Source organism: Jannaschia rubra (genome assembly GCF_001403735.1).
Taxonomy (GTDB): Bacteria; Pseudomonadota; Alphaproteobacteria; order Rhodobacterales; family Rhodobacteraceae; genus Jannaschia; species Jannaschia rubra.
In genome coordinates, this window is the sequence record NZ_CXPG01000014.1 from 229,844 (window position 1) to 287,514 (window position 57,671).

Annotated in this window: 47 protein-coding genes and 2 pseudogenes (2 of these 49 running past the window's edge); 31 read left to right on the forward strand and 18 right to left on the reverse strand. The window is 68.6% G+C overall.

What is annotated here, in order from left to right:
* Window positions 1-2,188, forward strand: the 3' portion of a protein-coding gene (locus JAN5088_RS07075; protein WP_055682102.1) for a xanthine dehydrogenase family protein molybdopterin-binding subunit. It extends 2 nt beyond the left edge of the window; 2,188 of the gene's 2,190 nt are visible here — the last part of the coding sequence; only part of the start codon is in view: it crosses the left edge, with 1 base visible at window position 1; its stop codon occupies window positions 2,186-2,188.
* A 55-nt stretch (window positions 2,189-2,243) separates the two neighbouring features.
* Here JAN5088_RS07075 and JAN5088_RS07080 read toward each other — a convergent pair whose 3' ends face one another.
* Window positions 2,244-3,227, reverse strand: coding sequence for a GlxA family transcriptional regulator (locus JAN5088_RS07080; protein ID WP_055682103.1), 984 nt, complete (start codon window positions 3,225-3,227; stop codon window positions 2,244-2,246).
* An 82-nt stretch (window positions 3,228-3,309) separates the two neighbouring features.
* Between JAN5088_RS07080 and JAN5088_RS07085 the strand changes: the two genes are divergently transcribed.
* From JAN5088_RS07085 to JAN5088_RS07115, 7 genes are read left to right on the forward strand one after another with little or no spacing between them, the layout of a single operon-like run.
* Entirely contained in the window at window positions 3,310-4,203 is an 894-nt protein-coding gene (locus tag JAN5088_RS07085; protein WP_055682104.1) for a beta-keto acid cleavage family enzyme, read from the forward strand.
* 25 nt (window positions 4,204-4,228) lie between these two features.
* A complete protein-coding gene (locus tag JAN5088_RS07090; protein ID WP_055682105.1) occupies window positions 4,229-5,779 on the forward strand; it encodes an ABC transporter substrate-binding protein in 1,551 nt (516 codons plus the stop codon).
* A gap of 58 nt (window positions 5,780-5,837) precedes the next feature.
* Window positions 5,838-7,334, forward strand: a complete 1,497-nt coding sequence (locus tag JAN5088_RS07095; protein ID WP_177220040.1) for a carnitine 3-dehydrogenase — start codon at window positions 5,838-5,840, stop codon at window positions 7,332-7,334.
* Window positions 7,331-8,287, forward strand: a complete 957-nt coding sequence (locus JAN5088_RS07100) for an ABC transporter permease (protein WP_055682106.1) — start codon at window positions 7,331-7,333, stop codon at window positions 8,285-8,287. Before JAN5088_RS07095 ends, JAN5088_RS07100 begins: the two co-directional genes overlap by 4 nt.
* A gap of 11 nt (window positions 8,288-8,298) precedes the next feature.
* On the forward strand, window positions 8,299-9,123 hold the full coding sequence (locus tag JAN5088_RS07105; protein ID WP_055682107.1) for an ABC transporter permease: 825 nt from the start codon (window positions 8,299-8,301) through the stop codon (window positions 9,121-9,123).
* A gap of 14 nt (window positions 9,124-9,137) precedes the next feature.
* Window positions 9,138-10,754, forward strand: coding sequence for an ABC transporter ATP-binding protein (locus tag JAN5088_RS07110; protein WP_055682108.1), 1,617 nt, complete (start codon window positions 9,138-9,140; stop codon window positions 10,752-10,754).
* Window positions 10,751-11,635: an alpha/beta hydrolase gene (locus JAN5088_RS07115; protein ID WP_055682109.1), complete on the forward strand. Its 885-nt coding sequence runs from the start codon at window positions 10,751-10,753 to the stop codon at window positions 11,633-11,635. Before JAN5088_RS07110 ends, JAN5088_RS07115 begins: the two co-directional genes overlap by 4 nt.
* A 6-nt stretch (window positions 11,636-11,641) precedes the next feature.
* On the opposite strand, the gene JAN5088_RS07120 is transcribed toward JAN5088_RS07115, so the two are convergent.
* Window positions 11,642-12,535, reverse strand: coding sequence for a hydrogen peroxide-inducible genes activator (locus tag JAN5088_RS07120; RefSeq protein ID WP_055682110.1), 894 nt, complete (start codon window positions 12,533-12,535; stop codon window positions 11,642-11,644).
* Window positions 12,536-12,655: 120 nt separating this feature from the next.
* On the opposite strand from JAN5088_RS07120, the gene katG reads away from it, so the two are divergent.
* Complete coding sequence (katG, locus tag JAN5088_RS07125) at window positions 12,656-14,866, forward strand: catalase/peroxidase HPI (protein ID WP_055682259.1); 2,211 nt, start codon at window positions 12,656-12,658, stop codon at window positions 14,864-14,866.
* Between the two features lie 54 nt (window positions 14,867-14,920).
* Here the strand turns inward: katG and JAN5088_RS07130 are convergent, their stop codons facing one another.
* The 4 genes from JAN5088_RS07130 to JAN5088_RS07145 are packed head-to-tail and all read right to left on the reverse strand — an operon-like array spanning window position 14,921 to window position 18,874.
* Window positions 14,921-16,228 (reverse strand): TRAP transporter large permease, encoded by a 1,308-nt coding sequence (locus JAN5088_RS07130; RefSeq protein WP_055682111.1) that lies wholly within the window; start codon window positions 16,226-16,228, stop codon window positions 14,921-14,923.
* Window positions 16,229-16,231: 3 nt separating this feature from the next.
* Window positions 16,232-16,741: a TRAP transporter small permease gene (locus JAN5088_RS07135; protein WP_055682112.1), complete on the reverse strand. Its 510-nt coding sequence runs from the start codon at window positions 16,739-16,741 to the stop codon at window positions 16,232-16,234.
* Window positions 16,742-16,752: 11 nt separating this feature from the next.
* Window positions 16,753-17,733 carry a TRAP transporter substrate-binding protein gene (locus JAN5088_RS07140; protein ID WP_055682113.1) on the reverse strand — a complete coding sequence of 327 codons (981 nt, stop codon included), beginning with the start codon at window positions 17,731-17,733 and terminating at the stop codon, window positions 16,753-16,755.
* Between the two features lie 55 nt (window positions 17,734-17,788).
* On the reverse strand, window positions 17,789-18,874 hold the full coding sequence (locus JAN5088_RS07145) for a LacI family DNA-binding transcriptional regulator (protein ID WP_055682114.1): 1,086 nt from the start codon (window positions 18,872-18,874) through the stop codon (window positions 17,789-17,791).
* 113 nt (window positions 18,875-18,987) lie between these two features.
* Here JAN5088_RS07145 and JAN5088_RS07150 point away from each other — a divergent pair, with 113 nt between their 5' ends.
* The 9 genes from JAN5088_RS07150 to comE are packed head-to-tail and all read left to right on the forward strand — an operon-like array spanning window position 18,988 to window position 26,109.
* Entirely contained in the window at window positions 18,988-19,200 is a 213-nt protein-coding gene (locus tag JAN5088_RS07150) for a hypothetical protein (protein WP_055682115.1), read from the forward strand.
* Window positions 19,193-20,341, forward strand: coding sequence for a TRAP transporter substrate-binding protein (locus JAN5088_RS07155; RefSeq protein WP_055682116.1), 1,149 nt, complete (start codon window positions 19,193-19,195; stop codon window positions 20,339-20,341). The genes JAN5088_RS07150 and JAN5088_RS07155 overlap by 8 nt, the downstream gene beginning before the upstream one ends.
* Before the next feature lie 60 nt (window positions 20,342-20,401).
* The gene (locus JAN5088_RS07160) at window positions 20,402-20,908 is read left to right on the forward strand and encodes a TRAP transporter small permease (RefSeq protein ID WP_055682117.1); all 507 of its coding nucleotides are present in this window, start codon (window positions 20,402-20,404) and stop codon (window positions 20,906-20,908) included.
* 9 nt (window positions 20,909-20,917) lie between these two features.
* A complete protein-coding gene (locus tag JAN5088_RS07165; protein WP_055682118.1) occupies window positions 20,918-22,249 on the forward strand; it encodes a TRAP transporter large permease in 1,332 nt (443 codons plus the stop codon).
* Window positions 22,250-22,258: 9 nt separating this feature from the next.
* Window positions 22,259-23,566 carry a histidinol dehydrogenase gene (gene hisD / locus JAN5088_RS07170; RefSeq protein WP_055682119.1) on the forward strand — a complete coding sequence of 436 codons (1,308 nt, stop codon included), beginning with the start codon at window positions 22,259-22,261 and terminating at the stop codon, window positions 23,564-23,566.
* Window positions 23,567-23,599: 33 nt separating this feature from the next.
* Window positions 23,600-24,580, forward strand: a complete 981-nt coding sequence (locus JAN5088_RS07175) for a zinc-dependent alcohol dehydrogenase (protein WP_055682120.1) — start codon at window positions 23,600-23,602, stop codon at window positions 24,578-24,580.
* Window positions 24,581-24,591: 11 nt separating this feature from the next.
* Window positions 24,592-25,011 (forward strand): universal stress protein, encoded by a 420-nt coding sequence (locus JAN5088_RS07180; RefSeq protein WP_055682121.1) that lies wholly within the window; start codon window positions 24,592-24,594, stop codon window positions 25,009-25,011.
* Between the two features lie 46 nt (window positions 25,012-25,057).
* On the forward strand, window positions 25,058-25,555 hold the full coding sequence (locus tag JAN5088_RS07185) for a decarboxylase (protein ID WP_055682122.1): 498 nt from the start codon (window positions 25,058-25,060) through the stop codon (window positions 25,553-25,555).
* Complete coding sequence (comE, locus tag JAN5088_RS07190) at window positions 25,555-26,109, forward strand: sulfopyruvate decarboxylase subunit beta (protein ID WP_055682123.1); 555 nt, start codon at window positions 25,555-25,557, stop codon at window positions 26,107-26,109. Before JAN5088_RS07185 ends, comE begins: the two co-directional genes overlap by 1 nt.
* 7 nt (window positions 26,110-26,116) lie before the next feature.
* Here the strand turns inward: comE and JAN5088_RS07195 are convergent, their stop codons facing one another.
* Window positions 26,117-27,637, reverse strand: coding sequence for a hypothetical protein (locus JAN5088_RS07195; RefSeq protein ID WP_055682124.1), 1,521 nt, complete (start codon window positions 27,635-27,637; stop codon window positions 26,117-26,119).
* Between the two features lie 74 nt (window positions 27,638-27,711).
* On the opposite strand from JAN5088_RS07195, the gene JAN5088_RS07200 reads away from it, so the two are divergent.
* On the forward strand, window positions 27,712-28,605 hold the full coding sequence (locus JAN5088_RS07200) for a hypothetical protein (RefSeq protein WP_055682125.1): 894 nt from the start codon (window positions 27,712-27,714) through the stop codon (window positions 28,603-28,605).
* A gap of 2 nt (window positions 28,606-28,607) precedes the next feature.
* Here JAN5088_RS07200 and JAN5088_RS19645 read toward each other — a convergent pair.
* The 6 genes and pseudogenes from JAN5088_RS19645 to JAN5088_RS07230 all read right to left on the reverse strand — a co-directional run.
* Window positions 28,608-28,793: pseudogene (locus JAN5088_RS19645) on the reverse strand (DapH/DapD/GlmU-related protein); the annotation flags it as partial.
* Window positions 28,794-28,874: 81 nt separating this feature from the next.
* Window positions 28,875-29,222 (reverse strand): annotated as a pseudogene (locus JAN5088_RS19650) (acyltransferase); the annotation flags it as partial.
* A gap of 155 nt (window positions 29,223-29,377) precedes the next feature.
* Entirely contained in the window at window positions 29,378-30,511 is a 1,134-nt protein-coding gene (locus JAN5088_RS07210; protein WP_055682127.1) for an acyltransferase family protein, read from the reverse strand.
* Window positions 30,501-31,433, reverse strand: a complete 933-nt coding sequence (locus JAN5088_RS07215) for a lysylphosphatidylglycerol synthase transmembrane domain-containing protein (protein WP_055682128.1) — start codon at window positions 31,431-31,433, stop codon at window positions 30,501-30,503. The genes JAN5088_RS07210 and JAN5088_RS07215 overlap by 11 nt, the downstream gene beginning before the upstream one ends.
* Window positions 31,434-31,869: 436 nt before the next feature.
* Window positions 31,870-32,550 (reverse strand): sugar transferase, encoded by a 681-nt coding sequence (locus JAN5088_RS07225; RefSeq protein ID WP_055682130.1) that lies wholly within the window; start codon window positions 32,548-32,550, stop codon window positions 31,870-31,872.
* Between the two features lie 259 nt (window positions 32,551-32,809).
* Complete coding sequence (locus JAN5088_RS07230) at window positions 32,810-33,805, reverse strand: glycosyltransferase family 2 protein (RefSeq protein WP_082429861.1); 996 nt, start codon at window positions 33,803-33,805, stop codon at window positions 32,810-32,812.
* On the opposite strand from JAN5088_RS07230, the gene JAN5088_RS07235 reads away from it, so the two are divergent.
* The 4 genes from JAN5088_RS07235 to JAN5088_RS07250 are packed head-to-tail and all read left to right on the forward strand — an operon-like array spanning window position 33,804 to window position 37,607.
* Window positions 33,804-34,598, forward strand: a complete 795-nt coding sequence (locus JAN5088_RS07235) for a family 16 glycosylhydrolase (protein WP_055682132.1) — start codon at window positions 33,804-33,806, stop codon at window positions 34,596-34,598. The genes JAN5088_RS07230 and JAN5088_RS07235 overlap by 2 nt on opposite strands.
* Window positions 34,595-35,551: a glycosyltransferase family 2 protein gene (locus tag JAN5088_RS07240; RefSeq protein WP_074962401.1), complete on the forward strand. Its 957-nt coding sequence runs from the start codon at window positions 34,595-34,597 to the stop codon at window positions 35,549-35,551. Before JAN5088_RS07235 ends, JAN5088_RS07240 begins: the two co-directional genes overlap by 4 nt.
* The gene (locus JAN5088_RS07245) at window positions 35,548-36,699 is read left to right on the forward strand and encodes a glycosyltransferase family protein (RefSeq protein ID WP_055682134.1); all 1,152 of its coding nucleotides are present in this window, start codon (window positions 35,548-35,550) and stop codon (window positions 36,697-36,699) included. Before JAN5088_RS07240 ends, JAN5088_RS07245 begins: the two co-directional genes overlap by 4 nt.
* 11 nt (window positions 36,700-36,710) lie before the next feature.
* Window positions 36,711-37,607 carry a sulfotransferase family protein gene (locus tag JAN5088_RS07250; RefSeq protein ID WP_055682135.1) on the forward strand — a complete coding sequence of 299 codons (897 nt, stop codon included), beginning with the start codon at window positions 36,711-36,713 and terminating at the stop codon, window positions 37,605-37,607.
* On the opposite strand, the gene JAN5088_RS07255 is transcribed toward JAN5088_RS07250, so the two are convergent.
* Together JAN5088_RS07255 and JAN5088_RS07260 are read right to left on the reverse strand one after the other, a co-directional pair.
* Entirely contained in the window at window positions 37,598-38,758 is a 1,161-nt protein-coding gene (locus tag JAN5088_RS07255; RefSeq protein ID WP_055682136.1) for a glycosyltransferase family 4 protein, read from the reverse strand. The genes JAN5088_RS07250 and JAN5088_RS07255 overlap by 10 nt on opposite strands.
* A complete protein-coding gene (locus JAN5088_RS07260) occupies window positions 38,755-39,492 on the reverse strand; it encodes a class I SAM-dependent methyltransferase (protein WP_055682137.1) in 738 nt (245 codons plus the stop codon). The genes JAN5088_RS07255 and JAN5088_RS07260 overlap by 4 nt, the downstream gene beginning before the upstream one ends.
* Before the next feature lie 158 nt (window positions 39,493-39,650).
* Between JAN5088_RS07260 and JAN5088_RS07265 the strand changes: the two genes are divergently transcribed.
* Complete coding sequence (locus tag JAN5088_RS07265) at window positions 39,651-41,072, forward strand: oligosaccharide flippase family protein (RefSeq protein WP_055682138.1); 1,422 nt, start codon at window positions 39,651-39,653, stop codon at window positions 41,070-41,072.
* 173 nt (window positions 41,073-41,245) lie between these two features.
* Window positions 41,246-45,118 carry a family 16 glycosylhydrolase gene (locus JAN5088_RS07270; protein WP_055682139.1) on the forward strand — a complete coding sequence of 1,291 codons (3,873 nt, stop codon included), beginning with the start codon at window positions 41,246-41,248 and terminating at the stop codon, window positions 45,116-45,118.
* Here JAN5088_RS07270 and JAN5088_RS07275 read toward each other — a convergent pair.
* Window positions 45,108-46,598 (reverse strand): FAD-dependent oxidoreductase, encoded by a 1,491-nt coding sequence (locus tag JAN5088_RS07275; RefSeq protein ID WP_055682140.1) that lies wholly within the window; start codon window positions 46,596-46,598, stop codon window positions 45,108-45,110. The genes JAN5088_RS07270 and JAN5088_RS07275 overlap by 11 nt on opposite strands.
* Complete coding sequence (locus tag JAN5088_RS18875) at window positions 46,595-47,377, reverse strand: hypothetical protein (protein ID WP_055682141.1); 783 nt, start codon at window positions 47,375-47,377, stop codon at window positions 46,595-46,597. The genes JAN5088_RS07275 and JAN5088_RS18875 overlap by 4 nt, the downstream gene beginning before the upstream one ends.
* Window positions 47,378-47,524: 147 nt before the next feature.
* Here JAN5088_RS18875 and JAN5088_RS07285 point away from each other — a divergent pair, with 147 nt between their 5' ends.
* Together JAN5088_RS07285 and JAN5088_RS07290 are read left to right on the forward strand one after the other, a co-directional pair.
* Complete coding sequence (locus tag JAN5088_RS07285) at window positions 47,525-48,775, forward strand: O-antigen ligase family protein (RefSeq protein WP_055682142.1); 1,251 nt, start codon at window positions 47,525-47,527, stop codon at window positions 48,773-48,775.
* A 378-nt stretch (window positions 48,776-49,153) separates the two neighbouring features.
* Complete coding sequence (locus JAN5088_RS07290; RefSeq protein ID WP_074962407.1) at window positions 49,154-52,171, forward strand: G8 domain-containing protein; 3,018 nt, start codon at window positions 49,154-49,156, stop codon at window positions 52,169-52,171.
* 19 nt (window positions 52,172-52,190) lie between these two features.
* Here the strand turns inward: JAN5088_RS07290 and JAN5088_RS07295 are convergent, their stop codons facing one another.
* Window positions 52,191-53,390, reverse strand: a complete 1,200-nt coding sequence (locus JAN5088_RS07295; RefSeq protein ID WP_055682144.1) for a glycosyltransferase family 2 protein — start codon at window positions 53,388-53,390, stop codon at window positions 52,191-52,193.
* A 6-nt stretch (window positions 53,391-53,396) separates the two neighbouring features.
* Here JAN5088_RS07295 and JAN5088_RS07300 point away from each other — a divergent pair, with 6 nt between their 5' ends.
* From JAN5088_RS07300 to JAN5088_RS07315, 4 genes are all read left to right on the forward strand, one after another.
* Window positions 53,397-54,665 carry a polysaccharide biosynthesis/export family protein gene (locus tag JAN5088_RS07300; RefSeq protein WP_055682145.1) on the forward strand — a complete coding sequence of 423 codons (1,269 nt, stop codon included), beginning with the start codon at window positions 53,397-53,399 and terminating at the stop codon, window positions 54,663-54,665.
* Between the two features lie 127 nt (window positions 54,666-54,792).
* The gene (locus JAN5088_RS07305) at window positions 54,793-55,698 is read left to right on the forward strand and encodes a glycosyltransferase family 2 protein (RefSeq protein WP_055682146.1); all 906 of its coding nucleotides are present in this window, start codon (window positions 54,793-54,795) and stop codon (window positions 55,696-55,698) included.
* Window positions 55,695-56,720: a glycosyltransferase family protein gene (locus JAN5088_RS07310; protein WP_055682147.1), complete on the forward strand. Its 1,026-nt coding sequence runs from the start codon at window positions 55,695-55,697 to the stop codon at window positions 56,718-56,720. The genes JAN5088_RS07305 and JAN5088_RS07310 overlap by 4 nt, the downstream gene beginning before the upstream one ends.
* On the forward strand, window positions 56,713-57,671 hold the 5' portion of the coding sequence (locus JAN5088_RS07315) for an NAD-dependent epimerase/dehydratase family protein (protein WP_074962411.1). The gene runs 67 nt beyond the window's last position; 959 of the gene's 1,026 nt are visible here — the first part of the coding sequence; its start codon is at window positions 56,713-56,715; its stop codon lies beyond the right edge, outside the window. Before JAN5088_RS07310 ends, JAN5088_RS07315 begins: the two co-directional genes overlap by 8 nt.

Here is a 57,671-nt window from a genome sequence, read left to right on the forward strand (position 1 = left end):
GACGATCCACACCCGGATGGACGACGCCGACCGCCGCAACCGCCTCGACGATATGGCGCAGGGGGTGCTGTCCACCGCGATGGACCGGCCCGACGGCCCGCTCAAGGTCTCCGGCCGCGCGCCCTATGCCCATGAGGTTCAGCCCGAGGGGATGCTCCACGGCGTCTTCGTACGCGCGCCCCGCATCGGTCGGGTCGTATCGCTGGACGATGCCGCCGCCCGCGCGATGGATGGCGTCGAGACCGTCGTGACCGACGACCGCCTGCTGCGGAACCCCGCGCAGGGCACCGCGAACGAGGCGCCGGTGCAGGGCCCGCGGGAGGTGTTCTACGTGGGCCAGCCCATCGCGCTGGTCGTGGCGCGCACCTTCGAGACGGCGCGCGCCGCCGCCCTGTCGGTCGGGGTCGAGATCGCGGACGCCGAGCGTGCGCCGGTCGCGCCGCAGGACTACGACTCGCCCGACAAGAAGCAGTCGAGCCAGGGCGATCTGGACGCCGCCATGCGCGACGCCGCCGTCACCGTCGACCGGATGTATACCACTCCCGCCCACAGCTCCGCCCCGATGGAGCCCCATGCGGCCATCGCCGAGTGGGACGGCGATCGCCTGACGCTGCGCGGGTCGCTGCAGATGCTCAAGTTCAACCGCAACGAGCTGGCGGATTCGCTCGGGATCGACCCGAAAAACCTCCGCATCCTGTCGCCCTATGTCGGCGGGGGCTTCGGGTCGAAGCTGGGCGTGGCACCCGAAGCCGTGGCCGCCGCGATCGCCGCGCAGGAGACGGGGCGCCCCGTCGGCGTGGCGCTCAGCCGCCAGCAGGTGTTCGAGGCGACGATGCGCCGCTCCGAAACCCGCCAGCGCGTGCGCCTCGCCGCCGATGCCGAAGGTCGCCTGACCGGCATCGGCCACGACGCCTGGGTGTCGAACCTGCCCGACGAGTCGTATTCGGAGCCGGTGACGCAGGCCACACCGTTCACCTATCGGGGCGAGAACCGTGTCATCGGCCACCACGTCGCCCGCGTCAGCCGGACCTGCGCCGGATCTGTGCGCGCGCCGGGCGAGGCGGTGGGCATCACCGTGTTCGAGATCGCCATGGACGAACTGGCCCATGCGGCGGGCATCGACCCGGTGGAACTGCGCCGCCGCAATATCCCCGACCGCGACCCGACCAAGGACATCCCCTTCTCGTCGAACATGCTGGCGCAGGCGCTGGACGCGGGCGCGGCGGCCTTCGGCTGGGACGACAGCCGCCCTGCCCCCGGCAGCCGGCGCGAGGGCGAGTGGATGATCGGTCAGGGCATGGCGAGCGCCGTGCGCGTCAACAACCTGGCCGAAGCCAAGGCCCGCGTCACGCTGAACCCGGACGGGACCGCCCTGGTCGAGACGGACATGACCGACATCGGCACCGGCAGCTATGCCATCCTGACGCAGATCGCGGCCGAGATGCTGGGTCTGCCGCCCGAACGGGTCGAGGTGCGGCTGGGCGATACCGACCTGCCGCCGGGCTCGGGGTCGGGCGGATCGGTCGGGGCCTCCTCCTCCGGCTCCGCCGTCTTTCTGGCCTGCCAGGGCGTGCGCGAGCGCCTGGCCGAAGCCATGGGCGTGGCCGAGACGGACCTGACGCTGAAGGACGGACAGGCCATCGCCGACAACCGTTCGACGCCCCTCGGCGACGTGATCGACGGGCCTGTCGAGGCGTTGGGCCACATCGAACCCGGCAAGACCTCCAAGGCCGTGCGGCAGGCGACCTGGGGCGCCTATTTCGCCGAGGTCGCGGTCAATTCCGTGACCGGCGAGACGCGTGTGCGGCGGATGCACGGCACCTTTGCCGCCGGGCGCATCCTGAACGCCAAGACGGCGCGGTCGCAGTGCCTGGGCGGCATGACGTTCGGCATCGGCATGGCGCTGACCGAGGAGTTGATGCACGACGCGCGCGACGGCCATGTCGTCAACCGGGACCTGGCCGAATACCACATCCCGGTGAACGCCGACGTGCCGCAGATCACCGTCGAGCTTCTGATGGAGGAGCGCGACCCCTGGACCAACCCGATGCAGGCCAAGGGCATCGGGGAGCTGGGCATCTGCGGCGCGGCGGCGGCCATCGTCAACGCCATCCACCAGGCGACCGGGGTGCGGGTGCGCGACCTGCCCGCGACGCTCGACAAGGTGATGGCGGGGCTGGAGGACTGATCCGGGCCGATGTTTCGCATGCGAAACATAGCCTGATATGCAATTCCGGCGGGGGTTATTTCCCCGCCGGATCCGTGCTTTGGGCGGCACCGTCATCGGGCCGTGCCCCGGCGCGGCGGGCGCGGATCGAGGTGCCGAAGGCCTGACGGAAGGCGCGGCCCAGCACCGGCGCGCTGGAAAAGCCGCAGCGGACCGCGATCTCCTGCACCGAAAGCTGGCTGTCGCGGGCCAGCCGGTCGGCGCGCAGCAGCCGCTGCCACCGGACATAGGCCGCGGGCGAGGTGCCGAGGCCGTCGTGGAACATCCGCTCCAGCGCGCGGCGCGACAGGCCGTGGTCGCGGGCGAGGCCGGCGACGGTCAGGCGATCCTCGATCTTGACGTCGATGTGGCGCAGCACCGTGCGGAGGCGCGCGGGCAGAAGAAGGCCCATGGAGGTCTCGTCGGTGCGCCAGGGGCCGAACAGGCGCTCGACCTCCTGCTGGACGTGGGCGTCGGTGCGCGCGGCGACGAGTTCCAGCATGACCGCCAGCGTGCCCTCGGCCGATCCGGTGGTGATGTGGTCGCCCTCGACCACGAAGTCGCGGGTCAGGACGTCGATGTCGGGGAAGGTCTCGGCGAAGCGGTCCGTCTCGTGCCAATGGATCGTGGCGCGGCGGCCCGAGAGCATCCCCGCCTCGGCCAGCACCCAGGCGCCGGTGTCGCAGCCCATGATCCGCGCGACGCGCCCGCTGACCTGACGCAACTGCGCCAGAAGGTCGGGGCCGGCGAGGGCGTCGAAGTCGTATCCCGCCACGATCGCCAGCAGGTCGGTGCGGTCCGGCAGGTCGGCCAGCGCCCCGTCCACCGCCACCCGCAGCCCGGAGGACGAGGTCGCCACACCCCCGTCGAGCGTGCAGGTCCACCAGTCGAAGGCGTCCGTCCCCGCGATGGCCGCCGCGGCGCGCAGCGGCTCCATCGCGTGCGACAGGACCATGTTGGAAAAGCCGTCGAACAGCAGGAAGGCGGCGGTGAACGGCGAAGTTGGCGGGATTCGTCCCATGGATGACGCATAACGCAAGATGTGATCGCATCCAGCCCCCTATCGTGAACGACATCAAACCAAATCGCGGAGCTGCGTCGTCATGAGAACATCGGCTTTCATCACCTGTGCCGTGACCGGGTCCGGCCAGAGCCACACGAAAAGCGACAAGGTTCCCGTGACCCCGGCCGAGATCGCCCGCGCCTGCATCGAGGCGGCGGAGGCCGGCGCGGCCATCGCCCACTGCCACGTCCGCGACCCGGGGACCGGCGCGCCGTCGCGCGACCCGGCGCTGTATCGCGAGGTGGTGGAGCGGGTGCGCGAAAGCGGCACCGACGTCATCCTGAACCTGACGGCGGGAATGGGCGGCGACATCGTCCTGGGCTCGCCCGAAGCGCCGCTGCCGCTGAACGTTGACGGCACCGACCTCGTGGGCGCGACCGAGCGGCTGGTCCATGTCGAGGAGCTTCGCCCCGAGATCTGCACCCTCGATTGCGGAACGATGAACTTCGCCGAGGCCGACTACGTCATGACCAACACGCCGGGCACCCTGCGGGCCATGGCGCGACGCATCCGCGACGCCGGCGTGAAGCCCGAGATCGAGGTCTTCGACCTGGGCCACCTGTGGCTGGCGCGCACCCTGGTCGAAGAGGGGCTGATCGACGACCCGGTGCTGATCCAGCTTTGCATGGGCATCCCCTTCGGCGCGTCGAACGACCCCAATTCGCTGATGGCGATGGTCAACAACATTCCCGCCGGCTGGACCTATTCGATGTTCTCGATCGGGCGCATGCAATTGCCATACGTGGCGCAGGCCGTTCTGGCCGGCGGCAACGTGCGCGTGGGGCTGGAGGACAACATCTGGCTGGAGAAGGGCATCAAGGCGTCGAACGGCGATCTGGTGGAACGGGCGGCCACCATCCTGTCGGCGATGAACGTGACCCTGCAGGGCCCGGCCGAGGTGCGCGAGATGCTGAACCTGCGCCGCCCTGCCTGACCGTGACATTGAAGGAGAGAGACCAATGGCCTTTGAACTCAACAGACGAAGCTTCCTTGCCACCGGAACCGCGGGGGCCGCGCTGATCGGCCTGCCGGGAACCCTGCGCGCGCAGGAGAGCACGCCGAAGGTGGGCGGCAGCCTGCGGATCGGTCATTCGGGGGGCGCCACGTCGGACACGCTCGACCCCGCGACCTTCGCCGCGGGGCCCGTCGTGACCGCGATGCTGGCCATCTGCAACAATTTGATGGAGATCGACGAGGAAGGTCAGGCGATCCCCGAACTCGCCCAGAGCTTCGAGCCTTCGGCGGATGCGAAGACCTGGACCGCGACGCTGCGGCCCGATGCGGTCTTCTCCAACGGGCAGAAGCTGCGGGCGGCGGACGTCATCGCCTCCTACAACCATCACCGGGGCGAGGAGACGAAATCGGGTGCGAAGGACCTGCTCAAGCAGATCGCCGAGATGCGCGCCGACGGCGACGGGACGGTGGTCTTCGAACTGACCGGTCCCAACGCGGACTTCCCCTTCGTCGCGGCCGACTATCACCTCGTCATCCAGCCCGACCAGGGCGACGGAACGATCGACTGGGCCAACCCCGTGGGCACCGGCGGCTATGTCCTGGAGGATCACGAACCCGGCGTGCGGCTGAACCTGCGGCGGCGCGACGACTACTGGAAGGCGGACCGTGCCTGGTTCGAGGATGTGGAGCTTCGCACCATCAACGACCCCACCGCGCGTCAGAACGCGCTGGTCACGGGCGAGGTGGATGCGATCAACGGCGTGGACACGAAGACCGTCCACCTGCTGTCCCGGCGGCCCGGCATCCAGCTGATCGAGACGGTGTCGTCGTCGCATTTTCCCATGCCGATGATGTGCGACACCGCGCCCTTCGACGACAACAACGTCCGCATGGCGCTGAAGCATGCGATCAACCGCGAGGAACTGGTCGAGAAGGTGCTGCGCGGCCACGGCGCCGTGGGCAACGACCAGCCCATCGGCCCCGCCTACCGCTTTCACGACCCGGATCTGGAGCAGCGGGTCTATGACCCCGACCGGGCGCGGCACTACCTGAAGGAGGCGGGGCAGGAGAACCTGAAGGTCACGCTGCACACGTCGAACGCGCCCCATTCGGGCGGCGTCGACATGGCGATCCTGTTCAAGGAACACGCCGCCGCCGCGGGCATCGAGATCGACGTGCGCCGCGAGCCGGAGGACGGCTACTGGTCGAACGTCTGGCTGAAGAAGCCGTTCTGCCAGAGCTACTGGAACGGGCGGCCCACGGCGGACTGGATGTTCACCATGGTCTATGCCGCCGGCGCGGAGTGGAACGAGAGCCGCTGGACCAACGAGCGGTTCAACGAGCTGCTGTTGCAGGCGCGGGCCGAACTGGACCAGGGCAAGCGGGCCGAGATGTACGCCGAGATGCAGCGCATCGTCCGCGACGATTCGGGCGAGATCATCCCGATGTTCGGCAACTTCATCGACGGCGCCAACGACAAGGTGGCGCATGGCAAGGTGGCGCCGAACCGCTTTCTCGACGGCTGGAAATGCGTCGAGCGGTGGTGGGCCGCCTGATCCCGCCAAGGGGGCCGGATATCCGGCCCCGCGACGTAGCGAACCTGAGGGAGACGACATGACGGAACGCCTGAAGATGGCCGCGGTCGGCGGCGGAGTGATCGGCGGCGGCTGGATCGCGCGGTTCCTGCTGAGCGGGCATGACGTCGCGGTCTTCGACCCCCATCCGGACGCCCGACGCATCATCGGCGACGTGATCGCCGGAGCCGAGCGCGCCTGGCACCGCCTGTTCGACCAGCCCCTGCCGCCGCGCGGAACGCTGACGTTCCACGACGGGCTGGAGGCGGCGGTCGCGGGCGCCGACTGGGTGCAGGAGAGCGTGCCCGAGACGCTGGAGATCAAGCACGCCGTCCTGTCGGCCATCGCCGGGGCCGCGCCCGCCCATGCGCTGATCGGGTCGTCGACGTCGGGCTTCAAGCCGTCGGACCTGCACGCGGGCATCGCGAAGCCCGCGCGCGTCTTCGTGGCCCATCCGTTCAACCCCGTCTACCTGCTGCCGCTGGTGGAACTGGTCGCGGGGCCCGCCAACGACGACGGCATCCTGGAGGATGCGGAGCGCGTGCTTGCCCGCGTCGGCATGAAGGGCCTGAAGGTCCGCGCCGAGATCGACGCCCATATCGCCGACCGGCTGCTGGAGGCCGTCTGGCGCGAGGGGCTGTGGCTCGTCAACGACGGCATCGCGACGACCGCCGAGATCGACGACGCGATCCGCTATGGCTTCGGCCTGCGGTGGGCGCAGATGGGTCTGTTCGAGACCTATCGCATCGCCGGCGGCGAGGCGGGAATGACCCACTTCATCGAGCAGTTCGGCCCGGCGCTGAAATGGCCCTGGACCAAGCTGATGGACGTGCCCGAGCTGACGCCCGAGCTGGCCGCCGAGATCGGGCGCCAGTCGGACGAACAGTCGGGCCTGCACGACCTGCGGACGCTGGAACGCATCCGCGACGACAACCTGGTGGGGTTCCTGCGCGTGCTGCGCGAGAACGACTGGGGCGCGGGGCAGTCCGTGGCCGAGATGTCCGAGACCCTGCGCGGAGTCGTGGACGATGCCCCCCGGGCCGACACCACGCCCCTGCGCCTGCATGAGGTGACGGTTCCGCAAAGTTGGCTCGACTACAACGGCCACATGACGGAGCACCGCTATCTTCAGGTGATGGGCGACGCGACCGACGCCTTCCTGGCGCATGTGGGCATGGATGCCGGATATCGCGCCGCGGGCCGGTCGGTCTATACCGTCGAGACCCACATCCGCCATCTGGACGAGGTGGCCGGCGACGCGCGGCTGGCGGTCGAGACGCTGGTGCTGGGCGCGGACGCGAAGCGCCTGCGGCTGTTCCACCGCATCCTCGACGGGGAGCGGGTGGTGGCCACGGGCGAGCACATGCTGATGCACGTGGACACCGCGGCCGGCCGCGCGAGCCCCTTCGACGCGCCGCTTTCCGACCGGATCGCGGCCCTCGCCGCCCGCCATTCGGCCGAGCCCCTGCCCGATGGCGCGGGCGGCGCGATCCGCGCCATCGCCCGCGCGCCCGCCGCCGCGGAGGCCCGCGGATGAGTCCCATCGTCCGCATGATCCTGGGGCGCCTTGCCCTGGGCCTTCTGTCGCTGGTGCTGGTCTCGCTCGTCATCTTCATGGCGGTCGAGCTTCTGCCCGGCGACATCGCGCAGGAGGTTCTGGGCCAGTCGGCCACGCCCGAGACGGTGGCGGCCTTCCGCGCGGAACTGGGCCTCGATCAGGCCGCGCCCATCCGGTACGTGCATTGGCTGGGCGGCGTGCTGACGGGCGATCTGGGCAATTCGCTGGCCACGGGGCGCGACATCGGGTCGATGATCGTGGACCGCTTCGGCAAGACGCTGTTCCTCGCGGGCTATGCTGCCGCCATCTCGGTGCCGCTGGCGGTGACGCTGGGCATCCTGGCCGCACTCTACCGCAATTCGATCTTCGACCGCATCGTCAACGTCGCCACGCTGAGCTCGATCAGCTTTCCCGAGTATTTCGTGGCCTACATCCTGATCCTGCTGCTTTCGATCAACACGCCGGTCTTTCCGTCGATCGCCGACTTCGGGCGCGACCCGTCGCTGGGCGACATGCTCTATCGCACGTTCCTTCCCGCGATGACGCTGGTGCTGGTGGTGACGGCGCACATGATGCGGATGACGCGCGCGTCGATCATCAACCTGATGGCGCAGCCCTATATCGAGATGGCCCGCCTGAAGGGTGTGGGCCCCGCCCGCGTGATCCTGCGGCACGCGCTGCCCAACGCGCTGGCGCCCATCATCAACGTCGTGGCGCTGAACCTCGCCTACCTCATCACCGGGGTGGTCATCGTCGAGGTGGTCTTCGTCTATCCGGGGCTGGGCCAGCTCATGGTGGACAGCGTGGCCAAGCGCGACATCACCGTGGTGCAGGGCTGCTGCCTGGTCTTCGCGGGCATCTACATCCTGCTGAACCTGCTGGCGGACGTCCTGTCGATCGCGACCAACCCGCAGCTTCTGCACCGCAAATGAGGGGGACGACGATGCGAACGCTCCGACTTCTGTCATCCGCCCCGCCGACCGCGCTGTTCGGCATGACGGTCATCGCGCTCTATGCCCTCGTGGTGATCCTGGCGCCCTGGATCGCGCCCCACGGCCAGACCGAGATCGTCGGGCTGGAGTTCGAGCCCTGGGGCGGCGACTACGTCCTCGGGACGGACAACCTGGGGCGGGACATGCTGTCGCGGATGATCTACGGCATCCGTAATTCCGTCACCATCGCGCTGCTGACGACGCTCCTGTCCTTCGCGCTCGGCTCGGTCCTCGGGCTTCTCGCGGCGACGCTGGGGGGCTGGATCGACCAGGTCCTGTCGCGGCTGGTGGACGTGCTGATGGCCATTCCGGCGATCCTGTTCGCGCTGCTTTTGCTGACGATCACGGGCACGGGCATCGCGCAGATGATCGCCATCATCGCGGTGCTTGAGGCGACGCGCGTGTTCCGCCTGACGCGAGCCACGGCGATGAACGTCTCGGTCATGGATTTCGTCGAGGCCGCGCGCCTGCGGGGCGAGGGCACGGGCTGGATCATCCGGCGCGAGATCCTGCCCAACATCACCTCGCCCCTGATCGCCGAGTTCGGGTTGCGGTTCTGCTTCGTCTTCCTCGCCATCTCTGCGCTGTCGTTCCTGGGGCTGGGCATCCAGCCCCCCACGGCGGACCTCGGGGCGATGGTGCGCGACAATGCGGCGCTCATCACCTTCGGAGACATGGTGCCCCTGCTGCCGGCGGCGGCCATCGCGCTGCTGACGATCGCGGTGAACTTCGTCGTGGACTGGATGCTGCACCGCGCATCCGGCCTGAAATCGTGAAGGGAGGCGCCGCCATGGCCGACACGCTGCTGAGCATCCGGGACCTGAGGCTGGAGGGGCGCGCCGAGCGGGGATGGGTGCCGATCCTGAAGGGGGTCGACCTCGACCTGAAGCGCGGCGAGGTGCTGGGGCTGATCGGGGAGTCGGGGGCCGGCAAGTCGACGCTGGGCCTTGCGGCGATGGGATACGTGCGCGACGGCACGCGGTTCGCCGGCGGCTCCGTCACCTTCGACGGGCGCGACCTCCTAAAGCTCTCGCCCCGCGAGCGGCGCCGGCTGCGCGGCAACCGCATCGCCTATGTCGCGCAGTCGGCGGCGGCGAGCTTCAACCCCGCGCACCGGCTGATCGACCAGTATTCCGAAGGCCCGGTCATCCACGGCGTCATGTCGAAGGCGCAGGCCGAGGCCGACGCGCGCGAGCTTTACGCCAAGATGCGGCTGCCCGACCCCGACCGGATCGGCTTTCGCTATCCCCACCAGGTCTCGGGCGGGCAGTTGCAGCGCGCGATGACGGCGATGGCGATGGCGAGCCGTCCCGATCTCATCGTCTTCGACGAGCCGACGACCGCGCTCGACGTGACCACGCAGATCGAGGTGCTGGGCGCGATCCGCGACATCGTGGCCGAGTTCGACACGGCGGCCATCTACATCACCCACGACCTTGCGGTGGTCGCGCAGATGGCCGACCGCATCAAGGTCATACGCCACGGCGAGGAAGTGGAGGAGGCCCCGACGCGCGAGATGCTCGCCGCCCCGCGCGAGGACTACACCCGCTCGCTCTGGGCCGTGCGGGAGTTCCGGGCCGATCCCGCCCCGGCACCCGCGCCGGACGAGAAGCCGGTGCTGTCGGTGTCCCATGTCACCGCCTCCTATCGCACCGGGCCGGCCGTCCTGCAGGACGTCACCTTCGACATCCACCCGGGCCGGACGCTTGCGGTGGTGGGAGAGAGCGGATCGGGCAAATCCACCGCCGCGCGCGTCATCACCGGCCTTCTGCCGCCGGATGGAGGCGAGATCCGGCTCGGGGGCGAGGTGCTGCCCCCGCGGCTGGCCGACCGGTCGCGCGAACAGCTGCGCCGGGTCCAGATGATCTATCAGATGGCCGACACCGCCCTGAACCCGCGTCAGACCCTGCGCGAGATCGTGGGCCGCCCGGCGCGGTTCTATCGCGGGCTGCGGGGGCGCGACCTCGACCGCGACATCCGGCAGTTGCTGGAGGATGTGGAGCTCGACCCCGACGAGTTCATCGACCGCTACCCGGGGGAGCTTTCGGGCGGGCAGAAGCAGCGCGTGGGCATCCTGCGCGCGCTGGCCGCCCGGCCTGACGTCATCATCTGCGACGAGGTGACGTCGGCGCTCGACCAGATCGTCGCGGACGGCATCCTGCGGCTGCTGAAGCGGCTGCAGGTCGAACACGGCCTCTCCTACATGTTCATCACCCACGACATCGCCACGGTGCGCGCCATCGCGGACCATGTGGTCGTGATGCAGAACGGGCATGTCGTCGAGCAGGGGCCGAAGGCCGAGATGTTCGCGCCGCCGCACGCGGCCTATACCGACCTGCTGCTGTCGTCGGTGCCGGAGATGGACCCCGACTGGCTGACCCGTCGGCGCGGGGAGATGCGGGCATGAGCCGCGTGACCGACCCGGAAGTTCTGGCCTTCATCCGCCGGACCGAGGAAAGCTATCCCGGCGACAGCAACCAGGCGAGCGCGGCCGAGAACCGGCGCAACTATGACGCGATGTGCGCGGTCTTCCACCGGCCCCACCCCGCGGGCGTCACCGCCGCCGACCGCACGCTGGGCGGCGTGCCCTGCCGCATCTACGAGCGGAGCGACCCCGTGGCGGGGACCGTCCTGTTCAGCCATGGCGGCGGCTTCGTGGTGGGCGGCCTCGACAGCCACGACGACGTCTGCGCCGAGATTTGCGCGGCCACGGGGCGGCGGGTGGTGTCGGTGGACTATCGGCTGGCGCCCGAACACGTCCATCCCGCCGCGCTCGACGACGTGACCGCCGTCTGGCGGGCGCTCGACGGGGAGGGGCCGCGGCTCGCCTGCGGCGACAGCGCGGGGGGTAACCTGACGGCGGCGCTCTGCCTGCGGATGCGACGTCTGGGAAGCCGGATGCCCGACGGCGCCGTGCTGATCTATCCGGGCCTTGGCAGCGACATGACCGCGCCCTCCTTCGATCTGAACGCCGAGGCGCCCCTGCTGCGGCGCGAGGACCTGATGGCCTACAAGGGCGTCCATGCCCCCGCCGACAGCACCGACCCGGAAGCACGGCCCCTGCTGGCCCGCGACCTGACCGGCCTGCCGCCCATGTTGATCGTCACCGCCGACGTGGACCCGCTGCGCGACGAGGGGACGATGTGGAACGATGCGCTCCGCGACGCGGGTATCACGTCGACCCTGCGAAACGACGCGCAACTGGTGCACGGCCACCTGCGGGCGCGACACATGTCGAAGCGGGCGGCGGACAGCTTCGCCGCCGTCTGCGACTGGCTGGCGCGCTGAGGCGGGTCAGGGCGCGGTCAGCGACTGGCGGATGACGCCAGACAATCCGGTCAGCCGGTCGGCGAGCGGCGTCGTCCGGCGCCAGATCATGCCCACGGTGCGGGCGGGCTGAGGGTCGGGGAAGCGGTCCACCACCACCGGCGCCGACCGGGTTTCCACCGGGACCGCCATTTCCGGGATCAGCGTCACGCCGATGCCCGCCCCCACCATCTGCACCAGCGTGGACAGGGTCGACCCGTCCAGCCCGTGCCGGGGGCGGGCGGAGGCCATGTCGCAGAACGACAGCGCCTGATCGCGGAAGCAGTGTCCTTCCTCCAGCAGCAGCAGGCGCATCTCGTGCAGGCGGTCGCGGGGCGGCATGGGCTTGCCCCGGTCGCTGTCGGGGCGGACCAGAACGAAGGATTCCGAGAACAGCGGCGTCTCGACCAGCGACGGCTCGGACACCGGCAGGGCGACGATGGCGGTGTCGAGCAAGCCGTCCGACAGCTCCTCGATCAGGCGGGGGGTGATCGTCTCGCGGATGTCGAGGTCGAGCGCGGGATGCGCCCGCGCGAGCCCCCGCACCAGACGCGGCAGCAGGTAGGGCGCGATGGTCGGGATAATGCCCACGCGCAGGCGCCCCGTCAGCCCGTCCTGCGCGGCGCGGGCGAGGTCGCCGAGATCGTCGACGCGCCGCAGGATGTCGCGCACGCGCGGCGCGAACTCCTGCCCGAAGGCGGTGGGGCGCACCTGCCTCGGCCCCCGCTCGAACAGGGGCAGGCCGAGCGAGGCCTCAAGCTCCCTGATCTGGACCGAGAGGGCGGGCTGCGAGATGGCGGAGGCTTCGGCGGCGCGTCCGAAATGGCCGTGGCGAAGCAGCGCCTCGAAATATCGCAACTGACGCAGGGTGAGGCTCTTCATAGGCGCAGGTTATCGCGCGCATATGGAAATGCAACTTATACCAATCGCAGCCATCTGCTAGGCTGGGATCATCCCGGCGCCCAATGTGGCGCCAAGACCCCCGACATGCAGGAGATCATCATGGACGGAAGCGACAGCAGCGGCGGGAAGTGCCCCGTCATCCACGGCGTCACCCTGCATGCGACCAACAGGGCGCGGGGCAATCGCGACTGGTGGCCCAATCAGCTCAACCTCAAGATCCTGCACCAGAACGCGCCGGCATCGAACCCGATGGATGCGGATTTCGACTATGCCGAGGCTTTCCGCACGCTGGATCTGACGGCGGTCAAGGCCGACCTGACCGCGCTGATGACCGACAGCCAGGACTGGTGGCCTGCGGATTACGGCCATTACGGCCCCTTCTTCGTGCGGATGGCCTGGCATTCGGCCGGCACCTACCGCACGGCCGACGGCCGTGGCGGCGCGTCGTCGGGCAGCCAGCGGTTCGCGCCGCTGAACTCCTGGCCCGACAACGGCAACCTCGACAAGGCGCGGCGCCTGCTCTGGCCGATCAAGCGCAAGTACGGCAACGCGTTGAGCTGGGCGGACCTGTTCATCCTGGCGGGCAACGTGGCGCAGGAGTCCATGGGCCTGAAGATGTTCGGCTTCGCCGGCGGGCGGGAGGATATCTACGAGCCCGAGGAGGACATCTACTGGGGCACCGAGGACGAGTGGCTGGGCACCAAGGACGCCCGCTACGATACCGGCGAGGACGGCAAGGGCCGGTTCCTGGAGAACCCGCTCGCGGCCGTGCAGATGGGCCTGATCTACGTCAATCCGGAGGGGCCGAACGGCAACCCGGATCCCCTCGCCTCGGCCTATGACATCCGCGATACCTTCGCGCGCATGGCGATGAACGACGAGGAGACGGTCGCGCTGATCGCGGGGGGCCATACCTTCGGCAAGGGCCACGGCGCGGGCGACCCCGCGCTGATGGGCGCGGAGCCGGAGGCCGGCGGCATGGAGGACATGGGACTGGGCTGGAAGAACGCCTTCGAGACCGGGCACGGCGCGCATACCACCACCTCCGGCATCGAGGGGGCCTGGACGCCCACGCCGACCACCTGGGACATGACCTATTTCGACACGCTGCTGGGCAACGAATGGGAACTGACGCGCTCGCCCGCAGGCGCGAAGCAGTGGCGGCCCGTGGACCGTGCGACCGACGACCTGGTGCCCGATGCACACGACCCGGACCGCCGCCATGCGCCCATGATGACCACGGCGGATCTGGCGCTGAAGCTCGACCCCGACTACGCGCGCATCTCGAAGCACTATCACGAGAACCCGGACGTCTTCGCCGACGCCTATGCGCGTGCCTGGTTCAAGCTGACCCACCGCGACATGGGGCCGAAGGTCCGATACCTCGGGCCGGAGGTGCCGGAGGAGGATCTGATCTGGCAGGACCCGATCCCCGCCGCGGATCACCCCCCGATCGACGCGGCCGATGTGGCCGACCTGAAGGCGCGCATCCTGTCGAGCGGCCTGTCCACCGCCGATCTGGTGGGCGTGGCCTGGGCCTCCGCTTCGACCTTCCGGGGGTCGGACAAGCGGGGTGGGGCGAACGGCGCGCGGGTGCGTCTGGCGCCGCAGAAGGACTGGCCGGTCAACCAGCCGGAGGTCCTGTCGCGGGTTCTGGACGTGCTGGAACACATCCGTGCGGATTTCGGCAAGCCCGTGTCGCTGGCCGACCTGATCGTGCTGGGTGGCACCGCGGCCGTGGAACGCGCCGCGCGCGAGGCCGGGCACGACATCGACGTGCCCTTCACCCCCGGCCGGGCCGACGCCAGCGCCGAACAGACCGATGCCGAAAGCTTCGAGCCGCTGGAACCGAAGGCCGATGGTTTCCGCAACTTCCAGTCGGAAACCTTCAAGGTGTCGCCCGAGGAGCTGATGGTCGACCGGGCGCAGCTCCTGACCCTCTCGGCGCCCGAGATGACGGTGCTGGTCGGCGGGTTGCGGGTGCTGGGCGCCAACGTCGGCGACAGCCCGCACGGCGTCTTCACCGATCGGGTCGGGCAACTCAGCAACGACTTCTTCGTCAACCTGCTGGACATGGGGACCGAGTGGAAACCCATGGGTGAAGGCGCCACCACCTACGAAGGCCGCGACCGGAAGACGGGCGAGGCGAGATGGACGGGCACGCGCTGCGATCTGGTCTTCGGGTCCAATTCCCAGCTGCGCGCGATCTCGGAGGTCTATGCCCAGGACGATGCGGCCCCGAAGTTCGCCCGGGATTTCGTCGCCGCCTGGACCAAGGTGATGGAGCTGGACCGCTTCGACCTGCACTGAGGGCGAAGGCATGACGGGGGCGCGGCCGGATCATGGCCGCGCCCCTTTGCCGTGTCAGCGGTTCAGCATCAGGTCGGGCAGGAAGGTCACGATCTGCGGAAAGGCCACGATCAGCACGATGGAGAACAAAAGCAGGCAGAGGAACGGAAAGGTCGCCAGCGCGATCTCGCCCACGCCGCGGCCGGTCATGGATTTCAGCACGATCAGGTTGAACCCCACGGGCGGCGTGATCTGGGCACATTCGATGACGATGACGGCGTAGATGCCGAACCAGATCGGGTCGATGCCCGCGGCCTGGATCATCGGCAGGACGACGGAACTCGACAGCACCAGGATCGAGATGCCTTCGAGAAAGCACCCGAGGATCAGGAAGAACACCGTCAGGACGAGGATGAGGCCGGTGGCCGAGAGGCCCATCCCGGCGACCCAGGCGGCCGCCACGCGGGGGATGTCGGCGAAGCCCACCGCGACGGACAGCACCGCCGCGCAGGCGATGATGAACGCGATCATGCAGGAGATGCGGGTGGCGGACATCAGGCTTTCGCGGAACATCGCCCATGTCATCGTGCCGTTCAGCATGGCCAGAAGGAAGGCGCCCAGGATGCCGATGGAAGCTGCTTCGGTCGGGGTGGCCAGGCCCGCGTAGATCGACCCGATGATGGCCACGATCAGCCCCACCACTGGCAGCAGGTCGCGCGACGCACGCAGCCGGTCGCCCCAACCGGCCCGCGGCGGCAGGTCGCCCCGCCGGTCGGGATTCAGCCGCGACCAGAGCGCGATGTAGCCCGAGAAAAGCACGATCAGCATCAGCCCCGGCACGATGCCCGCGATGAACAGGCGCGCGACCGACTGCTGCGCGACGACGCCGTAGACGATCATGATGATCGACGGCGGGATCAGCAGACCGAAGGTCCCCGCCCCCGCCAGCGACCCCACGATCATGCGCGCGTCGTAGTTGCGCGCGGTCAGTTCAGGGATGCTCATGCGGCCCACGGTGGCGCAGGTGACGGCCGACGAGCCCGAGACCGCCGCCATGACGCCGCAGCCCACGACGTTGACATGCATCAGCCCGCCGGGCAGGCCCGCGACCCAGGGCGAAAGACCCCGGAACAGGCTGGACGACAGGCCCGAGCGCATCAGGATCTCGCCCATCCAGACGAACAGCGGCAGCGCCGTCAGCGCCCAGTTCCAGGAGGCGTCCCAGATCGTCGCCGACACGATGGAGCCGGGGTCGAGCGGCACGAAGAAGGCGAAGACCGCGATGCCCGCCGTCAGAAGCGACAGCGCGATCCAGACGCCCGACCCCAGCAGCACCAGAAGAAGGACGATCAGGACCAGCGAGGCGAGGGTGACGGTCTCCACCGCTCAGTCCACCGTGCCGTCGATGTTGGTGGCATAGCCCGGTGCCTGGCCCCGGATCACCAGCGTCGCTTGCTCCGCGATGGCCACCGTCAGGACCACCAGGCCGAAGGCCACGCCCGATTGCGGGATCCAGAGCGGCATCGCCACCATGCCGGGGCTGAGGTCGCCGAAGTCATGGCTTTGCAGCGTGAACAGCACCATCTGCCAGGCGGCATAGCCGGTCACGCCCGCGGCCAGGGCGCAGCACCAGATCTCCACCGCGCGGCGCAGATGCGGCGGGGCGAACTGCGAGACGAGCGAGATGCGGACGTGGCCGCCGTTGACGAAGGTGTGCGCCAGCGCGAGGAAGGTCGAGGCCGCGAGGCAGAAGCCCGCGATCTCGGTCGTCTCGATGGCCATGCCGATCTGCCGCGCCACGATCTGCCACAGCGTCACGACCGCGATGGCGGCAAGGAAAGCCGCCGCCGCATAGCCGCAAAGGGTATAGAGCGCGTGCAGCCCGCGCCGAAGCATCCCCTGCCCCATCAACCGCCGGAGGCCAGATAGGCGTCGAGGACGGCACGTTCCTCCTCCGATGCCTCGGCGCGCCATTCCTCGATCATCTGCGTGCCGATTTCGGCCAGCGCCGCCTGCAACGCTTCGGGCGCGTCCGAGACGTTCATGCCCTCGGCGCGCAGACGCTCGGTGCTTTCCTCGCCCGCGGCCTTGGACATTTCCCAGGCGCGCTCGGTCATCCGCTCGCCCGCCGCCACGATCTCGGCCTGCAGGTCCTCGGGCAGGGCCTCCAGCGCACGGGTGTTCACGATGATGCCGTTCTTGTTGTGCATCGACCCGGTGTAGGTGAAGTCCGAGACGTAGTCCCACGCCTGGATGTCGTTGCCGGTCTGGGCGGAGGTGAACAGCGCCTCGATCAGACCGGTGGAGAAGGCCTGCGGCACCTCGGCGAAGGGCAGGATCGTCGCCTGGAACCCCAGAAGGTCGCCCATCCGCTGCGTCGCCTCGGAATAGATGCGGAGTTTCACGCCGTCGAACTGATCGACGCTCTCGACCGGGAAATCGGTGTAGAACCCCTGTCCGGGCCAGGGCTGATAGGCGATCACCTTCATCCCGTCCTCGCCGAAGACGCGGTCGAACCAGGGCTTCTGCGCCTCCATCAGGCGGATCGCGGCGTCGTAGTCGCTGGCGACGTTGGGCAGGGAATCGAGCGTGAACATCGGGCTTTCGTTGCCGTAGACGCCGAAGCGGATCTCTCCCATCTGGATCTGACCGGCCTGCACCGCACGCCGGATCGCGTCGAGCTTGATGAGGTCGCCGTTGGAGCGCAGGTCGATCCTGAGTTCTCCGTCGGACGCCTCCTCGACCTCGTCTATGAACAGGCGGATGTTCTCGGTGAAGAAACTGTCCTCGGGATAGCCCGAGGCCATGATCCACGTCGTCTCGGCCACTGCCGTCAGCGGCAGAAGGGCCAGGCCGAGGCCGGCCGCGATTGTCCTGAATGTCGTCATGTCTGTCCTCCCCAGGTGTCGACGCGGCCAGTCTGCGGCGATTTTGCCCGTCAGTCTAGCGCCGCGACGCTCCGGGCCACCACATGCGGGGGCCGCCGCGGCGGGCGCGGGGGGGCGCGAGCGACGCGCGCATCCGCAGGTCGGCGGGCAGTTTCACGGCCTCTGCCGGGGCGCCGTCGCGCACCATCCGCGCCAGCACCCGCGCCGCTTCCGCCCCCATCTTGCGATGGGGGACATGCACGGTGGTCAGCTCAGGCACGGCGACCTGCGCCAGTTCGATGTCATCGAAGCCGGTGATCGACAGGTCGCCCGGAACGTCCAGCCCCATCAGCCGCGCCTGCCGCAGCGCGCCCACCGCCAGCACGTCGTTGCCGCAGAGGACGACCGTCGGCGCCCGGTCGCGCGCCATGAGTTGCGCCAGCGCCCGGCCGCCGTTGTCGATGCCGTAGGGCGTGACGATCACGGTAAGGTCCGCGGCGTCGAGCCCGGCGGCGGCCATCGCCTTACGCACTCCCGCGACGCGCTCGGCCGCCCTGTCGTTGCCGACGGTATCGGCGGAAATCATCGCCAGCCGCGAATGCCCCATCTCGATCGCCCGATCCGCCAGCGTCCGCATGGCAGCGCGGTTGTCGAAGCCGACCGATGGGTGCGCGGCATTGGCATCGAAGGCCCAGGTCACGAGGGCGGGGATGCCCCGTGCATCGAGGAAATCGCGGATGCGACGGTCGCGTTCATGCCCGATGAGCAGAAGCCCGTCGGCACCGCGGGCGACGAGGGTGCGGATCTGCTCCTCCTCCTCCGCGGCGCTGTAGGCGGAGGAGGCGACGAGGAGGGTGAAACCTTCTGCCCGGAGCCCGTCCTGGAACGCTTGCAGGCCCCGGGCGAAGATCGCGTTCTCCATCGTGGGGATGATCGCGCCGATGGTGTTGGTCCGACGCGCCGCCATCGCGCGCGCCCCGAAGTTTGGCGAATAGCCCAGGTCCGCGACCGCCTGCATCACCCGGTCGCGGGTGGCGGCGGCGACGCGGTCGGGGAAGTTCAGCGCGCGCGACACGGTGGCGGTCGAGACGCCGGCGCGGGCCGCCACGTCCTGAAGGGTGGGCGTCGTCAGGCGGGGAGCATCGGTCGGGGCGCGATCCATGGCGGAGCCTGAACTTCGTTTCGGGTCGCCCCATGTAAGGGCTTGCACGAATCCGGTGCAAGCGCTTACATCGCCCCATCGGAATCGTTTCGTGACGGGAGGAGACACGCCGGGTGCCTTTGCTGATCGCCGTTTTCCTGTTTTCGGTCTTCGTGCTGAACGTCGTGTTGGGGTCAACCTCCGGCCGGGCGTTCCTGGGGAACGTCGGGGAAATGCTGATGCTGCTGGGGGCGTCGGTCGCGTTCGTCGTGGCGATTCTGCGAAGGGAGGCTGCCGCAGACCGCGCCGCCCGCCAACGTCCGCAGGGAGGGCAGGACAATGGATGATCAAAAGGACACCCCGACATCGGCCGCGCGCCGCAATTTCCTGAAACTGGCCGGCAGCGGCAGCGTCACCGCCGCCATGGTCGCGGGCGCCGCCGGAACGCTCTGGTCCACGGAAGCCGCCGCGCAATCCGCCAACGAGGAGCGCGAGCGCGAGGCCGCGGCCGAACACGTGATGACGCTGGCCACGGAATATCAGCCGAACGCCGATCGCGGCTATCCGCTGATGCAGCTCGACCTGAAGGAGAACATCCAGAACACCACCGCCGGGCGCGTATACGTGCGTCTGGCGCCCGGCGGGCAGCTGGGCGTCGGCGGGGAGCTGGTGCAGAAGGTCCAGTCGGGCACGATCCAGGCGGCGCAGCACTCGCTGTCGAACTTCGCGCCCTTCGCGCCGGCCATCGACCTCATCAACCTGCCGTATTTCTGCGGCTCGAACCAGCGGTTCACCAACCTCGTGGCTTCCCAGGCCTGGAAGGACGAGGTGCATCCCAGGGTCGAGGCGTCGGGGTTCAAGCCGCTCCTCTACATCGTGATCGACCCGCGTGTCGTCGCCGTCCGCAAGGGCGGACGGGGGCCCGTGATCGCGCCGTCGGACCTGTCGGGCGTCAAGTTCCGGGTGCCCGGCTCGCAGATGCTGCAGCAATACTACAGCATGGTCGGCGCGAACCCCACGCCGGTCGCCTGGGGCGAGACCCCCTCGGCCATCCAGCAGGGGGTGGCCGACGCGCTCGACCCCGCGGTGGGGGCGCTGTTCGTTTTCGGGTTCAAGGACATGCTGTCGCATGTGACCTTCACCCAGGCCGTGCCCGACAGCCAGATGTATTCGTGCAACCTCGAATGGTTCGAGAGCCTGCCCGACGACATCCGCGAGGGGATCGAGTTCGCGGCCGAGATCACCACGCAGCAGAACCGCGCCAAGGTTCCCGCCGCCCGTGCCTATGCCCAGTCGCAGATGGAACAGGCGGGTGTGGAGTTCCACACCCTGACCGGGGAGCAGATCGCCGTCTGGCAGGAGGCCGGCGGCTATCAGCGCCCGGAATGGGACCCGTTCAAGGCCGACCTGGCCGGGTCGATGGAGGCCTTCGCCCGGCTGGAGGAGGCTGCGGGCACACAGGGGCCGCTGATCGTCCACGACGCCTGACGGGGCACGACCGGCCCGGGCACGACGTCCGGGCCGGAGCGACACCTGGAGGGGGCGGCCATGCTGCGCGGAATCGACGAAAATCTGGAGAGATGGGCCCTGCTGGTGTTCTACACCATGCTGGTCGGCACCATGGCGATCGAGGTCGTGCGCCGCGAGGTCTTCGCCTATTCCTCGATCTGGGGCGAGGAGGTGGTGCGCTATTCCTTCATCTACCTCGCCTGGATCGGGGCCGCCGCCGCCGTCAAGGAACGCGCGCACATCCGCATCGACGTGGCGTTCCATTACCTGCCGCCGCGGGGCAAGGCGCTGCTCTACATCTTCGGCGATCTGGTGATGTTCGGCGTGGCGATCCTGGCACTCTGGTGGTCGTTCGACACGGTCGAGGTAAGCTGGCGCTTCGGATCGGTGACGGAGGGCCTGCGGGTGTCCAAGGTCTGGGCGCTCGCCGCCGTGCCCATCGGTTTCGCGCTGGTCGTCCTGCGCCTCATCCAGTCGTTCCTTCGGGACGTCCGCGACCTGCGACAGGGCCGCGACGTGTTCGAGGGCAACGTGCTCTACGACTGAGGGGGCGGGATGCTCTGGCAAACCCTCGAGACCGCGACGGTCGAACTGGGATGGTCGTTCTACGGCCCGGTGCTGATCTTCGTGATCCTCTGTGCGCTCGGCGTGCCGGTCTGGGCCGCCATCGGCGCCTGCGCGGCGGCGCTGATCTGGTGGTCGGGGGCGGTGCCCATGTCGCTTCTGGGGGAGTCGCTCTTTTCCGGCATCGACGCCTTCGCGCTGACGGCGGTGCCGCTGTTCATCCTGACGGGCGACGTGCTGGTGCGGACGGGCCTGTCGCGCAAGTTCCTCGACGTGGCCGAGGCGCTGACCTGCTGGGGGCGGGGCGGCTTCGGCTCGGCGACGGTGCTGGTCTGCGGCATCTTCTCCGCGATCTCGGGGTCGGACGCGGCAGGGGCTGCGGCGGTCGGGCGCATGACCATCGCGCGGCTGGTGGAATCGGGCTATCCGCGCCCCTATGCCTGCGCGCTGGTGGCGGCGGGGGCCTGCACCGGCATCCTGATCCCGCCCTCCATCGCCTATATCATCATCGGGCTGGTGCTGGGCGTCTCGGCCTCGACGCTGTTTCTCGCCGCGCTGATTCCGGGCATCCTGATCCTCGTGTCGATCCTGGTGACGAACACCGTCGTCAACCTGCGCCATGGATACGAGGGCGGCGGCAACCTGTCGATGCGCGCATGGCTGACGCAACTGGGTCGCGCCCTGGCGAGCGGGTGGTACGCATTCCTGGTGCCGGGCATCATCTTCTACGGCATCTTCTCCGGCCGTCTCACGCCGACCGAGGCAGGGGCCACGGCTGTGGTCGTCACAATCGGCCTGGGCTTCATCCTCGGCACGCTGCGCCTGTCGGACTTTCCGTCGATGCTGGTGAGTTCGGCCAAGGTGAACGGGGTCATCCTGCCGATCATCGCCTTTTCCCTGCCGCTGGCGCAGGCGCTTGCCATCATGGGGGTGCCGCAGGGGTTCGTGGGCGCGGTCACGTCGCTGACCGAAAACCCGGCGCTGCTGATCCTGCTGATGATCGGCATCCTGATCGCGGCGGGCTGCGTGATGGAGACGACGCCCAACATCGTCATCCTGGCGCCGCTGCTCAAGCCGCTGGCCGACAACATCGGGATGAACGACCTTCAGTTTTGCGTGATGATGATCACCGCCCTGGGCGTCGGGTTCATCACGCCGCCCCTGGGGCTCAACCTCTTCGTGGTCTCGGGAATCACCGGCGAGTCGATCCTGCGGATCGCGGGACGGGCCGTGCCCTTCGTCTTCTTCATGCTGCTCGTCGTGCTGCTGATCGCCTATGTGCCCGCCGTCTCGACCATGCTGCTTCCCGCCGTTCACAGATAGGACCCCGCCATGGCACGCGAATACCTCAAGAAGGCGTCCCTTCATTCCACCTCCGACGCTACGGACGTGACCGCGACGGTGCAGGAGATCCTGTCGCGGATCGAGGCGGGGGGCGATGCCGCAGCACTCGACTACGCCGCACGCTTCGACCGCTACGACGGGCCTGTCGTCCTGTCGGCGGAGGATATCGCCGCGGCCTCCGCGCAGGTGCCCGACCGGTTGAAGGCGGACATCGCCTTCGCCCACGACAACGTCCGCCGCTTCGCCGAGGCGCAGAAGGACACGATCCGCGACACGGAGATCGAGATCCTGCCGGGGTTCGTCGCGGGGCAGAAGGCGATCCCTGTGGATGCGGCGGGGTGCTATGTTCCGGGCGGACGCTACAGCCATGTCGCCAGCGCCATCATGACGGTGACGACCGCGCGGGTGGCGGGGTGCCGGCACGTCATGGCCTGTTCGCCCCCCCGCCCCGGCGTCGGCGTGGCCCCGGCCATCGTCCATGCGGCGCACGTCTGCGGGGCCGACACCATCCTGGCCATCGGCGGGGTGCAGGGGGTGGCGGCGATGACCTTCGGACTGTTCGGCCAGCCGCGCGCCAACATTCTCGTCGGCCCCGGAAACCAGTTCGTCGCCGAGGCCAAGCGCATCCTGTTCGGGCGCGTGGGCATCGACATGATCGCGGGGCCGACCGACAGCCTGATCCTGGCCGATGCGACCGCGGACCCCGCCATCGTGGCCGCCGACCTCGTGGGGCAGGCGGAGCATGGCTACAACTCGCCCGTCTGGCTCGTGACCGACGACCGCGCGCTGGCGGAGCGGGTGATGGAGCTTGTCCCCGGCCTGATCGACGCGCTGCCGCAGGTGAACCGCGACAGCGCCGCCGCCGCCTGGCGCGACTATGCCGAGGTGATCCTCTGTTCCGACCGCAAGGAGATGGCCGCGACCTCCGACGACTACGCGCCCGAACATCTGACGGTACAGGCGGCCGATCTGGACTGGTGGCTGGAGCGGCTGACCTGCTACGGCTCGCTGTTTCTCGGCGAGGAGACGACGGTGGCCTTCGGCGACAAGGCGTCGGGGACGAACCACGTCCTGCCCACGTCGGGAGCCGCGTCCTACACGGGGGGCCTCTCGGTGCACAAGTTCATGAAGACGGTCACATGGCAGCGCGCCACCCGCGACGGCGCCCGCCCCGTGGCGGAAGCCACGGCACGCATTTCCCGGCTGGAGGGAATGGAGGGGCACGCCCGCACCGCCGACGTGCGACTGGCCAAGTATTTCCCCGACCGGACGTTCGACCTGTCGGCCGATGGCTGACGTCGCCCTGCCCAACCGAAAGGTCGCCCCGTCATGAAGGCCCTGATCTACGACGCGCCCGAGACGCTCGACTTCCGCAGCGCCCCCGACCCGGAGCCGGGGCCGGGCGAGCATCTGGTCCGCATCCATGCCGCGGGCATCTGCGGGTCGGACATGCACGCCTGGATGGGCCATGACGCGCGCCGGCCCGCGCCCCTGATCCTGGGGCACGAGGCGGCGGGCGTCATCGCCGGTGGCCCGCGCGACGGCGAGCGGGTGACGATAAATCCGCTGGTGGCCTGCGGCACCTGCGCGGCATGTGCTGCGGGGCGTGACAACCTCTGCGGTGCGCGGCAGATCATCTCCATGCCGCCCCGGCAGGGCGCTTTCGCCGAATGGGTGGCGATGCCGGACGCGAACCTGATCGCGGTGCCGGGCGACGTGACGCTGACCCGCGCGGCGCTGACCGAACCCCTGGCCTGCGGTTGGCACGCGGTGCGGCTGGCGCGGCAGGTGGTCCCCGATGCGGCGCGCGCGCTGGTGATCGGAGGCGGCGCCATCGGGGTCGGGTCCGCGCTGGCGCTGGCCGCGCAGGGGGTCGGTGACGTGACGGTCGTGGAGCCGAACGCGGGGCGGCGGGCGACTCTGGAGGCGATGGGCCTGCGCGCCCTCGCCGCGCCGGACGACAGCCTGTTCGACGTGGTGATCGACGCGGTGGGGCTGGCCGCGTCGCGCGCCACCGCCTCGGCCTGCGCGCGGCCCGGCGGGGTGATCGCGCACATCGGGCTGGGCGAGGATCGCGGCGGCCTCGACGTGCGGCGCATGACCTTGCAGGAGATCGCGTTCCTTGGGACCTATACCTATACCGCGCAGGATTTTCGCGACACCGCGCAGGCCATCTTCGACGGGCGGCTGGGCCCCCTCGACTGGATCGACCTGCGGCCCCTTTCGGAGGGGGCAGAGGCCTTCCGGGCCATCCGGATGGGGGATGTGCCGCATCCGAAGGTCGTGCTGATACCGGACGGTGTGACATGAGGGGGTCGGGCATGTACCGCAATATCCTAGTGCCCATGGCCCTGACCCACGGGTTCGGGGAAACGGCGCTGGACGTCGCGCGCCGCCTTCTGTCGGAGGGCGGGACGATCACGGCGCTGCATGTGCACGAGGCGCCGTCGGGGTCGGTACGGAATTATCTTGACGACGACATGGTCCGCGCGGCCCATGACGAGGCGAAGGCCACGCTGGATGCGCGGGTCGCGGACCAGCCGGATGTCACCCCCGTTCTGGTCACTGGAAACAGCGGGCGGGCGATCCTCGACGTGGCGGCCCGGATGGGGGCCGATTGCATCGTCATCGGCTCGCATCGACCGGGACTTCGGGATTATTTCCTGGGCTCCACCGCCGCGCGGGTGGTGCGCCATGCCCCCTGCGCCGTGCATGTGCTGCGACGGCCGGATGACGACTGATGAACAGACGCCGCAATGCGGCCAAGGATGCAGGAGAGAGCCAGACGTGAACATATCCAGCAAGATCGTGGACGATTTCGTCGCCAACGACATTTCGTTCGTCACCACGGTGCCGTGCAAGCAGCTCGGCGGCGTGATCGAGGAGGTCGAGGCGCGCCCCGAGATCCTCCACGTCCCCTCCAACAAGGAGGACGAGGGGATGGGCCTTTGCGCAGGCGCCTTCATGGGCGGCAAGCGGCCCGCCATCATCATGCAGAACACCGCCATCGGCGTGACGATCAACACGCTTGTGACGCTGACGCAGTTCTACCGCCTGCCCCTGCCGATGCTGATTTCCTTTCGCGGAGAGCTGAAGGAGCCGGTCGCCTGCCAAGCGGAGATGGCCGTGCACACCAAGCCGCTCTTGGCGCAACTGGGCATCCCGACCTATCATTTCCACCGGCAGGACGATGTCGAGGAGTTCGACGCGATCCTGAAATACACCTTCATGTGCAACAAGCCGGTGGCCATCCTGACGGATGCCACGTTCTGGGGAGGCTACTGATGATCCGTTCCGAAATCCTGCGAGAGATCGCCCCGATCCTGCGGCCCCATCTCGTCGTCTGCAACATCGGCCTGCCCAGCCAGGAGATGCACCTGATCGACGACCAGCCGACCAACTTCTACATGCTTGGCACCATGGGTCTCGCCTCGTCCATCGGGCTGGGCGTGGCGCTGGCGGAGGACCGGACCGTCATCTCCATCGACGGCGACGGGTCGGTGCTGACGAATCTGGGCACGCTGCCCACGATCGCCAACAACGTGGCTGACAACTTCATCCTGCTGATCGTGGACAACGGCTCCTACGGGTCGACGGGGGACCAGCCGACCTATGCCGGCAAGAAGACCTCGCTGGCCGAGGTGGCGCGCGCCTGCGGGTGCGAGAACGTCGTGGAATGCCGCGCCGAGGATACGGGGCAGGTCCTGCAAAAGGCGATCGACGCGGGCCGGATGACCGTCATCGTGAGCAAATGCGAGAGCGGCAACGTCAAGGTTCCCGTCATCACCATGGACCCGGTGGCGATCCGCGACCGGTTCATGCAATCGATGGCAGGCTGACGCGCCGTCAGGGGATGTCGCAGGGCGCCCCTGCCGTGCCGGTCCAGCGCAGGGCCAGCAGGGCGCCGTCCTGCCGCATCTCGGTCAGGTAGCCGCGCGCGTCGAACAAGGGCTGAAGCCGCGCGCCCCAGCCCGCCACCTCCCAGAAGTAGGGAGAGGTGACCAGAAGGCCGTCGGGGTGGCAGTCCAGCACCCGTCCCCAGCCTTCCGTCGATCCGACCACCGGGCGGCCGGTGCGGATGTCGTTGGCGAAATCCTCGGGAGGGATCAGCTCCGATATCCGGCCAGGCCCGAACAGGATGTCGTAGGGGCCGATGTGGGCCAGATGGTGCAGCTCCCGCGTGGTGGCGACATAGGGGGCGTCGGCCCAGTCGCCCAGAACCTCCTGCGCCGCGCGCCAGTCTCCTCGGGGCGGCAGACCTTGCCCCCTCGCCAGTTCCAGGCTGCGCCAGGCGAAGGGCGCCGTCAGCAAGAGCGCCGCGCAGGCCGCTCCGACGCCGATGGCCGTCGCGGGCCGCATCATTCCGAAGATCAGCTGCACGAGGCCCACCAGCCCGAGCGCCCAGATCGCGAACAGGAACGGCATGGCATAGGACAGGTAGCGCAGCGCCTTCATGCCGCCGAAGGAATGCGCGATGAAGCAGGTGCCGAAGACGGCCCCGCAATAGACGGCCAGCCGCGGTCGAAGCCAGAGTGCAGGCACCATCAGCCCCGGCGTCGCATACCAGAGCGGGCCCCAGGTCTGCTCCAGCTGGTCGAAGTAGAAGGTGCGGTAGTCGCGGAGGTGTTCGGCATGCTCCGGCGTCCAGCGGTAGAAGGCCACAGCCTTTTCGCCCAGACCGCTGAACACGACCACGGCGCCGCCCAGCATCAGCAGGGTCACGACGATCGCCCCCAGCACGATCCAGCCGCGCGGCCCGTGCACGAAGCGCCGGGCAAGCAGCATCGCCGCGCCGCCCAGCGATCCGGCGATGCCGATCGCCGTGCTGATCTGGAAATGGAGCGCCAGGGCCCAGAACCCCAGCGTGAGTGTCAGCAGGGCCAGCCGGGCGCGGGGCTGGGCGTCGAGCGCGATGTGCAGCGCCGCCGCCCCCGCCAGGAAGCACAGCCCCTGGACGGCGTAGAAGCGGACGAACTGAGCCTCCAGGATGCCCTGCGGCCAGAGGACGGCGAAAAGCCCGACGAGGATCGCGGAGCCCGTGCCCGCCACCCGCAGAAGCCACCAGACCAGAACCGCCGGAATCGCCACGCCTGCCGCGACCGAGACCAGCCGCGCGGCGGGCAGGCCCTGCGATCCGGTCAACTCGAAGACCGCCGCGACCATGCGGGTGAACAGGATCCCGCGCCAGTATTCGCCATCCATGATCCGCGGCAGGCCCACGTCGACAAGGCCCCGCGCCGCGAGCAGGTGATAGAACTCGTCGAACTCGCCCGGCGCGTCGAGAAGGCCCAGCCGGAAGGCCAGCGCCGCAAGAAGCGTGAGCGCCACCACGATGGTCGTGCGCTGCCGGTCCGTCGCGCCGGTCATGCACGGCCCCCATCCCGGTTGCGCGGGGACGGCGGCCCCCCTAGCGTCGGCCCCGGCGGAGGACCGGAGGGGCGATGCCGAACACCCTGGCCCACATGGGCGTGCAGGCCCTGGCGACACGCGCGGCGGTGCCGGGGGCGGCACCGGGGTGGATCTGGCTCGGCTGCATCATCCCGGACCTGCCGTGGATCGGTCAGCGCGCGGCGCGGATGCTGCTGCCGGATCTCTCGCCCATCGACGTCCGCCTGTTCGCAGTGGCGCAGAGCAGCCTGCTGTTCTGCCTCGTCGCGGCGGGTGCCTTCGCCTGCCTCGCGCGGCGGCCGGGACAGGTGTTCGCGGTCCTGTCGCTGGGCGCAGTGCTGCATCTGGCGCTGGATGCGACGCAGACCAAATGGGGCAACGGGGTGGTGCTGCTTCTTCCGTTCGATTGGCGGGTGGTGAACGCGGGACTCTACTGGCCCGAGGACTTGGCGACGCTGCTCCTGACGGTGCTGGGCGGCGGCGTGTTCCTCTGGGCGGCGCTGCGCTGGCGCGGGTCGGACCCGGGAGGCGCAGGACACCGCCGTCCATGGCCGGCGGCGGGGATGGCGGCGGTCTGGCTGCTCGGGCCGCTGGCCGCCATGGGCGCGCTGGAACGTGCGGGCGCGCATGGGGCCGACGTGCTGCGCGAGACGGATCGTCGGGAGGGCCGGGCCATCGCCTTCGATCGCGCCCGGCTCCTCCCCGATGCGGACGGCACTGCCCGGCTGCACGTCTGGACGGGCGAGGCGCTGGACATCCACGGACTGGCCACGGATCCACCGGCGGGCACGGTGTCCGTGCGTGGCCGCTTCACCGGGCCTGCCGCGCTGCGGGTCGAGGCGTTGCATGTCCACCGGGCGGGATGGCGCGATGCCATGTCGTACCTGGGCCTCGCGCTCGCGATGCTGTGGTGGATGGCAGAAGGTTTCCGGCGCATGCGGCATTGACGTCAACTCCGCTGTCCGATTTGCCGGGCGGGCACGCCGCCCACGATGGCGCCGGGTGCGACATCCGACGTGACCACGGCCCCGGCCCCGAGTATCGCACCGTCGCCCACCCGCACCCCGTCGAGCACCTTGACCCCGGCGCCGACCCAGACGTCGCGGCCCAGAACGACAGGGCCCTTCGTCTCGAGCCCCTGCTCGACCATCGGACCGGCGCCGAGGGCGTGACGATACCGACCGCCCCCGAAATAGCATTGCCCCGCCACGATGGCGTGATCCCCGATCTCCAGGCCCGAGACAGCCGACAGCGTACATTGGCTGCCGATGGAGCAGTCGTTGCCGATGCGCAGATACCCCTGCTTGACCACCAGCACCGTGTCGCGGGCGATCAGGGTGCGGTCGCCGATGGTGAAATCGGCCACCCCCCCAGTGCCCCGCGCATCCAGCGAACAGCCGTCGTCGATGGACACATGGTCGCCCAGCGTCATCCAGCCGGGGCAACGCAGCGACAGGTTGCGGCCGAAGTTGACCCCCCGGCCCGCCGCGCGGAACAGCCCCGGAAAGAGCGCCTTGCGCAGGGCGAAACCCAGGGCGCCGCCGGTGCCGGCGGCGAAGATCATGGCCAGTTCGTAGTGCAGGAACGTGCCCCAGCCGCCTGTGCCGATGAAGAAGGCGCGATACTTGTCGACGGCCGACCCTGGCGCCGACAGCGAGGCGATCACGCGGTCCTTTTCGGGCCGCGGTGCCTTCGCGGTGGAAACGGGGTCGGGGGGAGTCACTGAATGGTCTCCAGTTCGCGCAAGGCCCAAATGAACTGCGGCGCCAGCGTGTAGGCCGCGGTTTCGGTCAGGTGATTGGTATCGCGGAACAAGGGCGTTCCGTCCAGAAACAGATCGCAATTCCGGTTATCGCAGAGCAATCGGTCGATGCGAACGCCAAGAAGGTCGTAGTCCTCCACCAGGCGGTCATAGCCTTCGATCACCCCGGCCGCGCGTCTGTCGAACCCTTCGCGCGAGATGCTCAGGTCCTCCGGGTCGCTACCGCGCACCGGGGTCCGGGCTGCGGCTTCGGGGACGGTTTGCTCGGCCTCGGGCGGGGGGTAGACCAGCATCACCTGCTTGCCCGCGCCCCGAAGGCGCCGGATCGCTTTTTCCAACCGGTCCAGGAAGAACGCCGTCCGGTCTGCGTCATACGACAGCGCGCCCGAGCGCGGCCCGATCAGAAGAAGGCCCCCCGCCATGACGCTTTCGCGCAGGGCGCGCCGGTGCGGCAGGGGCCAGGACTTGAGAGCCGGGAGGGCGCCGACGCCCATCTCCCACGCGCGCCAGGGCAGCCGGTAATAGGCTGCGGTGGGCATGAGGGTCGTCGTGGCCGCGCTGAGCGCGAAGGACGCGGCGGTCAGCCCCCCCACCCAGAGGATCGCCTGCCGGTTCAGGGCTGCAAGCGCCATCAGGATGAGCGGCACGAAGATGAAGAATTGCTCCTCGATGGGGAGCGACCAGGTGTGCAGGAGCGGCTTGGTATAGGCGGCGGCGTCGAGATACCCCACTTTGAGCAAGAACAGCACATTCGACGCGAAGAAGGTCGCGGCGGCGGCGCTTTGCCCCGCATCGCGCAGGTGGTGGGGCAGGAAAAGCGCCATGGCCGCTGCGAGGCTCGCCACGATCACCACGAAGAGCGCGGGCAGGATGCGCCGGATGCGCCGCTCATAGAACCCGGCGAGCGAGAACGTCCCCTCCCCCAGTTCGCGCCGGATGATCGACGTGATAAGGAACCCCGAGATCACGAAGAAGACGTCCACCGCGACGAAACCGCCCGGCGCCCAGGGCGCGCCGAAACGGAAGGCCACGACCGGCAGCACCGCTACCGCCCGGAGGCCGTCGATCTCGGGGCGGTACCTAAGGGACATCGCCGCCTTCCCGCGGGTGTGCGCCCTTTCGGATGGCATAGACCGCACCCCCGATCAGGCCCGCGGCAAGGATCACGGCGAATTCCGTCCAGGCGAAGGCCAGGGCCATCGACTCGTCCACGCCCCAGAGACCCAGAAGGAAGATGAACACGACTTCGCGTACGCCGATGCCGTTGATCGTGAAAGGGGCCATCATGGCGAAGATGGCGATGGGCACGATGGCGTAGAAGGCGCCGTAGGGCACGCCCAGCCCGAGCGCCTGAGACAGTACCCAGTAGAAGGTGACGACGTTGACCTGCAGCAGGATCGACAGCCCGAGGCAGGGACCCACGATGCCCCTGGCCCCGTCGAAGGCGCGCATCCCATCGACGATGCGGCGCAGGCGGGCGGGCGAACGGGCGGGCAGCGGGATCTGCCCCGGCAGCATCAGGAGGGCCAGCCCGCCGCCCACGATGGCGAGCGCGATGCCCGTCGTCAGCCAGAGACCCGGCAACCCCTCGACCACGCGGCGCATCGACACCGCCGCGACGGCCGCGAAGCCGATGAGCGTCAGCAGGCCGAACAGGCGGTCCACCACCAGCGACAGCGCCGTGAACCCCGGCGTCGCTCCGGCGCGCCAGGCGTCATAACTGCGGATCGCGTCGCCACCCACGACCGAGGGCAGGAACTGGCGGAAGAAGAAGGCCGACACGGTTGACGTCCAGAGATAGCGGAATCCCGGAGTTACCCCGCGCACGGCCAGGAGGCGCTGCCAGCGCAGCGCGACGATCGCCGCCCCCAGGACCTGCATCGCCACGGCAAGGACGAGGAGAAGTGGATCGGCCTTCGACATGACAGCCCAGACCGCGGCGAGGTCGGCCGACATCACGATCCAAAAGAGAAGCCCCGCGCAGATCGCGATTTTCAGCGATCGAAAGACCACGGCACGTCGTATGCGCCCGGGCGACACGCCGCCCGGGCGGCGGTTCGCTACCGGTCCAGGTGAAGCGTCATTCGTAATTTGACCGTCCATGCCCTACCCTTCCGCAGAAAACGGCCCATATAGATATGACGTAACGTAAATAATCCGCCTATTGCCAATTTTTCGTGTAAACCGTACCGGCCTGCCCGAGGACTGGAACGAATGATCAGATACATCGCCTGCGGATACGGATCGGCTGCCGTTTGCGCATTTCTGTTGGAAGCCGGCATCGACGGGTCGATCTGGATCCCGCTGCTGGCATTCTGGTTGGGCGGGGCAATCATCACGTTGGCGGTCGCCTGGGTTTCCGTCTTTCCCCCGGGCCGTGGCTCACTCGCTGCCGATCAGGCGGTGCGGCGCCGGCGTCCCGGCACGGGACTGGCCGACGGACCGTAGATCAATAGGCGCCCGGCGCCCGTCCACGCAGCACGATCAGGGCAGTTCGCATGATGATCGCCAGATCCTGGGACAGGGTCCAGTTGCGGACATAGTCGCTGTCTTCACGCACCCGGGCGTCATAGGTCCCGTCCGACCGGGCACCGATCTGCCAGGGCCCCGTCAGACCGGGACGAACCGACAGATAGAGCGACCGGGCCGGGCCATAGCGCCGCAACTCGTCCTCCACCACAGGGCGGGGCCCCACGAGGCTCATCTGTCCCGTCAGCACGTTCCAGAGCTGCGGCAACTCGTCCAGGCTCGTGGCCCGCAGGACATGCCCGATCCCCTTCAAAATACGCGGGTCGTTACGGAGCTTCTGGCTCTCGGCCCACTCCTCGCGCGCATCGGGATCGTCCCGCAAAAGGCGCGCCAACTGGACGTCGGCGTCGCGGACCATGGTGCGGAACTTGAGGCAGCCGAAGGGTATCCCGTCGCGACCGATGCGCTGATGGGCATAGACGACGCCCCCGCCATCACGCCACGCGATGAGCATCGCGATCAACGCCATCAGCGGCGCGAGAAGGATCAGCAGCGCGGACGCGACGAACACGTCGATACTGCGCTTTACCGCGCGCTTGCCGGGCGACGTGACGGGAATGGCGGAAACGGCCTCCGCTCCGGCCTTGGATATATCGATCATCTGCCCCCCCGGGTCGAAACAACTCACTATTATGGGTCGGCCGGGGCAGGCTCATCCTGCCTCCGATCGACGTGGCCGCAACCGCGACACCCACGCAACATTAATAAACCATTAACGGTTCCATGTCCCGCTACAACGGTGGAATTCCATACTTTAAACAATTTTGACGGTTTGACAGGACGTTACAGTGGGAATCAGGCAACAGTGCCCGATTCGTTCTGACGTTAGGTCATCCTCTTTTTTCTAAGCGGCTATCCGCTCATGCCCTGAAATCGCCCGAGATCCGGCGACGAATCGCCTCGCCGACCTGCCGAAACAGGCGGGTCGTCGCCGATGGACGATGGCGCAGGATCGACAGTGCGGCGCCCGGCTTGCGGGCGCGAAGATAGGTCAACACCGCCTCCGTCGCGGCCATATCGTCGAGCCGCCGACGCCGTGTCCGCATCAGGGTCCTTGCGCGGTCCGACAAGTCGAGACGCCGCGCGAAGGCTAGGTCGGCCACGGCCAGGGCGCGCGCATGCTGCGGGTCGAGCCGGGCCGAGATCGTCCCGGCCGACCGTCTATAGAGGTATCCGGCCTCGGGCATGACCCATAGCCGACCCCCCGACGCCAGAAGCGCCGCGATCAGGTGGAAATCCTCGCCGTTGCGCAGCGTGGTATCGTATCGCAGGCCGAGCCGGTCGACGGAGGCGCGACGCAGGACGGGTTTGAGATAGCCAGGCGACGGCACGCCGGGGCGGGCCTGGCATCCCTCCAGAAACCGCTCCAGCCCCCAGAGTTGGGGCGTCTGCAGAGCCAGGGGTGCCAGATGGGTCGTGCCGATGGGCTGCCCGGCGGGGTCGACGGGCTGAAAGTCGTCGAAGACTGCATCCGCACCCTGCGCCTCGCCGAAGGCGATCATCCGGGCCAGCCGGTCGGGCTCCATCCGGTCATCGGCGTCCAGCACCGCGATCCATTCGCCCTGCGCCACGTCCAGCGCGGCGTTCCGCGCCGCCGCCGGTCCGCCGTTCCGTTCCAGCCGCAGGACGCGGACGCGGTCGTCGTCGCGCGCGAGACGCTTCGCCGCCTCGAACGTGCCGTCGCCCGAAGCATCATCCACGATCACGACCTCGCAGGTCACGCCGGTCTGGGACAGCGCGCTTTGCACGCTGGCCGGCAGGACATCGCGGGCCCTGAAGGCCGCGACGATCACCGTTGCCTTGATCCCGTCGCCCGACATAGGCTGCACCCCGCATTCCAAGGAAGGTAACGCCATGTTCTCGAATGTCCCGGTCGGGGTCCAGCGTGCAGTTGCGGGGGTGGCCCTGGCGACTGGCGTGGCCCTGGCGGCGCAGGCCGAGCCGGAGGGCGCCTTCCTGTCAAGGTTCGACACGCAGGACCGTCTGGGCGAAGGGTGGCAGGTCAGCCATTTCACCATCCGCACCGACGATTTCCGCACCGCCTGGACGCGGGACGCGATCGCATGGACGGCCGAAGGCCTGACACTGTCCCTCCTCCCCGCGCCGGAGGAGGCCGAAACCCCGTTCCACGGCGCCGAGGTGCAGCGTGTCCGCCGCACCCATTACGGCCGCTACGAAGTCGAGATGACGGCGGCGCGGGGAATGGGCGTCATCTCCAGCCTGTTCACCTATACCGGCCCCTATTACGGCGACCCGCAGGACGAGATCGATTTCGAGTTCCTGGGCCGCGACACCACCAAGGTCTGGGTCACGCGCTTCGCCAAGGGCGAGCGGCTGCCCGGCCAATGGCTCGACCTGGGCTTCGATGCGGCCGATGGCCCGCATCTCTATGCCTTCGACTGGCTGCCGGACCGTATCGTCTGGTACGTCGACGGCGAGGAGTTCTTCCGCGTCGAGGGCGAGGACTACACCCTGCCCGACATTCCCGGCCGGATCATGTTCAACGTCTGGGCCGGTGGCCCGGCGCAAGCCGACTGGTCCGGCGTGGCCCCCGAGGACATGGAGGCGCAGGCCGAATACCGCTGCATCTCCTACCGTCCGCCGGAGTCGTCGGCGCCCATGTGTTCCGATCCGGTGCCAGGCGGATGACAGAGGTGCCGCAGGCCGCGGTCGTCATCGCGGCGTGGAACGCGGGTGCCACCATCGACCGGGCCATCGACTCGGCGCTGGCGCAGACCGTGCCTGTCGAGGTTCTGGTGGTCGACGACGCTTCCGACGACGATACCGCCGCGCGGGCCATGGCCCACGGCGACCCCCGCCTGCGCGTGCTGCGCCAGCCGCGCAACATGGGACCATCCGCCGCGCGCAACCGCGCCATCGACGAAAGCCGCGCGCCCTGGATCGCCGTGCTGGACGCCGACGACCGGATGGAACCGGAGCGCCTGGCCCGCATGACAGTCACCGCACGCGACACCGGTGCCGATTTCCTGGCCGACGACCTGTGGAAGCAGCCCGAGGGCGCGCCCGAGGCGGAGCGGAGCAGGTTGCTGTCGGACGAGAGCATCGGGACCGTTCCCGTGGACGCGGCCGCCTTCATCCGCGCGAACCTGTCCGCCCGGCACGGCGGGCGGCGGGAGATGGGGTTCCTGAAGCCGTTGATGTCGCGCGCGTTCCTCGACCATCACGATCTGCGCTACGATCCCGGCATCCGGCTGGGCGAGGATTTCGTCCTCTATGCCCGCGCCCTGCTGGCGGGTGCGCGCTTCGTGCTGACCGACCCGATGGGATATGTCGCGCATGTCCGGCCCGGATCGCTCTCGGGTCAGCACCCGACCGAGGCGCATGGCCATCTGGTCGCCGCAGACCGGGCGATGCTGGCGCTGCCCGGTCTCGATGCACCGACCCGTGCGGCCCTGCGCGCGCATATGATGGAGCAGCACAAGAAATGGGCCTGGCGACGGATGATCGACGCCGTCCGCGCCTCCGACCCGCGCGCCGCTGCCGCCTGTTTCCGCGCGCCGCCGCAGGTGGGTGTCGACCTGATCGGGCGACTGGGGCGCGAGGTCGGGCGCAGGCTCCTGTCGCGGCGCGGGGCGCAATGAGCGGGACGTTCGACGCCTTGGTGGTGGCCGATCCGCGCTTTTCCGGCGGCAGCACCTCGGCGCTGGTGGCGGACGTCGCCGCGATGGCGGGGCTGGGGATGCGGCTTGGCCTTCTGTTCGTGCGCTCGGCCTATCTGGACGACGCGCGCGACCCGGTGAACCCGGCCGCTGTCGCGCTCTGCGATCTGGATGGCGTGACGCCGCTGGCCCCCGGCGCCACGGCAGAGGCACCGCTGGCGTTCCTGCATCACCCTCTGGTCTTCGCCCGCGGGATCGAGGAGCGCGCGCATCTGACCGCGAGCCGCAGCGTGATGATCGCCCACCACACGCCGTTCCGCGCCGACGGGTCGCTGGAATACGACCCGCTCGTGGCCATTCGCCGGGCAAAGGCGGCACTGGGCCTTTCGGCGTGGATCGCGCCGGTCTCGCCCACCGTCCGCGCGCAGATGGCGGCCTTCGCGCCCCTTTTGCGGCAGACCGGCGACGACTGGCCCAACATCTTCGACCCCGCCGACTGGCCGGTGACGCGCCTGCCCTTCGACGGCGGCCCGGTCACGATCGGACGCCACGGCCGGGCCGACCCGCTGAAGTTTCCCGCGGCCGGGCCCGAGATCGACGCCGCCCTGCCCGCCGGTCCGGATATCTGCGTGCGCGTCATGGGCTGCCCGGCCGAGGCGCTGGCGGCCGCGGGGGCCCACCCGGAGGACTGGGAGGTGCTGCCCTTCGGCGCGGAGCCTGTGGCCGATTTCCTCAACACGCTCGACGTGTTCACCTATCACTACCACCCCGCCCTGACCGAAGCCTTCGGGCGCACGGTGGTGGAAGCCACGCTCTGCGGCCGGCCCTGCCTGCTCGACCCACGGCTGGAGGCGACCTTCGGCGATCTGGCGCAATACTGCGCTCCTGCCGGTGTGGCCGACGCCGTGCGCCGTCTTGCCGCCGACCCCGCCGCGACCCGCCTGCGGGCCGATGCGATACGCGACCGGGTGATCGCCCGCTACGGCGCGGAGGGCGTGGCCGCCCGCCTCGACCGGCTGCGCCGCGATCCCGGTTGCGCGTCGCGGACGGGTGGGGCAGTCGGGCCCCTGACGCTGGCCCGCAAGATGGCCGGACACTGGCGGCGGCGTCTGGCCGGCGCCGACGGATGACGGAGCCTTGAATGTCCCCCCTTCCCCGAATGTCACGCGTCGCCTTGCGATGGGCCATGCCCCGTCTGCGCCACCTGCCGTCCCGGCCGAGCGAGCCCCTGTTCGTCATCGGATCAGGTCGCAGCGGCAACACACTGGTTCGCCGGGTTCTCATGGCCTCGGGCCAGATCTACATCCCGCCCGAAACCTATGTGCTGGGCGACATCATCGAAGGCTGGCCCCAGTCGGCTTTGCTGCCTTGGCGGGAACGGGTCTGGCTGTTTTGCGCGCACTTCGAGAAACACCCTCACTTCGATACCTTCGACCTGCCGAACCTCAACGCTTTCGCGGCCGAGGCGGAAGCGATGGAAGACCGCCGCCTGCGCCCCCTGATCGACGCGCTGTTCCACTTTCTGACGCGCGCGGCCGGGTCGGAGGCGCCACGTTGGGGTGACAAGACGCCTTGGAACGCATTTCACCTGCCCGCCATCGGCCAGACCTTTCCGCGCGCGCAATACCTCTGGCTGATTCGAGACGGGCGCGACGTGGCACGGTCCTACGCGAAAGCCGGGCTGTTGCGAGACTTTGCGGCCGGTGCGCAGCGTTGGATCACGAACAACCAGGCCTGCGAGGCCTTCGGCCGCTGGACACCGAACCTGCGCCCATTGCGATATGAGGCGCTGGTGCAGGACCCGGAGCGCGAGATGGCCGGCGTCTTCGACTGGGCCGGACTTGAATTCGACCCCGCCATGCTGGAGGCCCCCGTCGGCCCCATGGGCGACGTCGAACGCGAGGCGCATCACGCGAACGTCACCGCACCCATTTCGGATACTTCCGTCGGGCGTTGGCGCGACGACGTCTCGGAGGAGGATCTGGCGGCAGCGCCGGAAGATTTCGCCGCCATGCTGGCGCGCTTCGGCTATGACTGAAGGTCGAGCTGCGGAGCGATCCTGTCGTCGATGAACTTCAGCAGCTTGCGGCGATAGGCCTCGGGGCTGAACTCCTCCGCAACCCGCTGGGCCGCCGCGGTCGCCAGCCGGTCGCGCAGCGCGCCGTCGGCCAGCAATTCGGAAAGCCCCCGCGCCATGTCCACCTCGTCCGGCGCGACCAGCATGGCTATGTCGTCGTCCAGCACCTGCGTATGCGTCGGCAGCCGGGTCGCGAGCAATGGTCTGCCACTGTCGAGATAGGAATAGACCTTCATCGGCGTGTTGCGCCCCTGCGTTCGGGGAGAGGCGACGACGGTGGCCTGACGCAGGTAATCCCCGATCCGCTCCACCGGGCGGGGGCCGAGGAACGTGACGCGGTCGCCCGCGCCGAGATCGCGCGCCAGATCGCGGTGCGCCGCGATATGCGCCTCGGTGCCGCCGATGACGACGAGCCGTCCTTCGGCTCCCCCGGCCACGGCACGGGCGAACCCCCGGATCAGAAGGTCCACTCCCTGATAGCCCTCCAGATTGCCGACATACATCACCACGGGTTCGGGAAACAGGCAGTCGTCGGGCATGGGCCCCGGCTCCGCGATCAGTGTCACGTCTTCCAGCGTCTGCACCGGCAGGCCGGGGGCATAGCCCTCGACCGTCTCCTGCAGGGCGCGGCAGCAGGTGATGGCGCCGATGCTGGCACGGGCGGCGCGGGCCTCGACCGCCGCGATGGCGCGGCGGATCCGGGGGGGCAGGCCGAACTTGTCGTCCATCTGCTCGGGGATCGAGCTGTCCATGTCATAGACGTAGGGCACGCCGAACAGGGGTTTCAGCGCCATGGCGATGAAGGCCGCTTCCTCGACCGCGATGATGAGGTCGTAGCGGTCGCGACGGAGGCGGCGGATCGCGGCGGCCATCATCCCCGCATCGGCCACGACCTTCTTGCCCGAGAAGCCGGGCGGCATGTTCCGCGTTCCGGGCAGCGCAGGAACCCGGAAGATGCGGCAGCCGTCGATCTGCGGATCCTCGCCCTCGGCCAGCACCAAGGCGTCGCAGGCATGGCCCGCGCCGGTAAGCACTTGCAACAGGGCGCGCACCGCGATGGGTGTGCCGCGCGGCACGAAGAACGGCTGGGGCGCGAGGACGAGGATCCTCATGCGCGCCGGACCGCCCGCAGGATCACCGGGTTGCCGATCCGGGGCGCCAGCGGCCGCAGCACCCGTTCGGCCACGGCCGAGAGGGGGGCCTTGTGCACCATCCTGTGCAGCGCCATGGGCAGCACGAACTGGCCCACGTGGGCGTCGGCGTCGAACCCGTGGCGGGCCAGCACCTCCGTCACCTCGTCCCGCCCGATCAGGCGATAGCGGCGGGTGCCGCGCTCGACCAGCCGCTTGGCGCCGAACAGGCGTTGACCCAGCCGGCCGCCGGCACCGTCAAGGGGGAAATCGACGATCACCGTGTCGCGCGCCATGCGGCAGAGCTCGGCCAGATATTTGGGCCAGTCGGCGACATGCGCCATCATCCGCATCGACACGACGGCATCGAAGCTGCGGTCGGCAAAGGGCGCGGCCATCAGATCGCCGGATGTGACCTTGAAGGAGCCCCGCGCCGCCGACAGCCTTGCGCCGGCATTTGCCCCGCTGATGAGGACGGTGACATCATGGCCCGCACGCGCCAGCGGCGGCGCCACCTGCGCGTGGCCGCCGCCCATGTCGAGGACGCTTGCCACCGGCCGGCCATCCAGCAGGGACAGTATGGCGTCGGTCTGCATCCGAAGCATCCATTCGCCCGTAGGACCCGCGAAGCGCCGGGCATAGAGGTCGGTGGATGCGGCGGCGTCCGCCTCCTCCCGAGGGTGGGCGAATTGCGCGGCTATGGGTTCGTGAGCCATCCAAAGGGTCCGAGTCCGTGAAATCTCTGCTTCTGAGAACGAATCGGACGCTAGCACGGTTTCACGCCCGTCGTGTGGCCTTTGCAGGGCCTTGACGTGGACAGCCCCTCGGCCCTACGCCCCATCTGCCCTGCGCCTGTCGCGCCGTCCGGAGGCGCATGAGCAAGACCTTCCTCATCAACGTCGGATCGCTGAGCGCGTCGCGTCTGTTCCTGGCCGCGTCACAGGTTCTGGTCCTGCCCTTCGTGGCGCGTTTCCTGTCGCCCGCCGACTTCGGGGACATGGCCCTCGCCATGGGCGTCGTGGTCTTTGCGCAACTGCTGAGCGATGCGGGTCTGGGCCGGTCGCTCATCCGCCAGCCGAAACTGGATCCGGCGGAATGGAACAGCGTGTTCTGGATGCTTGCAGGCGTCGGCGCGGCGCTGATGCTGGTGCTGGTCGCCGTGGCGCCGGTCTGGGCCGCGCTGTTCGACCGGGCGCGGCTGCTGCCGCTGGTGGCGACGCTCGCGGTGCTTCCGCTTCTGGGGGCGCTCGCGGCCGTGCCCACCGCGCGGATGGAACGCGACGACCGGTTCCCCGCGCTGTCGCTGATGCGGACGGTCGCGGGGCTGGCGGGCATCGCCGTGGTGCTGGTGTCGGCGGCGATGGGGGCGGGGGTCTGGGCGCTGGTGGCGCAACAGGTCGTGCTGGCCGCCACGCAGACCGCGATGGCCGCGGCGATGAGCCGGTTCCGCCCCGGTGCGCCGCGTGGCTTCACTCCGCTGGGCCATCACCTGCGGTTCGCGGCCGACAACATCGGCACCTCGCTTCTGTTCACCGGCCAGACGCAGGCGCCGGTTATGATTTTGGGCTACATCCTGGGGGCCGCGCCGCTGGGCCTGTTCTCGATGGCGCAGCGGTTCCTCACGCTGCCGCGCACGGGGCTGGGCGGGCCGATCGCGCAGGTGGTCTTCGTTCGGATGGCCGCACGACAGGCCGACCCAGGCGCGGTGGCGGACCTCTATCTGGCAAGCTGCCGGGTGCTCGCGTTCCTCGTGATCGTGCCGCTCGCCGTGCTTGCGGGCGCGGGCGAGACCCTGTTCCCCTTCCTCCTGTCGGACCGCTGGGCCGCGGTTGCGCCCGTCTTCGCGCTGGCCGCGCCCGGCATCGCCATCGAGATCGCCACCTCCACCGCCGGGGTTATGTTCCAGGCCCTCGACCGGACGCGGCTCAGGCTGCGGATGGCGGTGGAGCGCATGGTGCTGCGCACGCTCGCCGTGGCCGCCGCGGCGCCCTTCGGGCTGGAGGCGGTGGCGCTGGCCATCACGCTGTTCTCGCTCGCCTACACCCCGCGCTACCTGGCCTGGGCCAACCGCGCCGCGCCGATCGCCCAGACGGCGATCTGGCGCGCGATGGCCGCACCCGCGGCTGCGGGCGGCCTTGCCTGGGGCGCGCTCTGGATCGCCGCCGGGCGCCTCGACGGGGCCCAGACCCTGGCGGCGACCGTTGCCGTGCTGGCGCTGGCCTGGAGTGTGCTGGTCCTGTTGGACAGGCGGAACCTCAGGGCGGCGATGAGCGCGCTGAAGGGCGGCTTTTCCTGACCTTCGCTTCCCGTTCGGTGAACTTCCTGTTGCCTAGCGATCGTTAATCTGTGTTAACGTTTTCGCCTGTCGACCGTTGTTCCCGGCTATTTCCGTCGGGGCGAGCTGTCGCGTGAACTGACGACCGGCGCCCTGTTTCCAAGGGTTGTGCCGACCCTGGGGGGGGATTTCGCATGGCCTACCGCATCGACGATTCGTTCGACACGTTCGACACGGACTTCTGGAACCTTTCGGATTTCGCGCTTGCGGGCCGCATCTATCAGGCTGCCTGGAACGCGGACCACGTGGAGCTGGCGCCGGGCACGGTCACGCTGCGCCTGACGGGCGACGACAAGGACGGCAAGCCGTTCACCGGTGCCGAGATCCAGTCGTCCGAGAGTTTCGGCTACGGCTCCTACGAGATGCGGATGCAGCCCTCGGGCGAGGCCGGAGTGGTCTCGGCCTTTTTTCTGTTCACGTCGGACTATTTCGGCGCCACCCGCCAGAACGAGATCGACTTCGAGTTCCTCGGTCGCGACAGCACCGAGGTCCGGCTCAACTATTTCTACGGCTCCCAGAAGCTCGCCGCAGCGGGGCCCGTCATCGTCGATCTGGGCTTCGATGCCTCGGCCGGAATGCATGACTACCGCATCGAATGGATGCCCGACGGCATCCGCTGGTTCGTGGACGACCGCCTGGTGCACGAGGTCGCGGCCGACGGCGCCCCCGTGCCCCAGCCCGACGAAGACATGCTGGTCTATGGCGCCATCTGGACCGGCGGCGAGCGTCTGGAAAACTGGCACGGACCGATCGACGCGGACGTGAACACCACGGCGGTCTACGACGCCTTCTCCTACACTGAAGCGCAGATCGACCTTCCCGTCGACGCGAGTGGTGCCGTCACCTTCGCGGGCACCGAGGACGCCTTGGTGATCGACATGGATCAAGGCACCTGGGCCCGCGCCGCGCGGGTGCTCGCCATCGGCGATTCCCTGACCGAAGGGTTCGTCAACGTGGGCGATCCGAACGAGGACCCGGCGGACCGCGACGGCTATCGCAGCGAATTGTTCGACGGCATCGTCGCGGCGGGCGGCTGGTTCGACTACGTCGGTTTCCGCCAGACCGGGCCGTCCGGAATGATTGACCGCGACCACAGCGCGGTGGGCGGCAAGGCCCTGCGGGAGATCGTGGCGAGCAACGGATCGGCGGGCGCGGCGGACCTATCCGACAACCTCGACGCCTTCGCGCCCGATGTCGTGCTGCTGATGGCAGGGACCAACGACTACAACAACAACGCGGAGCAGTTCTTCTCGAACCGTCATCCCGCGATCATGTCCAACATGAACAAGGCCATCGACCAGTTTTTGGCGATGGAAGGCAGCGCAGATGCCTGGCTGGTGATCTCGACCATTGCACCCAAGATCCGCCAGGGCATCCCGGAGGAGTTCGCGACCTTCATCAACGAGGGCTATTCCACCGTGGGCGGGCAGCGCGAGGCGGGCGACGCGGGCAACGGCACCTTCGTTCCCGGTCTGCGCGCGCTGGTCGAGGGGCGCGGACTGTCCAACGTCGTCCTGTTCGACAACCCGCTCGACGCGGGCGACCTGTCGCCGGACGAGGTCCATTTCACCGACGCCGCCTATACCGAATACGCCGATGCGCTGTCGTCGTTCCTGCAGAGCCGGATCGGCCTGGAGGCCGGCACGCTGGACGGTGACGGAGAGTTCATGCAGGTCACCGGCCGCGTCGTGGGCGGCGAAGCGGGTGACCGCATCATCGGCAGCGCCGGCAGCGACGTGATCGAGGGGGGCGCCGGGTCTGATTACATCGACGGGCGCGGGGGGGCCGACACCATCGTCTATCGCGCCACCGCGCTGGACGGAAATCCCGACGTTCTGGCCGGGTTCAAACCCGGGCAAGGCGACCGTATCGACCTGTCGGGCATAGCCTCCGACTTCGGGTGGAGCGTGGCGCAGACGCTGTCGAACCTGGTACTGACCGATGTCGCCGCGGGCGTTCGGCTGGCCATGACGACCGGCTCGGGAGTGGTCGACTTCGCCACGGTGCTGGGTCAGACGGCGTCCGGCATCGCCGGCGCGATCACGGTGCAACCGCAAGCCTCCGCCGACGACGACGGCAACCTGGCGCTCAGCGCGCCAGACGCGACCATCACGGGGGATGAGGCGGCGTCGGTCGCGTTGGTCCTCTCGGGTCTCGACGCCGATGCGATTGCCGTGATCCGCGTCACGGACGGCACGACGGTCCTGACGCGCACGGCCGGGTCCGACGGCACCTATCTCTTCGACATCAGCGGCCTTCTGGAGGGGTCCATCGCCACCTCGGTCACGGCGACCGACGCCGGGGGGGCGAGCCTGACCCTTCCGGGCGATACGCTGTCGCTGTTCGGCGATGTGCCCGACACCTCGGCCGACGAGGACGGCAACCTGGCGCTGGGCGCGCCCGATCTGTCCATCGACGCGGATGAGGTCGGCGCGGTGGTCTTCGCCGTCTCGGGCATCGACGCGGATGCCAGTGCCGTCGTCACCGTCACCGATGGCAGCGCCACCGTCACCTCCGCCGCGCTCGACGCCGACGGCAGCGTGACGCTGGACCTGTCGGGTCTGGGCGACGGGACGCTGAGCAGTTCCGTCACCGCGACCGACGCAAAAGGCAACACCGCGACCGTCGCCGGGCCGGGTCTGACGCTCGACACGGCCCCATCGACCGACCCGGGCGATCCGACCGATCCGACCGATCCGGGTACGCCCACCGACCCCGACACTCAGATCGTGGGCACTTCGGGCGAAGACATCCTGAAGGCGGGTGCCCAGGCCACGACGCTCCTCGGGCTGGGCGGGGGCGACAAGCTGTTCGGCGGATCGGGCGATGACGTCCTGATCGGCGGTGCGGGGGCCGACGTCCTTCGCGGCGGCGAAGGCGCCGACACCTTCGTCTTCACCATGGACGACGTGCTGACGCCCGGCGATGACCTGAAGGATTTCGACCTGTCCCAGGGCGACCGGCTGGAGTTCCGTGACATCCTCTCCGGTTTCGACGGCAGCGACCTGTCGGGCCATATCCGCATCGTCAACCAAGGCACGCTGGGCCGGATCGAGATCGACGCCGACGGCGGCGGCGACGACTTCGCCATGCTGGCCTATATCCGGAACGGACGCGGTCTGGATGCGGCGCAGATGCTGGTCGATGGTGGACTGATCGTGACGGCAGCGGGGGAGGTGCCCGACACCGGAGGAGGAACGCCCGACACCTCGGCCGACGAGGACGGCAACCTGGCGCTGGGCGCGCCCGACCTGTCCATCGATGCGGATGAGGTCGGCGCGGTGGTCTTTGCCGTCTCGGGCATCGACGCGGATGCCAGTGCCGTCGTCACCGTCACCGATGGCAGCGCCACCGTCACCTCCGCCGCGCTCGACGCCGACGGCAGCGTGACGCTGGACCTGTCGGGTCTGGGCGACGGCACGCTGAGCAGTTCCGTCACCGCGACCGACGCAAAAGGCAACACCGCCACCGTCGCCGGGCCGGGTCTGACGCTCGACACGGCCCCATCGACCGACCCGGGCGATCCGACCGATCCGGGTGCGCCCACCGACCCCGACACTCAGATCGTGGGCACTTCGGGCGAAGACATCCTGAAGGCGGGTGCCCAGGCCACGACGCTCCTCGGGCTGGGCGGGGGCGACAAGCTGTTCGGCGGATCGGGCGATGACGTCCTGATCGGCGGTGCGGGGGCCGACGTCCTTCGCGGCGGCGAAGGCGCCGACACCTTCGTCTTCACCATGGACGACGTGCTGACGCCCGGCGATGACCTGAAGGATTTCGACCTGTCCCAGGGCGACCGGCTGGAGTTCCGCGACATCCTCTCCGGTTTCGACGGCAGCGACCTGTCGGGCCATATCCGCATCGTCAACCAAGGCACGCTGGGCCGGATCGAGATCGACGCCGACGGCGGCGGCGACGACTTCGCCGTGCTGGCCTATATCCGGAACGGACGCGGTCTGGATGCGGCGCAGTTGTGGGCGGACGGCGACATCCTCATTACGGGCTGACGCGCACCGCCGCCACTTCGACCGCGCGGCGCTCCGCGTCCCAGCCCCGGATACGGGCCGCGATATCCGCGGTCCGTTCCAGCAGGTTCCGACCCTCCGACCCCGCAAGCTGACCGGTTTCGGCCAGGGTCGTGCGCCGCAAAAGCACGTCCGACAGCGTCTGGGCCATCTCGTCGTCGAAGGCGGTGCGAACCCGGTCGGCCAAGCCATGTTCATCCGCCGGATCGAAGACGGCCAGGCCCGGATCGGGCAGGTCTTCGGCAAAGCTTCGTCCATCCGCCCGGCCGCGCCCGATCTGGGACGCGGCGCAATCGACGGCCCTTTCGGCGATCAGTCGGGCAGTCGTGTACTTGACCCCCATGACGCTGATGAGGCCCTTCGGGCCGCCGGCCTGCGAATGGTCGATCAACGTCCCGCGCGTCTGGCGCCGGGGGCCGCCGGGGCCGTCATCGACGTCGGCGGGAATGAGGCCCTGGTAGGCCCAGAGGACGTTACCCGGCACCAGGGCGGGGCTGGCGGCCGCGATCTCGGCCAGGAAGGCGGCAATATCGGCCGGATCGCGGGGATCGGTGCCTCCCGCCTCATGCGTGCCGATGATTGTGCGCCCCTGCCAGGGCGTCAGGAAATACATCCGCCCACCGCGCGCGACCACGGCGTCGGACCGGCTGCGGCTGACGATGCCGATGGCCTGCGTGTCGGCGGGCCGGTCGGTGACGATGTTCGTCGCACGTGCGAAGCCCGGAAAGCCGCGCGGCGCGTTCGGAAGGACGGGAGCGGTCAGGCCGGATGTCGCGGCTCCCGCGCAGCAGAGCGTGACGCGGGCGTGGACCTCGCCGTCCTGCCCGGTCAGGCGGTCGCGCAGCCGGGCGCCGGTTACCGCATCACCCATGCGGATCAGGGCGACGGCATCCATGTGGTTGGCGGCGCGCAGGCCCGCATCGACCCCGGCCCGCAGGCACGCGAGATGCAGCCGGTTCGCGTCGATGATTTGTCCGTCGCGCCAGACACCGCCCCCGGTCAGCCCGTCGGGCGCCAGGTCGCCAAGGCGCATGCGGGCGGCCTTTTGTCCGATCACGCCGCCGCCGCCATAGTCCGGTCCGCGCAACCCGGTGGATGCGACTCGGTAGATCGCCGCGGCGGCAGCAAAGGCCTCCGGGCCCTTCACGCCATGGCCGAACAGCGGGATCACGAAGTCGAGCGGGCGGATCAGGCCGGGCGCGGCCCGCTGCCAGAAGGCGCGTTCCCGGGCCGACGCACGCATCCGGCCGATATCGAGATGCTGCACATAGCGGATGCCGCCGTGCATGATCTTGAGGGAGTTATGCGATGCCTCGCCGCCGAAATCGCCCCGGTCGACCAGCACCGTCGCGAGACCGCGCAGCGCCGCATCCCGCGCGGCCATCAATCCGTAGATGCCTCCACCGATCACCAGGACGTCGACGGGTTCGGCCGTCAGGTCGGAGAGGGTCGCGCGCTTCATCTCCGAGCCGTCCGCCGGAGCGTCATCTGTTCCGCCAGAACCGCCAGCGTGCCGCGGCGATCGCCGAATACGGTCGGCTGGCTCTCCAGCGTCATCAGCCTGCGAGCGAGATCGGTCGCCGGACGCTCCGGGTCGAGAAGGCCGGGCAGTAGGAAGCCGAAACGGCCCACGTCCTCCTCGCTGTCGGGAACCGGAAGGGGGTCGGTACCCGGCAGGACAGGTGCCGCATCGAACAGCCGGGGGCGCGGCCAGGCTGGCGGCCGTCCCGCGTTGTCGCCGAGCAGAACGCCGGGCATGCCATGGCCGACCAGTTCCGCCACACGCCCGCCACGGCGGCCCAGCCATTTGCCAAGGCCCCAGGGCAGAATGGCGGGCGTGCCCTGCGACCGCAGGGCCTGCAGGATTTCAGCCACCGGACGCCCGTCCGAGAACCGGACCCGCGTGGCCGATGCGAGCACTTCGATCCCCTCGACGCTGACGATCTGGCGCCCGGCGATCAGGGTCAGTTCCCGCCCGGCGCCATCCGCGGCAATCAGCGCGGCCGGGTCCTGCGGCAGCCTGCGGGTATGCCAGCCACCCAGGGCCATCCTGCCGGACGCAAGCGCACCGAAGGCTCCGTCCCGCGACGTCTCGGTCAGCAGCAGGCAGAAGGCCACGGCCCCCGGCGCCGCATGGCGCATGTTGCGATGCGCGGCGTCGAAGACGCGCGCGGCCTCCATGCCGGGATAGAGGTGGACATGGCCGTCCACCGCCGTCTCGTCGCCCGTCGTCGGTTCCATCCCGCCCCCTCGTCCGGCATCGGCCTTTCCGGTCGATCCGCCGCACCATGTGGCCGACCCGACGGGCACGTCAATTGTCGGCGCCGTCGAAATGCTGTGGAATCCGGCGATCAAAGAGTATCAGGTGGGCGCAACGAAAGGTGGACCATGTACGCAAGCCATGATGGACGGCCGACCGGCCTGCAACTGCGGATAACTCCGCAGCGGCGAGACTTCATCGTGCTGTCGTTGTGGTTCGGCGTGACCTTCGTGCAGTTTCCCGGCGATCAGCTGCTGCTCTATCCGCTGGCGGCCTACTACGCGCTGACGATCTGGCGCGACCAGCGGGCGATCCTGCCCCTGGTGTCCCGGGGATGGATCGTGCTGGTCTTTCCCCTTTGGTGCCTGCTCTCGGTCGCTTGGGCGGTCGAGCCGGTGGAGGCGCTCAAGCATGCGGTATACCTGTCGCTGACCATGCTGATCTGCTTCCAGGTCGCCTCCAGCCTGACGCCGCGGCAGATCATGCAATCAGTCCTGCTGGCCACGGGCGTGATCGGAGTCATCAACATCCTCTACGCCTTCGGACCGGGCGAGATCGACCGCGGCATCTTCACTCAAAAGAACACCATGGGAAAGAACATGGTCGTCCTGTGGATTGCGGCATTGGCGACCTGTCTCGATCCCGGGGCTCCGAGGATATGGCGATTGGTGGCGGCCGGCCTGGCGGGCATCGCAGCGGTGATGGCGGTGCTGAGCGATTCAGCGACCGCGGTGCTTCTGGTGCTGGCGTCATCGATGATTCTCCTGACGGGGGCGGTGATCCTCCGCGGCGGGCTGTTTCGCGCCAGTCGCCTTGCCACTGCCTTCTTCCTGTTGGCCGCGCTGGCCGGCACGGCCATGGTGGTGCTGCCAACGCTGACCGCCGATCCGGTCGCCGTCGTCCTAGACCGATTCGGCAAGGACACGACGCTGACCGGGCGCACCGTTCTGTGGGACTATGCCGAGGACCAGATCGCCGAACACCCGGTGCTCGGCGTCGGCGCGGGGGGCTTCTGGCGCTATCAGGCCTCGCCGCTGGTGCGGAAGATCTACTTCGATTTCTACAAGGCGCCGGGCGACGTCTTCAATTTCCACAACAGCTACTATGAGATCGCCATTCATCAGGGGCTCGTCGGCCTCGCGCTGGCGGTCATGGGCACGCTCTGGGCGGTCGTGATCCTGACGCGGGCCACGGTGCGGCTCGGGACGATGCCGCTGATCTACTTCTTCACGCACATGCTCGTCGTGCTGGTGCGGAGCTTCACGGAGGCCGACTTTCTGAGGCCGTTCGTGATCTTCCACATCATCTTCTGGATCGGTGCCCTGGCCGCCTGCCACGGCATGATGCGGCGGGATGTCGCAAGTGCAAGAGAAACGTAACGTCCGACGCACCAATCCTGCGGTAATTCACCGATGACCAACCGCAAAACGGGCATAATGTCGCCGTTTTCCGCGCCTAGGCCTGAAATCCGCCCAAACCGTTTGTGATGGGCGAAACACGAGGATAGGCGGGAGGCCCACACACAACCACAACATCAAGCACGGCATACCCGAGACGATTCCAACGTCCGTTCCGACGGATTGCGACCCGCCGCTTGTCAACGGTCCCAGTCCGAATCGACACGACACGTAATCTTCTGCCTTTAACCCTTCGGTAACCCTGAGGGTCTAGGCCCCATCACGCCGCACATTCGTGCGGATCAAGTCTGCCCGGTTCGTCACACCGGTCCCGACCCCGCACCGCGGTGGCCGGTCCTGATGCTGTCGGCCCACAAAGCGAAGGATATTCCGCCCGTGAATGCGCACCACACCGATGCCGCCGACTCATTGCTGAAGGCGGCAAAAGCGACACACGTTGCCGTCAGAGATGGAAACTGGTCCGACCCTGACACATGGCAAGGCGGCCGCGTCCCTGACGCCGGGTCACTTATACACATTCCCTCCGACGTTTCAATCACATATGACGTGAAAACCTCTCCTGCGTTCGGCACGCTTCGCCTGGACGGGACGCTGTCGTGGACGCATGCCCACGATACCGAGATGCTGATCGAGACCGTGGTGACGAGCGCCGGATCCCTCCTTGAAATCGGGACCGCGGATGACCCGCTACCCGCGCATATCACCGCTGACGTGGTGTTCCGCGACACCCCACTGAACATGAAGGCCGACCCTGCGCTGCTGAGCCACGGGCTCGTGGCCCACGGGAAGGTCAGCATCGAAGGCGCCGAGAAGGAGAGCTTCCTGACGCTCGAGGATGCCGCGCGCGCCGGGGACACCAAGATCACGGCCGAGGGCGACCTCGGCAACTGGACCGTCGGCGACACGATCCTGATCGTCGGCACGGAATACGTGGGCGAGGACCGCAACGGTGTCCTTCAGACGCAGGACGAAGAACGCACCATCGTCGCCATCGACGGCGACACGATCACCTTCGACCGCCCGCTCGACCACGACCACACGACGCCGTCGGGCATGAAGGTCGACACTTACGTCGGCAACCTCTCGCGCAACGTGACCTTCAGCTCCGAAAACCCGGAGGGCACGCGCGGCCACTTCATGATGCACAACGGCGAGAGCGACGGCGCGGGCGATCCCGCCAACTCCGTTCGCTACGCCGCCTTCGACGAGATGGGCCGGACAGACAAGAGCCAGGACATCAGCGCCTCGAACCCGGAGGGTCGCTATCCCCTGCACCTGCACATGACCGGAGAAGGCGTCGGCGTCTCGACCTCCGTGCTGGAGGGGAACGCCGTCACCGGCGGTCCGGGCTGGGGCATCGTCCAGCATTCGAGCCGCGCGCTGATCAACGACAACATCGTCTTCGACATCACCGGTGGCGGCATCGTCTCGGAAACCGGCAACGAGACCGGTGCCTGGATGCGCAACCTCGTCAGCAGCGTGACGGGCTATGATGAGCCCAACAAGAACGGCGACGGCAACCAGGGTGCCGCCTACGAGAACCAGTCGCGCGTGATCGTCCAGCAGGACAACATTGCCGCCAACTCGAAGCTGGGCTGGAACTTCTCCGGACAGGAGGATTTCGCCGAGGACCAGAACCGCAACGGCGCGCCTCGGGATGGCGCCCACCGCAAGATGTTCGAGCGCGAGCAGGTCAAGTTCGACCCCTCGCCCTTCGACGTGGCGCTCGACCATGAGGAGCCGCCGATCGTCGACTTCACCGGCAACACCGTCATCGGATCGGAAGAGGCGTTCCGCGTCTATCACCGCCAGTTCTCGGACGACACCGACACGATGAGCGTGATCCGCGACTTCACCGTCTGGGGCGGCCAGAACGGCGTCAACCTCAAGAACTATTCGTCGAACTACGAGTTCATCGACTCGACGATCCAGGGAAGCGGCGAAGGCTTCCGGGTCGAACGCAAGACTTCCGCAGTCGTCTTCAACGACGTGGAGTTCCGCGACTTCGGCACGGGGTGGCACAGCTATGGCGTGAACCACGAATCGTTCCTGGTCGACGTCGATTTCGTCAATGTGCGGAACGAGTTCAAGATCGAAGACCTCATGGTCAACATCAAGAGCGGCGCCCAGAAGCAGAAGCTGGTCGACTACTACCGTGAGAAGTACGGCATCGACTACAATAACCCGAAGCCCGGCGTCATCGACAGCTCCAAGCTCAAGAAGGTCGACAAGGTGACCTTCGTTGCCGACCGGGACGCCGACCTGAAGGTGGGTGCGGGCGATTCGCGACTGGAGATCAAGGGAAAGATCTACGATTCCCTGGGCGAGCGGACGTTCAACGAGTACGTCGTCGCCAAGACGCCCGCGGGCAACACCGGCTCCAAGGAGTTCGACGGCATCGACCTGCGTTTCGGCAGCAAGGCGGCCGGACTTCAGATCGACTACACCTTCGACGAGTTCCTGGCCGTACACGGGACCTTCCAGAAGGCCGACGGAACCTGGGTGTCACCGGTCGTCAACTGGATCACGGACCGCCTGACGGCCGAACAGCATCCCGTCATCATCGAGATCGAGCTCGTCGGTCTGGACAGGCAAAAGCTCCAGGAATACCGGCTCGACAGCTATCCGAACCCCGGAATCGACAACAAGGGGTTCGACTACGGCTTCGGTGATCTGGGCGCCGACAAGCCTGGCCACGACAAGGGCGACCATGACGACGGCGGTCACAACAGCGGCGGTCACGACGGCGGAAAGGATGAGGGCGAAGGTCAGATGCCCGATCCGAAGCCGCAGCCCGTTCCCGAGCCGGAACCGAAGCCAGAACCCAAGCCCGAACCCAAGCCCCAGCCGGAACCCATTCCCGAGCCCGAACCCGAGCCCGCGCCGACCCCGGGCAAGACGCCCATGCCCATGCCCGACGGCGATGTCGTGCGCGGCAACGGAACCCTGCGGGGTAGCGATAACGGCGACCTGCTGGAGGGTGGATCGCGCAAGGACGTTCTTTATGGAAACGACGGCGACGATACCCTCATCGGGAACGCCGGGGCCAACAAGCTCTATGGTGGCGAGGGGGCGGACCGGTTCGTGTTCAACGACGCCTCGCTGGACGGCATCCGGGACGACGTGAAGGACTTCGACGTCTCCGAAGGCGACATGCTGGTGTTCCAGGGCATCGTGCCCGGCGCCCATGGCGACCTCAACGACTGGCTTCGGATCGAGAAGAGCGGAACGCTCGGCATCCTTCAGTACGACGAGACCGGAACCGGAAAGTCGTTCGAGGATATCGCGGTGATCCGCGACGGTCGGGGCCTGACGATCGAATCGCTGATCGGCTCCGACTCCATCGACATCCTTTGACCCACCACGCCCCCGGTCGTCAGATCGGGGGCGACCCTTTCAGAAAGGCCGCGGCAGGCAACTCGTCGCGTTCGACCATCGCGGACGGAGCCTTGCCTTCACCGCTCGGCCGCGTCAGCGCCGTCATCAACCGGCAGATTGCCAAGGCCTGCAACCAGCGGTGCGCCATGAGGGCCTCTCTCAGACGCCAGCGCAGCCCCATACGCAGGCTGGCGGCGATGCCCGCACCGGCCGCGCTTCGTCCGGCCAACCCGGCCAGCCCACGACGGGTTTCTAGGCTCATCGCCTCCGCGATGCCGTGCTTTCCCGCCATCGCGCGACGGCAAATAGCGCGCTCGACCCCGCTCGGCGCCATGTCGGGCAGGATTTCGGCGGCGGCCATGAAATCCGCGAGCGCGGCCGGCCAGTCCGTTCGCCGGGCATAGACGCACCCTCGCTGCAGAAGGGCTGCGCGCCGCACCAGGGACGGATCGTCGCCGTCGAACATGGCCTCGTAGAACGACAGGGGGATACGATTGCGGAACGACGCGAAGATCTCGCGATCGACCGCCTTCCACACCGCGTCCGACTGATCGGCCGCGTGGCGCGCGGCGGCGGGCCCGCGGTCGCCGTCGTGTTTGCGCTGCAAGAACAGCGGCGCTTCGGTCACGACGATGGGGGCCGCCACGCCCAGCCGGACCACCATGTCGTAATCGATCGACCGGCGCAGATCCTCGCGGAAGGGTCCGACGCGATCATAGACCTCACGCCGGACCATCATCGCATTCTGAAACAGGAAGATGTCCTCGAGCAGGTGCCGGACCGGCGCGCCGCTCGACAGGTCCGGCCAGTAGCCCGGACCCTGCTCGATCCCCCCCTCACGGAACCGCCGGTAGGAGCCGCCGGCCGCGCCCGCGTCGGGATTGCGGTCGAGCATCCCGGCCAGCGTCGCCGCGGCTTCGGGCAGGGCAATGTCGTCATCGTCGCAGATCCAGATATAATCACCCCGCGCTTCGGCTATTGCTGCGTTCAAGGCGCGAGACTTGCCTCCATTTTCGGATGTGAAGACGCGCAAACCCTTGCCGGACTGCCGGAGGACCGATAGCGTTTCATCCGTCGAACCATCGTTCCAGACGATCGTTTCATCGACAGGTCGTGTCTGTCGGTTCAGTCCTTCGATGGTCTGACGCAGGAAGCCAGCGCGGTTGTAGGTGGGGATGATCGCCGTAATTAAGGGCATTTCCTGATGCACTCCGCCTTCGGCCCAAAGCCTTCTACTCCGTTCCACGTCTGGCGCCGCGTCGCAATCGCTGTCGGCATCGCGCTGCTGACGGTTCTGTCCGCCCTGCCCGGTCGCGCGCAGGACGGAGGCTACGTCCTCGGCGCCGGCGACACGCTGGACATCCGGGTCCTGGCCTGGAACTCGCTCGACCTCGAATTCGAACTTTACGACGGATTGGGCGGCACGTTCCGTATCGACGAGGACGGCAGCGTGGTGTTGCCGCTTCTGGGATCGGTCTCGGCCGGCGGGATGGGCATCGCGGCGCTGTCCGACCAGATCGGAAAGCGATATCAGCGTCGTCTGGGCTTGGCCGAAACGCCGAGTGCGTCGATTGAGGTCTCCGAATACCGACCGGTCTTCGTCCTGGGCGACGTGGCCCGGCCCGGACGCTACGAATACGAACCAGGCCTGACGGCAACGGGGGCGATGGCATTGGCAGGGGGCCTTTATCGCCCCGAGGACGGCGGTGGCTTCGGCGAGGCGATCCGCGCGACCGGCAGGCTCGACGAATTGTCCGGCGACCTGACCCGGGAGCGAATGCGAACCGCCCGCCTGCGCGCCGAGGTCGACGGGGCGGAGGCCTTCGAGACGCCGGATCTGCCGCCCCATCCCGACGGCCCCGAAGCCGCACAAGCCCTCTACGAACATGAGGCGAGCCTGTTCGACGGCCGCCGGCAACAGGTGGACAGCGCGCTGGCCTCGATCGACGAGACGCGCGCGCTGCTCCGTACCGAGATCGCGGCTCTGGAGGAAAAGGGTGTCGGCATCGCCCGGCAACTCGACCTGGTGCGCGAATCGGTCGGCAACATGGAATCCCTGCGCGAACGCGGACTGGCGCGATCGCCCACTCTGATCACACTGCAGCAGACGCTGATCGATCTGGAGGCGCGGGAACTCGACACCGAGACCGGCATCTTCCGCGCGCGACAGCAGTTGTCGGAACTCGACCGCGATGCCGGCGATCTGCGCGCGGGACGGCGGGTTCAGGTGCTTCAAGACCTGCAGACGTCCGAGGCAGAGATCGCCCGGCTGGAAAGCCGTCTGGAGACGACGGGCGAATATCTGACGGTCGCGCAGGCGCTGCTGGCTGCCTCCGCCTCGGAGGTGCGGGTCCGGCCCGAGTTCGTGATCCTGCGCGGTGCGGAGGCCCGCCGCATCGACGCCGACGGCACGACGCCGCTCGCCCCGCTCGACGTGCTGGAGGTCGAGACGACAGCGGTGGAACCGGACTGAGAGGGTCGGGAACATCACAAGAAATCCGTGCCGACGTAGCGTGACCTGTGCTATTCGTAAGAAACGATCGTCCGCCCGCCCGGGCCGCACCCCCGAACGGAGACCGACGCCAGATGGTCCGATTACCATGACACGACCTCTTTCCGCCCCGCCGGACATCTCGGTCTGCGTCCCCGTGTTCAACGAGGAGGACAGCGTCGGCCCCCTGCACGATGCCATCGTCGCCGCGCTGGAACCGGAGGCCCGCAGCTTCGAGATCGTGCTGGTCGACGACGGCAGCCGGGACGACACCATCCCCCGCCTGTCCGCCATCGCAGCGCGGGACCCGCGCGTCGTCGTGGTCCGGTTCCGGCGCAACTTCGGCCAGACTTCGGCCATGCAGGCCGGCATCGACCATGCGCGGGGCCGGTTCATCGTCACCATGGATGGCGACCTGCAGAACGATCCGGCGGATATTCCGATGATGATCGACAGGCTCGACGAAGGGTTCGACCTGGTCGTCGGCTGGCGGATGAAACGGCAGGACCGGTTCCTGACGCGCAAGGTGCCCTCGATCGTCGCGAACCGGATCATCGGCCGGGTGACGGGCCTGCCGATCCGCGACAACGGTTGCTCCCTCAAGGTCTACAGGTCCGAGGTGATCCGCCGTGTGCCGCTCTATTCCGACATGCACCGGTTCATTCCGGCCATGACGATTCCCATGGGCGCCCGCGTGGCCGAGGTGGGCGTCCGCCACCATGCCCGTCAGTTCGGCGAATCGAAGTACGGGCTGTCGCGGATCTTCAAGGTGCTGCTCGATCTCATGGTCATAAAGACGCTGCTTTTGTCGGCGCGCCGCCCCTTGGCGGGTTTCGCGATGATGGCCGCGCTGGTGCTGCTGGCCGCTGCCCTTGCGCTGGCTGCGCTGCCGGCGTCTGGCTCGATGGTGGTGGGAATGACCGTCGCCGCCCTGCTCGGGTCGCTTGCGGCCTTTCTTCTTCTGCTGGGTCTGGTAACGGGCGCACAGTTTCAGAACCTCCGGAGCACTCGATGACCAATCAGGACCGCACCGTCAGGCAATCCGCGCCCGCCGAGATGCTGTCCGTGGTGGTTGCCACGGATGCCTCGGGTGGCGTCGATACGATGCTGGCCGCCTGTCGTCCGGCACTCGACGCGATGGGCCCGTCACACGAGGTCGTCGCCATCGTCGACGGCAGGCATGCGGATCAGGTCGCGGCGCTTCAACGACTGGCCCGCGACTGGCCTGCGCTCAAGGTCATCGGCCAGCGCCCCTGGGGGGGCGAGGACGCGGCGCTCGCCACGGCTATCCGCCGCACGCAGGGCGACCTGATCCTGATACTGCCCGGCTGGCTTCAGGTGAACCCGGACGACCTTCCCCTGTTGCTCCGGGGCCTGGGCGACGATGACATGGTGTCGGCCGTCCGCTCCGACCGCGCGGGCAGCGCATGGGAAAGCTTCCGCGGCGGACTGTTTGCCCGCATCCTGCGCCGTCTGTTCGGGGCCGCGCCGTCCGACCCGTTCTGCAGGGTCCGTCTCGTCCGCCGCGCCGCGCTCGACGACGTGGCGAGCTTCGGCGTCCGTCAGCACTTCCTGCCGGTCATCGCCGCGCAACGCGGCCATTCCACCTCCGAGGTTCCGGTGCGCCCGGCGACGGAGGCGAGCGACGAGGGCCGCTACGTCTTCAAGCCGCTGGGCCACCTGCGCGCGTTCTTCGATGCGCTGACGCTCTATGTGGTCCTGACGTTCCTGCGGCGACCTTTGCGTTTCTTCGGCGCCATCGGCCTGCCGATCTTCCTGCTGGGTACGCTCGCGACGTTGGTCCTGATGGCCCAGCGACTGTTCGGAGACACCGCCCTGGCCGACCGGCCGGCGCTGATCTTCGCGGTCCTGATGGTCGTGCTGGGGATCCAGATCATCGCCATCGGCCTGGTCGGAGAGATCATCATCTTCGCCGGCGCCCGGCGGATGAAGCAGTACGAGGTGGCCGAAATCATCACGACCGCGCCTCGCGTCGAGCCCGTCCCCTCCAGCATTGCGCAGGCCGGGGATGCCTGATCCGGTCCGCCCCTTCCTCGTGACGGGTGCCGCCGGGTTCGTCGGCCGGCACCTGTTGGAGCATCTGAACGCCCGCGGCATCCCCGTGCGCGCCATGGTACGCCGCCCCGAACAGACCGCCGACCTGCAGGCGCTGACGACCGACGTGGTCGTGGCAGACCTGGAACGCCCCGAGACGCTGCGCGAGGCTACGCGCGGCTGCGCCGGCGTCTATCATATCGCCGCCGTCTTCCGGCAGCAGGACGTGACCGACGAGACCTTCCGCGCGATCAACGCCGAAGGCGTCCGCCACATGCTGGACGCCGCCATTGCCGAAGGCGTGCCGCGTTTCGTCCACTGTTCCACCAACGGCGTTCACAGTAATATCGACATCCCCCCCGCCGACGAGGACTATCCTTTCAACCCCGGCGATATCTATCAGGTGACCAAGGCCGAGGGCGAGAAGATCGCCATGGACTATTTCCGCGCGGGCCGCATCGACGGCGTGATCCTGCGGCCGACGATGATCTACGGTCCCGGCGACCGGCGAACCCTCAAGCTGTTCCGTATGATCGCGCGGCGGCGGTTCTTCTATGTCGGTCGGGGCGAGGCGCTGACGCATTGGGTCGACGTACGCGACCTGTCGCGGGCCTTCGAGCTGGCGATGGATGCGACCGACGTGACCGCGGAGGCATTCCTGATCGGCGGCCGCCGTTACATGACCCTGGCCGAGAACGCGCAGGAGATCGCGGCGCAGCTCGGCGTGCCGGAACCGCGCCTGCGCCTGCCCGTGGCGCCGATGATGGCGCTGGCCCATGCGACGGAAATCGTCTGTAAGCCCTTCGGGATCGAACCGCCCCTGTTCCGGCGGCGCGTTGCCTTCTTCGTCAAGAACAGGGCCTATGACATATCGAAGGCGCAACGTATCCTGGGATATGAACCGCAACAGGATTTTGCGGGCGAGGTGCGCGA

Bases quoted from the DNA above. Each gene is read 5' to 3' on its own strand.
- JAN5088_RS07080 (WP_055682103.1), bottom strand. From the start codon at position 3,227: ATGGGACGAATCCCGCCAACTTCGCCGTTCACCGCCGCCTTCCTGCTG.
- JAN5088_RS07085 (WP_055682104.1), top strand. From the start codon at position 3,310: ATGAGAACATCGGCTTTCATCACCTGTGCCGTGACCGGGTCCGGCCAG.
- JAN5088_RS07090 (WP_055682105.1), top strand. From the start codon at position 4,229: ATGGCCTTTGAACTCAACAGACGAAGCTTCCTTGCCACCGGAACCGCG.
- JAN5088_RS07095 (WP_177220040.1), top strand. From the start codon at position 5,838: ATGACGGAACGCCTGAAGATGGCCGCGGTCGGCGGCGGAGTGATCGGC.
- JAN5088_RS07100 (WP_055682106.1), top strand. From the start codon at position 7,331: ATGAGTCCCATCGTCCGCATGATCCTGGGGCGCCTTGCCCTGGGCCTT.
- JAN5088_RS07105 (WP_055682107.1), top strand. From the start codon at position 8,299: ATGCGAACGCTCCGACTTCTGTCATCCGCCCCGCCGACCGCGCTGTTC.
- JAN5088_RS07110 (WP_055682108.1), top strand. From the start codon at position 9,138: ATGGCCGACACGCTGCTGAGCATCCGGGACCTGAGGCTGGAGGGGCGC.
- JAN5088_RS07115 (WP_055682109.1), top strand. From the start codon at position 10,751: ATGAGCCGCGTGACCGACCCGGAAGTTCTGGCCTTCATCCGCCGGACC.
- JAN5088_RS07120 (WP_055682110.1), bottom strand. From the start codon at position 12,535: ATGAAGAGCCTCACCCTGCGTCAGTTGCGATATTTCGAGGCGCTGCTT.
- katG (WP_055682259.1), top strand. From the start codon at position 12,656: ATGGACGGAAGCGACAGCAGCGGCGGGAAGTGCCCCGTCATCCACGGC.
- JAN5088_RS07135 (WP_055682112.1), bottom strand. From the start codon at position 16,741: ATGCTTCGGCGCGGGCTGCACGCGCTCTATACCCTTTGCGGCTATGCG.
- JAN5088_RS07140 (WP_055682113.1), bottom strand. From the start codon at position 17,733: ATGACGACATTCAGGACAATCGCGGCCGGCCTCGGCCTGGCCCTTCTG.
- JAN5088_RS07145 (WP_055682114.1), bottom strand. From the start codon at position 18,874: ATGGATCGCGCCCCGACCGATGCTCCCCGCCTGACGACGCCCACCCTT.
- JAN5088_RS07155 (WP_055682116.1), top strand. From the start codon at position 19,193: ATGGATGATCAAAAGGACACCCCGACATCGGCCGCGCGCCGCAATTTC.
- JAN5088_RS07160 (WP_055682117.1), top strand. From the start codon at position 20,402: ATGCTGCGCGGAATCGACGAAAATCTGGAGAGATGGGCCCTGCTGGTG.
- JAN5088_RS07165 (WP_055682118.1), top strand. From the start codon at position 20,918: ATGCTCTGGCAAACCCTCGAGACCGCGACGGTCGAACTGGGATGGTCG.
- hisD (WP_055682119.1), top strand. From the start codon at position 22,259: ATGGCACGCGAATACCTCAAGAAGGCGTCCCTTCATTCCACCTCCGAC.
- JAN5088_RS07175 (WP_055682120.1), top strand. From the start codon at position 23,600: ATGAAGGCCCTGATCTACGACGCGCCCGAGACGCTCGACTTCCGCAGC.
- JAN5088_RS07180 (WP_055682121.1), top strand. From the start codon at position 24,592: ATGTACCGCAATATCCTAGTGCCCATGGCCCTGACCCACGGGTTCGGG.
- comE (WP_055682123.1), top strand. From the start codon at position 25,555: ATGATCCGTTCCGAAATCCTGCGAGAGATCGCCCCGATCCTGCGGCCC.
- JAN5088_RS07195 (WP_055682124.1), bottom strand. From the start codon at position 27,637: ATGACCGGCGCGACGGACCGGCAGCGCACGACCATCGTGGTGGCGCTC.
- JAN5088_RS07200 (WP_055682125.1), top strand. From the start codon at position 27,712: ATGCCGAACACCCTGGCCCACATGGGCGTGCAGGCCCTGGCGACACGC.
- JAN5088_RS07210 (WP_055682127.1), bottom strand. From the start codon at position 30,511: ATGTCCCTTAGGTACCGCCCCGAGATCGACGGCCTCCGGGCGGTAGCG.
- JAN5088_RS07225 (WP_055682130.1), bottom strand. From the start codon at position 32,550: ATGATCGATATATCCAAGGCCGGAGCGGAGGCCGTTTCCGCCATTCCC.
- JAN5088_RS07235 (WP_055682132.1), top strand. From the start codon at position 33,804: ATGTTCTCGAATGTCCCGGTCGGGGTCCAGCGTGCAGTTGCGGGGGTG.
- JAN5088_RS07230 (WP_082429861.1), bottom strand. From the start codon at position 33,805: ATGGCGTTACCTTCCTTGGAATGCGGGGTGCAGCCTATGTCGGGCGAC.
- JAN5088_RS07240 (WP_074962401.1), top strand. From the start codon at position 34,595: ATGACAGAGGTGCCGCAGGCCGCGGTCGTCATCGCGGCGTGGAACGCG.
- JAN5088_RS07245 (WP_055682134.1), top strand. From the start codon at position 35,548: ATGAGCGGGACGTTCGACGCCTTGGTGGTGGCCGATCCGCGCTTTTCC.
- JAN5088_RS07250 (WP_055682135.1), top strand. From the start codon at position 36,711: ATGTCCCCCCTTCCCCGAATGTCACGCGTCGCCTTGCGATGGGCCATG.
- JAN5088_RS07255 (WP_055682136.1), bottom strand. From the start codon at position 38,758: ATGAGGATCCTCGTCCTCGCGCCCCAGCCGTTCTTCGTGCCGCGCGGC.
- JAN5088_RS07260 (WP_055682137.1), bottom strand. From the start codon at position 39,492: ATGGCTCACGAACCCATAGCCGCGCAATTCGCCCACCCTCGGGAGGAG.
- JAN5088_RS07265 (WP_055682138.1), top strand. From the start codon at position 39,651: ATGAGCAAGACCTTCCTCATCAACGTCGGATCGCTGAGCGCGTCGCGT.
- JAN5088_RS07270 (WP_055682139.1), top strand. From the start codon at position 41,246: ATGGCCTACCGCATCGACGATTCGTTCGACACGTTCGACACGGACTTC.
- JAN5088_RS07275 (WP_055682140.1), bottom strand. From the start codon at position 46,598: ATGAAGCGCGCGACCCTCTCCGACCTGACGGCCGAACCCGTCGACGTC.
- JAN5088_RS18875 (WP_055682141.1), bottom strand. From the start codon at position 47,377: ATGGAACCGACGACGGGCGACGAGACGGCGGTGGACGGCCATGTCCAC.
- JAN5088_RS07285 (WP_055682142.1), top strand. From the start codon at position 47,525: ATGTACGCAAGCCATGATGGACGGCCGACCGGCCTGCAACTGCGGATA.
- JAN5088_RS07290 (WP_074962407.1), top strand. From the start codon at position 49,154: ATGCTGTCGGCCCACAAAGCGAAGGATATTCCGCCCGTGAATGCGCAC.
- JAN5088_RS07295 (WP_055682144.1), bottom strand. From the start codon at position 53,390: ATGCCCTTAATTACGGCGATCATCCCCACCTACAACCGCGCTGGCTTC.
- JAN5088_RS07300 (WP_055682145.1), top strand. From the start codon at position 53,397: ATGCACTCCGCCTTCGGCCCAAAGCCTTCTACTCCGTTCCACGTCTGG.
- JAN5088_RS07305 (WP_055682146.1), top strand. From the start codon at position 54,793: ATGACACGACCTCTTTCCGCCCCGCCGGACATCTCGGTCTGCGTCCCC.
- JAN5088_RS07310 (WP_055682147.1), top strand. From the start codon at position 55,695: ATGACCAATCAGGACCGCACCGTCAGGCAATCCGCGCCCGCCGAGATG.